Origin of the sequence: Streptomyces sp. NPDC002730 (assembly GCF_042888805.1) — a bacterium.
Taxonomy (GTDB): Bacteria; Actinomycetota; Actinomycetes; order Streptomycetales; family Streptomycetaceae; genus Streptomyces.
Genome location: NZ_JBIAQG010000007.1, coordinates 112,866 through 170,536 on the forward strand (window position 1 = coordinate 112,866; position 57,671 = coordinate 170,536).

The 57,671-nt window shown below is 69.4% G+C and carries 43 protein-coding genes and 1 riboswitch (2 of these 44 cut by a window edge); of the genes, 24 read left to right on the forward strand and 19 right to left on the reverse strand.

The genetic code is table 11. The features are described 5' to 3' along the window. From glgB to ACFYXH_RS19305, 5 genes are all read right to left on the reverse strand, one after another. Positions 1–2,112, reverse strand: partial view of a 1,4-alpha-glucan branching enzyme gene (gene glgB, locus ACFYXH_RS19285; RefSeq protein WP_389564752.1) — the 5' portion only. 75 nt of this gene lie to the left of the window's left edge; the window shows 2,112 of its 2,187 coding nt (coding positions 1–2,112); its start codon is at positions 2,110–2,112; its stop codon lies off the left edge, out of view. A 195-nt stretch (positions 2,113–2,307) separates the two neighbouring features. Then, on the reverse strand, positions 2,308–3,729 hold the full coding sequence (locus ACFYXH_RS19290) for a maltokinase (RefSeq protein WP_389564134.1): 1,422 nt from the start codon (positions 3,727–3,729) through the stop codon (positions 2,308–2,310). 154 nt (positions 3,730–3,883) lie between these two features. Continuing rightward, positions 3,884–5,608: a maltose alpha-D-glucosyltransferase gene (gene treS / locus ACFYXH_RS19295; protein ID WP_389564137.1), complete on the reverse strand. Its 1,725-nt coding sequence runs from the start codon at positions 5,606–5,608 to the stop codon at positions 3,884–3,886. Beyond that, positions 5,605–7,593, reverse strand: a complete 1,989-nt coding sequence (locus ACFYXH_RS19300) for an alpha-1,4-glucan--maltose-1-phosphate maltosyltransferase (protein ID WP_389564140.1) — start codon at positions 7,591–7,593, stop codon at positions 5,605–5,607. The genes treS and ACFYXH_RS19300 overlap by 4 nt, the downstream gene beginning before the upstream one ends. A gap of 426 nt (positions 7,594–8,019) precedes the next feature. Further along, complete coding sequence (locus tag ACFYXH_RS19305; RefSeq protein ID WP_389564143.1) at positions 8,020–8,949, reverse strand: SDR family oxidoreductase; 930 nt, start codon at positions 8,947–8,949, stop codon at positions 8,020–8,022. Between the two features lie 118 nt (positions 8,950–9,067). Here ACFYXH_RS19305 and ACFYXH_RS19310 point away from each other — a divergent pair, with 118 nt between their 5' ends. The 7 genes from ACFYXH_RS19310 to ACFYXH_RS19340 all read left to right on the forward strand — a co-directional run bounded on the left by ACFYXH_RS19310 (position 9,068) and on the right by ACFYXH_RS19340 (position 19,814). Next, entirely contained in the window at positions 9,068–10,036 is a 969-nt protein-coding gene (locus ACFYXH_RS19310) for an AraC family transcriptional regulator (RefSeq protein WP_389564145.1), read from the forward strand. A gap of 86 nt (positions 10,037–10,122) precedes the next feature. Then, a complete protein-coding gene (locus tag ACFYXH_RS19315) occupies positions 10,123–11,553 on the forward strand; it encodes a 4-hydroxyphenylacetate 3-hydroxylase family protein (protein WP_385308712.1) in 1,431 nt (476 codons plus the stop codon). After that, complete coding sequence (locus ACFYXH_RS19320; protein WP_389564147.1) at positions 11,550–12,971, forward strand: MFS transporter; 1,422 nt, start codon at positions 11,550–11,552, stop codon at positions 12,969–12,971. The genes ACFYXH_RS19315 and ACFYXH_RS19320 overlap by 4 nt, the downstream gene beginning before the upstream one ends. A 95-nt stretch (positions 12,972–13,066) precedes the next feature. Further along, positions 13,067–14,212, forward strand: a complete 1,146-nt coding sequence (locus ACFYXH_RS19325) for a monodechloroaminopyrrolnitrin synthase PrnB family protein (protein WP_389564150.1) — start codon at positions 13,067–13,069, stop codon at positions 14,210–14,212. 23 nt (positions 14,213–14,235) lie between these two features. Next, a complete protein-coding gene (locus tag ACFYXH_RS19330) occupies positions 14,236–15,522 on the forward strand; it encodes a flavin-dependent oxidoreductase (RefSeq protein WP_389564153.1) in 1,287 nt (428 codons plus the stop codon). A 139-nt stretch (positions 15,523–15,661) separates the two neighbouring features. Then, positions 15,662–18,319 (forward strand): alpha-glucan family phosphorylase, encoded by a 2,658-nt coding sequence (gene glgP / locus ACFYXH_RS19335; RefSeq protein ID WP_389564156.1) that lies wholly within the window; start codon positions 15,662–15,664, stop codon positions 18,317–18,319. 271 nt (positions 18,320–18,590) lie between these two features. Next, complete coding sequence (locus ACFYXH_RS19340) at positions 18,591–19,814, forward strand: alginate lyase family protein (protein ID WP_389564158.1); 1,224 nt, start codon at positions 18,591–18,593, stop codon at positions 19,812–19,814. Positions 19,815–19,886: 72 nt separating this feature from the next. On the opposite strand, the gene ACFYXH_RS19345 is transcribed toward ACFYXH_RS19340, so the two are convergent. Together ACFYXH_RS19345 and ACFYXH_RS19350 are read right to left on the reverse strand one after the other, a co-directional pair. After that, on the reverse strand, positions 19,887–21,926 hold the full coding sequence (locus ACFYXH_RS19345) for a M4 family metallopeptidase (RefSeq protein ID WP_389564162.1): 2,040 nt from the start codon (positions 21,924–21,926) through the stop codon (positions 19,887–19,889). Between the two features lie 172 nt (positions 21,927–22,098). Beyond that, a complete protein-coding gene (locus ACFYXH_RS19350; RefSeq protein WP_389564165.1) occupies positions 22,099–23,034 on the reverse strand; it encodes a TetR/AcrR family transcriptional regulator C-terminal domain-containing protein in 936 nt (311 codons plus the stop codon). A gap of 138 nt (positions 23,035–23,172) precedes the next feature. Here ACFYXH_RS19350 and ACFYXH_RS19355 point away from each other — a divergent pair, with 138 nt between their 5' ends. Next, positions 23,173–24,696: an MFS transporter gene (locus tag ACFYXH_RS19355; protein WP_389564168.1), complete on the forward strand. Its 1,524-nt coding sequence runs from the start codon at positions 23,173–23,175 to the stop codon at positions 24,694–24,696. 68 nt (positions 24,697–24,764) lie between these two features. Here ACFYXH_RS19355 and ACFYXH_RS19360 read toward each other — a convergent pair whose 3' ends face one another. From ACFYXH_RS19360 to glgX, 4 genes are all read right to left on the reverse strand, one after another. Continuing rightward, the gene (locus ACFYXH_RS19360) at positions 24,765–25,787 is read right to left on the reverse strand and encodes an alcohol dehydrogenase (protein ID WP_389564172.1); all 1,023 of its coding nucleotides are present in this window, start codon (positions 25,785–25,787) and stop codon (positions 24,765–24,767) included. A gap of 148 nt (positions 25,788–25,935) precedes the next feature. After that, positions 25,936–27,828 carry an ABC transporter ATP-binding protein gene (locus ACFYXH_RS19365; RefSeq protein WP_389564175.1) on the reverse strand — a complete coding sequence of 631 codons (1,893 nt, stop codon included), beginning with the start codon at positions 27,826–27,828 and terminating at the stop codon, positions 25,936–25,938. After that, positions 27,825–29,636 carry an ABC transporter ATP-binding protein gene (locus ACFYXH_RS19370; protein WP_389564178.1) on the reverse strand — a complete coding sequence of 604 codons (1,812 nt, stop codon included), beginning with the start codon at positions 29,634–29,636 and terminating at the stop codon, positions 27,825–27,827. Before ACFYXH_RS19370 ends, ACFYXH_RS19365 begins: the two co-directional genes overlap by 4 nt. Before the next feature lie 150 nt (positions 29,637–29,786). Beyond that, positions 29,787–32,063 (reverse strand): glycogen debranching protein GlgX, encoded by a 2,277-nt coding sequence (gene glgX, locus ACFYXH_RS19375; protein WP_389564181.1) that lies wholly within the window; start codon positions 32,061–32,063, stop codon positions 29,787–29,789. A 167-nt stretch (positions 32,064–32,230) separates the two neighbouring features. Between glgX and ACFYXH_RS19380 the strand changes: the two genes are divergently transcribed. From ACFYXH_RS19380 to ACFYXH_RS19405, 6 genes are all read left to right on the forward strand, one after another. Continuing rightward, entirely contained in the window at positions 32,231–33,457 is a 1,227-nt protein-coding gene (locus tag ACFYXH_RS19380) for an Ig-like domain-containing protein (protein WP_389564184.1), read from the forward strand. Between the two features lie 185 nt (positions 33,458–33,642). Further along, on the forward strand, positions 33,643–34,893 hold the full coding sequence (locus ACFYXH_RS19385; RefSeq protein WP_389564187.1) for an Ig-like domain-containing protein: 1,251 nt from the start codon (positions 33,643–33,645) through the stop codon (positions 34,891–34,893). Between the two features lie 86 nt (positions 34,894–34,979). Then, on the forward strand, positions 34,980–35,750 hold the full coding sequence (locus tag ACFYXH_RS19390; RefSeq protein WP_389564190.1) for an enoyl-CoA hydratase/isomerase family protein: 771 nt from the start codon (positions 34,980–34,982) through the stop codon (positions 35,748–35,750). 262 nt (positions 35,751–36,012) lie between these two features. Further along, the gene (locus ACFYXH_RS19395; protein WP_389564192.1) at positions 36,013–36,516 is read left to right on the forward strand and encodes an ATP-binding protein; all 504 of its coding nucleotides are present in this window, start codon (positions 36,013–36,015) and stop codon (positions 36,514–36,516) included. 398 nt (positions 36,517–36,914) lie between these two features. After that, the gene (locus ACFYXH_RS19400; RefSeq protein ID WP_389564194.1) at positions 36,915–37,685 is read left to right on the forward strand and encodes a polysaccharide deacetylase family protein; all 771 of its coding nucleotides are present in this window, start codon (positions 36,915–36,917) and stop codon (positions 37,683–37,685) included. After that, the gene (locus ACFYXH_RS19405; RefSeq protein ID WP_389564197.1) at positions 37,685–38,872 is read left to right on the forward strand and encodes a PQQ-binding-like beta-propeller repeat protein; all 1,188 of its coding nucleotides are present in this window, start codon (positions 37,685–37,687) and stop codon (positions 38,870–38,872) included. Before ACFYXH_RS19400 ends, ACFYXH_RS19405 begins: the two co-directional genes overlap by 1 nt. Positions 38,873–39,032: 160 nt before the next feature. On the opposite strand, the gene ACFYXH_RS19410 is transcribed toward ACFYXH_RS19405, so the two are convergent. The 3 genes from ACFYXH_RS19410 to ACFYXH_RS19420 all read right to left on the reverse strand — a co-directional run bounded on the left by ACFYXH_RS19410 (position 39,033) and on the right by ACFYXH_RS19420 (position 41,778). Next, on the reverse strand, positions 39,033–40,229 hold the full coding sequence (locus ACFYXH_RS19410) for a cytochrome P450 (RefSeq protein WP_389564200.1): 1,197 nt from the start codon (positions 40,227–40,229) through the stop codon (positions 39,033–39,035). Continuing rightward, positions 40,204–40,935: a tRNA-dependent cyclodipeptide synthase gene (locus ACFYXH_RS19415; RefSeq protein WP_389564203.1), complete on the reverse strand. Its 732-nt coding sequence runs from the start codon at positions 40,933–40,935 to the stop codon at positions 40,204–40,206. The genes ACFYXH_RS19410 and ACFYXH_RS19415 overlap by 26 nt, the downstream gene beginning before the upstream one ends. A gap of 204 nt (positions 40,936–41,139) precedes the next feature. Continuing rightward, entirely contained in the window at positions 41,140–41,778 is a 639-nt protein-coding gene (locus tag ACFYXH_RS19420) for a GNAT family N-acetyltransferase (protein WP_389564206.1), read from the reverse strand. A gap of 177 nt (positions 41,779–41,955) precedes the next feature. Between ACFYXH_RS19420 and ACFYXH_RS19425 the strand changes: the two genes are divergently transcribed. Further along, a complete protein-coding gene (locus tag ACFYXH_RS19425; RefSeq protein WP_327326209.1) occupies positions 41,956–42,171 on the forward strand; it encodes an EF-hand domain-containing protein in 216 nt (71 codons plus the stop codon). A gap of 114 nt (positions 42,172–42,285) precedes the next feature. Here the strand turns inward: ACFYXH_RS19425 and ACFYXH_RS19430 are convergent, their stop codons facing one another. The 5 genes from ACFYXH_RS19430 to gcvT all read right to left on the reverse strand — a co-directional run bounded on the left by ACFYXH_RS19430 (position 42,286) and on the right by gcvT (position 47,293). Continuing rightward, the gene (locus ACFYXH_RS19430; protein WP_362680313.1) at positions 42,286–42,678 is read right to left on the reverse strand and encodes an STAS domain-containing protein; all 393 of its coding nucleotides are present in this window, start codon (positions 42,676–42,678) and stop codon (positions 42,286–42,288) included. 245 nt (positions 42,679–42,923) lie between these two features. Beyond that, a complete protein-coding gene (locus tag ACFYXH_RS19435) occupies positions 42,924–44,291 on the reverse strand; it encodes an L-serine ammonia-lyase (protein WP_389564210.1) in 1,368 nt (455 codons plus the stop codon). A 155-nt stretch (positions 44,292–44,446) separates the two neighbouring features. Further along, positions 44,447–45,709 carry a serine hydroxymethyltransferase gene (glyA, locus tag ACFYXH_RS19440; protein ID WP_389564213.1) on the reverse strand — a complete coding sequence of 421 codons (1,263 nt, stop codon included), beginning with the start codon at positions 45,707–45,709 and terminating at the stop codon, positions 44,447–44,449. Between the two features lie 23 nt (positions 45,710–45,732). Next, positions 45,733–46,110, reverse strand: coding sequence for a glycine cleavage system protein GcvH (gene gcvH, locus ACFYXH_RS19445; protein ID WP_326652738.1), 378 nt, complete (start codon positions 46,108–46,110; stop codon positions 45,733–45,735). 58 nt (positions 46,111–46,168) lie between these two features. After that, a complete protein-coding gene (gcvT, locus tag ACFYXH_RS19450) occupies positions 46,169–47,293 on the reverse strand; it encodes a glycine cleavage system aminomethyltransferase GcvT (protein WP_389564217.1) in 1,125 nt (374 codons plus the stop codon). 148 nt (positions 47,294–47,441) lie between these two features. Then, positions 47,442–47,539, reverse strand: a riboswitch (glycine riboswitch). A 181-nt stretch (positions 47,540–47,720) separates the two neighbouring features. On the opposite strand from gcvT, the gene ACFYXH_RS19455 reads away from it, so the two are divergent. The 9 genes from ACFYXH_RS19455 to ACFYXH_RS19495 all read left to right on the forward strand — a co-directional run. After that, entirely contained in the window at positions 47,721–48,389 is a 669-nt protein-coding gene (locus tag ACFYXH_RS19455; RefSeq protein WP_389564220.1) for an AAA family ATPase, read from the forward strand. 136 nt (positions 48,390–48,525) lie between these two features. Next, positions 48,526–49,296 (forward strand): enhanced serine sensitivity protein SseB, encoded by a 771-nt coding sequence (locus tag ACFYXH_RS19460; protein ID WP_389564223.1) that lies wholly within the window; start codon positions 48,526–48,528, stop codon positions 49,294–49,296. A gap of 124 nt (positions 49,297–49,420) precedes the next feature. Next, positions 49,421–50,212 carry an enhanced serine sensitivity protein SseB C-terminal domain-containing protein gene (locus ACFYXH_RS19465; RefSeq protein WP_389564226.1) on the forward strand — a complete coding sequence of 264 codons (792 nt, stop codon included), beginning with the start codon at positions 49,421–49,423 and terminating at the stop codon, positions 50,210–50,212. 444 nt (positions 50,213–50,656) lie between these two features. Next, positions 50,657–51,655 carry an ABC transporter permease gene (locus ACFYXH_RS19470; protein WP_389564229.1) on the forward strand — a complete coding sequence of 333 codons (999 nt, stop codon included), beginning with the start codon at positions 50,657–50,659 and terminating at the stop codon, positions 51,653–51,655. Between the two features lie 107 nt (positions 51,656–51,762). Continuing rightward, positions 51,763–53,535, forward strand: a complete 1,773-nt coding sequence (locus ACFYXH_RS19475) for an ABC transporter substrate-binding protein (protein ID WP_389564231.1) — start codon at positions 51,763–51,765, stop codon at positions 53,533–53,535. Positions 53,536–53,660: 125 nt separating this feature from the next. Beyond that, positions 53,661–54,659 (forward strand): ABC transporter permease, encoded by a 999-nt coding sequence (locus tag ACFYXH_RS19480; protein ID WP_385310158.1) that lies wholly within the window; start codon positions 53,661–53,663, stop codon positions 54,657–54,659. Beyond that, positions 54,656–55,786, forward strand: a complete 1,131-nt coding sequence (locus tag ACFYXH_RS19485) for an ABC transporter ATP-binding protein (RefSeq protein WP_385310160.1) — start codon at positions 54,656–54,658, stop codon at positions 55,784–55,786. The genes ACFYXH_RS19480 and ACFYXH_RS19485 overlap by 4 nt, the downstream gene beginning before the upstream one ends. Positions 55,787–55,851: 65 nt before the next feature. Next, positions 55,852–57,126, forward strand: a complete 1,275-nt coding sequence (locus tag ACFYXH_RS19490; RefSeq protein ID WP_389564236.1) for a dipeptide ABC transporter ATP-binding protein — start codon at positions 55,852–55,854, stop codon at positions 57,124–57,126. 18 nt (positions 57,127–57,144) lie between these two features. Next, on the forward strand, positions 57,145–57,671 hold the 5' portion of the coding sequence (locus tag ACFYXH_RS19495; RefSeq protein WP_389564238.1) for a trimeric intracellular cation channel family protein. 133 nt of this gene lie beyond the right edge of the window; only the first 527 of its 660 coding nucleotides appear in the window; the start codon lies at positions 57,145–57,147; its stop codon lies off the right edge, out of view.

The following is a 57,671-nucleotide window of genomic DNA, read 5'->3' on the forward strand; positions in this document are numbered from 1 at the left end:
CACCGACTCCGGCTTCAGCGGATCCTCGTTGAGCACATTGCCGCCGCCGTAGCGCGCCGCGTCCGTGTTGAGGATCTCCGTCCATGCCTGGCCCGGGTCCGGCACACCGAGGCGGTACTCATGGCGGACCACCGGCGAGAAGTGGCTGACGGCCAGCAGCGGTGCGCCCGAGGCGTCGTAGCGCAGGAAGGCGAAGACATTGTCCTCCGCCGCGTCGCCGTCCACCCAGGCGAAGCCCTCGGGCACGGTGTCGCGCTGCCAGAGCGCGGGAGTCGCGCCGTACACCGCGTTGAGATCGCTGACCAGGTGCCGTACCCCGCGGTGGTCCGCCTCCGCCGCGTACGACGGGTCGAGCAGCCACCAGTCCGGGCCATGGCCCTCCGACCACTCCGCGCCCTGCGCGAACTCCTGTCCCATGAAGAGCAGTTGCTTGCCCGGATGCGCCCACATGAAGCCCAGATAGGCGCGGTGGTTGGCGCGCTGCTGCCACCAGTCGCCGGGCATCTTGCTCACCAGCGACCGTTTGCCGTGCACCACCTCGTCGTGCGAGATCGGCAGGACATAGTTCTCGCTGTACGCGTACACCATCGAGAAGGTCATCTCGTTGTGGTGGAACTTGCGGTGCACCGGTTCGTGCGTGACATAGCCCAGCGAGTCGTGCATCCAGCCCATGTTCCACTTCAGGCCGAAACCGAGGCCGCCGAAGCCGCCGGGGCCCACATGGTGGGTGGCACGGGTGACGCCGTCCCAGGCCGTGGACTCCTCGGCGATGGTGACGACGCCGGGACAGCGCCGGTAGACCGTGGCGTTCATCTCCTGGAGGAAGGCGACCGCGTCCAGGTTCTCCCGGCCGCCGTGGACGTTCGGCGACCATTCGCCCTGCTCGCGGGAGTAGTCGAGGTAGAGCATCGAGGCGACGGCATCCACCCGCAGCCCGTCGATATGGAACTCCTCGCACCAGTACGTCGCGTTGGCGACCAGGAAATTCCGCACCTCCTTGCGGCCGTAGTCGAACTCGAGGGTGCCCCAGTCCGGGTGCGCGGCACGCGCCGGGTCCTCGTGCTCGTACAGCGTGCGGCCGTCGAACGCAGCCAGCGCCCAGTCGTCCTTCGGGAAGTGCGCCGGAACCCAGTCCACCAGCACCCCGATACCCGCCCGGTGCAGGGCGTCGATGAGGAAGCGGAAATCGTCCGGGGTGCCCATCCGGGAGGTCGGTGCGTAGAAACCGGTGACCTGATAACCCCAGGAACCGCCGAAGGGGTGCTCGGCGACCGGCATCAGCTCGACATGAGTGAAACCCAGGTCCTTGACATACGCGGGGAGCTGGAGGGCGAGCTGGCGATAGGTCAGGCCGGGCCGCCAGGACCCCAGATGCACCTCGTAGACGGAGAGGGGCGCCTCGTGCACCGGCCGGTCGCCGCGGTGCGCCATCCACTCCTCGTCCCGCCACACATGATGGGACTCGGTCACGATCGAGGCATTGGCGGGCGGCACCTCGGCGCGCTGCGCCATCGGGTCGGCGCGCAGGGTGTGCGAGCCGTCCGGGCGGGTGATGTCGAACTTGTAGAGCGCGCCCTCGCTCACCCCCGGGACGAACAGCTCCCACACGCCCGTCGAGCCCAATGACCGCATCGGATGGCCGGTGCCGTCCCAGTAGTTGAAGTCGCCGACGACACGCACGCCTTGGGCATTGGGCGCCCAGACGGTGAACCGGGTCCCGGTGACGGCCTGGTGCGTCATCGGATGCGCGCCGAGCGCCTTCCACAGCTCCTCGTGCCGGCCCTCGCCGATCAGATGCAGATCGAGTTCGCCGAGTGAGGGCAGGAAGCGGTACGGGTCCTGCACCTCGATCTCGAGCGTGCCCGGGCTCTCGTCCTCTTCGGTGGCCTCGCCCGCGTCGTACGCGACCAGCAGCTGGTACTCCGGAACCGTACGCAGCGGCAGCACACCGGAGAAGAACCCGTCGCCGTCCTCGTGCAGCTCGGCCCGCAGCCCCTTGGCCAGCACGGTCACCGCCCGCGCGTACGGGCGCAGCGCGCGCAGCTCGACTCCGCCCCGCACCGAGTGCGCGCCGAGCAGCCCGTGCGGATCGTGGTGGGTGCCGGCCAGCAGCCGTTCCCTGTCCCCGGCCGCGAGCGGTCGCGCGGCCCGTACGCCATGACTTCCGCCGGCGCGCGGCCGTGGTGCGGCGGGCTGCTTGCGGCCGGGCCCGGCCGCTGCCGTCGGATTCGGTACATCGGGGTCGGACGAATTTCGGGACGGGGGTCGGGCGGTCACGGGGGTCGGCCTCCTTGGGCTGTGGGGGGATCAGGTGAGGGCGGCCAGGCGGTCGATCGCCGCCATCGGCACCGGCAGCCAGTCGGGGCGGTGCCGGGCCTCGTACACGACCTCGTACACGGCCTTGTCCGTCTCGTACGCGCGCAGCAGTTCGGGCTCGGTGCGCGGATCGGCGCCGGAGATCTCGGCATAGCCCTCGCAGTACGCCGTACGGCAGCGCTCCGCCCAGGCCGGGTTCCACGGGCGGTGCGTACGGGCCGCGTAATCGAACGAGCGGAGCATGCCGGCCACATCGCGTACCGGGGGCTGCGGCCTGCGCCGTTCGCTGAGCGGGCGCGCGGGCTCACCCTCGAAGTCGATGACCGACCAGTGGCCGTCGCCGTCGCCGTCGGAGGAACCGGAGGAACCGGAGACACCGGGGGAACCGGCGCCGAGCAGGGTCTGCCCCAGATGGAGGTCGCCGTGCACGCGCTGGGCCCGCCAGGCGCGGCCGCGCCTGCCCAGCGCGGCGATCGCGTCGAAGGCGGAGCGCAGCCGGGGCGCGTACGGCAGCAGGGCGGGCACCGCCTGCGCGGCCGCGTCCAGCCGCTCCGACATCGCCGCAGCCAGATGCTCGGCCTGCTGTCGGCGCAGCATCACGGTCGGCAGGGCGCCGGCCAGCGCCGAATGGACCTCGGCGGTGACCCGGCCCAGCGCGCAGGCCTCTGCGGTGAAGGAGCGCCCGTCCGCCAGCGACTCCAGCGCGAGCAGCCAGCCGTCCTCGGAGCCGCGCAGGAACGGCTGCAGAACACCGAGGGTGTACGGCTCCGGAGTGGTGGACTCGTACCAGGCGACGGGCGCGGGCACCCGGCCGCACCCGGCGCGGGCGAGCGCGAGCGGCAGCTCGAGATCGGGGTTGGGGCCCGGATGGACCCGGCGGAAGAGCTTGAGGATGTACGCATCGCCGTACACCAGCGAGGAGTTGGACTGCTCGGCGTCCAGCGGCCGTGCGGTGAGCCCGCCGGGAATGGCCGGGCCGCGGTCGAGCCGGTCGAAGCGGAGCGGCCCGAGCACGCCGGGTGTGCGCAGCCGCTCCAGGATCAGCTCGGCGAGACGCGGATCATGCACGCCCTCGTAGACCGTCAGCCCGGCCAGCGGGCCCTCCGCAGGACGGCCGATCAGCGCGGGCGCGAGATAAGGCGGCAGTGTCTGGCGTACGCCGAGCAGGAGTTGGTAGCAGTCGTTCGTGGACGGAGCGGGAGGTCCATGCTGCTGGACGCGCACGAGCAGATGCAGCAGTCCGGCACCTGGGCCGTCCACCGGCAGCAGTTCGGTCGCCGAGACGGGCGAGAACCCGGTGACAGGGCGGCCCTTGCCGGCGAACCAGCGCTGCCGGGGCAGCCATTCGTGCAGGAGTGGGGCGAGTGACGGGAGAAGAGCGACGGGAGTCCGGGTGGATGCAGCCTCCGACATGGCATCGCGTCCTTTCCCCGGGTACACCACGAATGCGCAGAGTGTCCCGGATTACAGCAGTGGCTGTCCGGCGGCGCGCGGGGATGAAGGGGAGAGTGCCCGGTGCGGGGCGGCGGAAACCGCCCCGCGGGACATACCTGTCCCCAGATGTGACTCAGGTCGGAGCCGAATCCTTCCGCAGCCGGAACCAGTAGAAGCCGTGACCGGCGAGAGTCAGCAAGTAGGGCCACTGACCGATGGCCGGGAATCGCACTCCGCCGATGAGCTCCACCGGATGGCGTCCGCTGAACGTCCGCAGATCGAGCTCGGTGGGCTGCGCGAAACGCGAGAAATTGTTCACGCAGAGCACGAGATCGTCCCCATGTCCGTCAACTGACGGGGCCTCGCGCAGGAACGCGAGCACGGCCGGGTTCGACGAGGACAGTTCGGTGTACGAGCCGAGTCCGAAGGCGTGGTTCTGCTTACGGATCTCGATCATCCGCCGGGTCCAGTGCAGCAGCGAGGACGGCGAGGCCATCGCCGCCTCCACATTGGTCACCTGGTAGCCGTAGACCGGATCCATGATTGTCGGGAGGTAGAGCCGGCCCGGGTCGCTGGAGGAGAATCCCGCGTTCCGGTCCGGTGTCCACTGCATCGGGGTGCGTACGGCGTCCCGGTCGCCGAGCCAGATGTTGTCGCCCATCCCGATCTCGTCGCCGTAGTACAGGATCGGCGAGCCCGGCAGCGACAGCAGCAGCGCCGTGAACAGCTCGATCTGATTGCGGTCGTTGTCCAGCAGCGGGGCCAGCCGCCGGCGGATGCCGATATTGGCGCGCATCCGCGGATCCTTGGCGTACTCCGCGTACATGTAGTCGCGCTCTTCGTCCGTGACCATTTCGAGCGTGAGCTCGTCGTGGTTGCGCAGGAAAATGCCCCACTGGCAGTTCTTCGGGATCGCCGGTGTCTTGGAGAGGATTTCGGAGACCGGATAGCGCGATTCGCGCCGTACGGCCATGAAGATCCGCGGCATCACCGGGAAGTGGAACGCCATATGGCACTCGTCGCCGCCGACCGGGAAGTCGCCGAAGTAGTCGACGACGTCCTCCGGCCACTGGTTGGCCTCGGCGAGGAGCACGGTGTCCGGGTAGTGGGCGTCGATCACCTTGCGTACGTGCTTGAGGAAGGTGTGGGTGGCGGGGAGGTTCTCGCAGTTGGTGCCCTCCTCCTGGTACAGGTACGGCACGGCGTCCAGCCGGAAGCCGTCGATGCCCAGGTCCAGCCAGAAGCGCAGGGCCGAAATGATCTCCTCCTGCACCGCCGGGTTCTCATAGTTGAGATCGGGCTGGTGGGAGAAGAAGCGGTGGAAGTAGTACTGCTTGCGCACCGGGTCGAAGGTCCAGTTGGACGTCTCGGTGTCGACGAAGATGATCCGGGCGTCCTGGAACTGCTTGTCGTCGTCGGCCCAGACGTAGTAGTCGCCGTACGGCCCTTCCGGGGCGCTGCGGGACTCCTGGAACCACGGGTGCTGATCGCTGGTGTGGTTCATGACAAAGTCGATGATGACGCGCATGCCCCGCTGATGGGAGGCGTCGACGAACTCCACGAAGTCGGCGAGGTCGCCGAAGTCCGGGAGCACGGCGGTGTAGTCGGAGACGTCGTAACCGCCGTCCCGCAGCGGCGACTTGAAGAACGGCGGCAACCAGAGGCAGTCGACTCCCAGCCACTGCAGATAGTCCAGTTTGGCGGTGATGCCCTTGAGGTCGCCGATGCCGTCGCCGTTGCTGTCCTGGAAGGACCGCACGAGGACTTCGTAGAAAACGGCCCGTTTGAACCAGTCGGGGTCGCGATCCTTGGCGGGTGTGTCCTCGAACGTGTCGTGGACGGGCTCATTGACGATCATGATGTGGGTGACCCTCCGATCGGCGGGGACGGTCGCAGAACGACGATGTGCGCGGGCGTGCTGCCCGGCTCGAGGCGCACATAGTTGGCCCTGCCCCAGTGATAGGTCTCGCCGGTGAGCTCGTCGCGCACCGGTGCGCTCTCGTGCCAGTCGAGGCCGAGATGCGGCATGTCCAACGAGACTGTGGCCTCCTGGGTGTGGTGGGGGTCGAGGTTGGCGACCACGAGGACGGTGTTCGAGCCCGACCGTTTCGAGTACGCGATCACCGCGTCGTTGTCGGTGTGGTGGAAGTGGATGTCACGCAGCTGCTGGAGGGCGGGATGGCGGCGGCGGATCCGGTTGAGGGTGGTGATCAGGGGGGCGATGGTGCGGCCCTCGCGCTCCGCCGACTCCCAGTCCCGCGGCCGCAGTTGGTACTTCTCCGAGTGAAGGTACTCCTCGCTGCCTGCCCGCACCGGGGTGTTCTCGCAGAGCTCGTAGCCGGCGTACACACCCCAGGACGGCGCCATGGTCGCGGCGAGCACCGCGCGTACTTCGAACGCCGGGCGGCCGCCCTGCTGGAGGTAGGCGTGCAGGATGTCGGGCGTGTTCACGAAGAAGTTGGGCCGCATATGGGAAGCGGCATCGCCGGAGAGCTCGGTGAGGTAGTCGGTCAGCTCCTGCTTGGTGTTGCGCCAGGTGAAGTACGTGTACGACTGCTGGAAGCCGATCGCGCCGAGGGTGTGCATCATCGCCGGACGGGTGAACGCCTCGGCCAGGAAGAGCACATCGGGATCGGTGCGGTTGATGTCCGCGATCACCTTCTCCCAGAAGATGACCGGCTTGGTGTGCGGGTTGTCGACGCGGAAGATCCGTACGCCGTGGTCCATCCAGAAGCGCAGCACCCGCAGCGTCTCGCGAACCAGTCCGCGCATGTCCTGGTCGAAGGCGATGGGATAGATGTCCTGGTACTTCTTCGGCGGGTTCTCGGCGTACGCGATCGAGCCGTCGGCGCGGTGGTGGAACCACTCGGGGTGCTCGGTCACCCAGGGATGGTCGGGCGAGCACTGCAGCGCGAAGTCCAGGGCGACCTCCATGCGCAGGGCGGCTGCCGTCTCGACGAAGTGGTCGAAGTCCTCGAGGGTCCCCAGATCGGGGTGGAGCGCGTCATGGCCGCCGTCGGCCGATCCGATGGCCCAGGGCACTCCGACATCGTGGGCGCCGGGGGAGAGGCTGTTGTTGGGACCCTTGCGGAAGGTGGTGCCGATGGGGTGGACGGGCGGCAGATAGACGACGTCGAAGCCCATCGCGGCGACGGCGGGCAGCCGTTCGGCCGCGGTGCGGAAAGTGCCGGAGACGGGCGGCGCGCCCTCCTTGACGACCGCGCCCTCGGAGCGCGGGAAGAGCTCGTACCAGGAGCCGTACAGCGCGCGCTGCCGCTCGACGAGGAGCGGCAACGGGCGTGAGGAGGTGACCAGTTCGCGCAGCGGGTGGCGGGCGAGCGCGGCGGCGGCGTCCGGGGCCAGGGCGGCGGCGAGCCGCGCGGCGGCGGGCCGCGCGGCGTCGCGCAGCGCGTCGACGGCGGCGAGCACGGCCTCGCGCCCGTCGTTCTTGGGCACTCCGGCGGCGGCGCGTTCGTACAGGTCGGCGCCTTCGGCCAGGACGAGGGGGGTGTCGATACCGGCGGGGATCTTGATCTGGGCGTGGTGCCGCCAGGTGGCGACCGGGTCGCTCCAGGCCTCGACGGCATACGTCCAGCGGCCCTCGGCATCCGGGGTGACGTCGGCACCCCAGCGGTCGGCGCCGGGCGCGAGCTCGCGCATGGGGGTCCAGGGTCCGGGGTGACCGCTCGGATCGCGCAGTACGACATTGGCGGCGACCGCGTCATGACCCTCGCGGAAGACGGTGGCGGTGACCTGGAAGGTCTCACCTGCCACCGCTTTCGCTGGCCTCCTTCCACAGTCGACGAGGGGGCGGACGTCCAGGACGGGGATGCGACCGATCATGGGATCACCTGAGGGCTGTGCGGGCAGGGCGGATTGAGCGGGTTGTTTCTTTTTACGAGGTTTGGTTGTTCTTTGTAGCTGCTCAGTCGGCGACTGGCGGGCTGTGGGCATGGCCGCTCCTGTCCGCGTTCACTCGGGTGGGCGGAAAGAATGCTGTGAGAGGTGCGCGATCGCATGCGTACCGGAGGAGCCTTCCCACGCCCTTCGGGTGGGCAATCCGGTGGTTTGTTAACTACTAGGGCGTAGATGACGGCACAAGAACCTCGCGAGCCCAGATCGGGTTTGATGGGGCGTTGGTGACAACACAGGAACCTCGCGGACTCGAACGGGTTTCCGTAGGAAGCAAAGAAACCGGCCCCGTCGAGTGACGGGGCCGGTTTCGGCCGACTGCTTACGCGCCCCAGCTCGGCTCGGGCTTCCTTCCGCTCACGACTCCTCACCCGACCACATCTGCCACGGCTGCCGCGCCACCCAATCGTCCACCGGCGCCGGCTTCACCGAGAGCGCTTCCGCGGTGGCGCCGTCGTCGCCCGCCATCAGACCGGGCTCCGCGCCGCTCGCCACGTAGTGGTAGATCCCCGCCACTCCGGCCGCCGCCTCGCGGCCAAGGATCTGTGCCAGCCCCTGCTCGAAGATGCCCGGCTCCAGCGGCACGTAGCGGACATCGCGCCCGAGCCCCTGCCCGAACGCCGCCGCGAGCTCACTGCCCGTCAGCGTCTGTGCACCGCCGATGTCGAAGGTGCGGCCCGCCACGCCGTCCACCGTGAGCGCCGCGTAGACCGCCTCCGCCAGGTCCCTGTGTGAGATCCACGCGGTCGGCGCGTCGGCCGGCAGCGGATAGGCGAGCACACCCTCGTTCACCAGCGCCGGGCCGTTCCACGGGCTGAAGAGGTTGTCGAGATAGACCGGCGGTCGTACGACCACGACCTCCACGCCGCTCTGGGCGAGGCTCTCCCGGAACACCGTCTCGGCGAGCCGGCGCGTCTCGAAGGCCGCGACATTCGTGGTCCGGTCCGGGATACGGGTGTTGGCGTTGTAGACCAGTCGGCGCAGCCCGGCCTCGCGGGCCGCCTTCGCGATGTGCTGTGCGTATGTCATGACCCGCTCGGCCTGGTACACGAGCGGCAGCACCACCGCGGCGTGTGTGGCCCCTGCGAAGAGCTGGCGTACGTCTTCATAGCGCCCGAGGTCACCGCCGGCGACGGAGATGCCGGGCAGCTCCGGGCGGTCCGCGTCGGACTTGCGGCTCAGTGTGCGGACCCGGTGGTTCCGTTCGGCCAGCAGGCGGGCCGTCGCACCGCCCTGGAAGCCGGTCGCCCCCACAACCGCTACGCGCATCGGATTGTGATCGGACATAAGTCTGATGAGCCCTTCGATAGGGTGTGACTGCTGCCGTGAACGGCTCTTCCAGGCTCGCGGCGGTGGCTTCGGCCGATCAATTAACAAACCGGGGCGGAGGTTGAAGGATCGTCCAATGGAACCCACGGAATGCGAAGGCGACGATCTCCTCAGTGAACTGCTGAAACCCCTCCGTCTCACCGGGGTCTTCGACAGCCGCTGGCATGTCAGCGCACCCTGGGCCATCGAGGGCGACGCGGAACAGAGCTGCGCCGTACTCCACTTCATCACCGAGGGCGGCTGCTGGATCACCGGCGAGGACCAGACCCCGCTCGAACTGCACGAAGGCGACCTCGCCGTGTTCCCCACCGGCACCGCCCACCGGCTCTCCGACCGGCCCGACCGGCGGGGCGTGGCGCTCGCCGCCGTACTGCCCGAGCGCCAGCCCGGCACCTCGGGCGAGATCAGGATCGAGGGCGAAGGCCCCGAGAGCCGCCTCCTCTGCGCCGGACTGCACTACGACGCCAGCGCCGCCACCGGCCTCTACAAGGCGCTGCCCTGGGCGCTGGTGCTCGACGGCTCCCAGGTGGACAAGGAGCCGCTGCTGCGCGACACGCTGCGGCTGCTCGCCGCCACCGACCGGCCCGTGGGTCCCGGCGACCGGCTGATCACGCTGCGCGCCTTCGAGATGGCGCTGGTCCTCGCGCTGCGGCCGCTGCTGCGCGAGCTCGCCGACAACCCCTCCTCGCTGCCCGTGCTGCGCCACCCGGGCATCAGCAAGGCCATGGTGATCATCGCGACCCGGTTCGCGGAGCCCTGGACCATCGAGTCGCTCGCCCGCGAGGTCGGCATGTCCCGTTCCGCCTTCACCGCAGCCTTCCGTGACCTGGTCGGCGAGGCGCCCGCACGGCATCTGACGGGCCGGCGGATGCAGGAGGCGGCCCGGCTGCTCGGCGAGACCTCGCTGCCGCAGTCGGCCGTGCCACAGCGTGTCGGCTACCAGAGCGCCGTCGGCTTCCACCTCGCTTTCCGAAAGTGGTACGGAATGACGCCGGGGGAGTACCGGTCGGGAAGCCCCTCAGCTGCAAGGCTGGCCGGTTATTAAGGACCGCTGGACGGTCGTTCATTGCCCTGCGTCCTTGGCGGGATACAGGCTCGCTGAGTCGAGAGCCATCCGTTTGAGGAGAGACGTTGACCAGGTCCGGCCAGGATTACCTCGAGTCGCTGTGTGACGGGCGCGAGGTGTGGCTCGACGGCGAACGGGTCAAGGACGTCACCCGCCACGCCGGCTTCCGCAACACCGCGGCGTCGATCGCCGGCCTGTACGACCTGGCGCACGACTCCGAGTACAGCGAAGTGCTCACCTCCGGCGGCGTCCACCGGGCCTTCGCCGTACCGCGCTCGTACGAAGACCTGGTCGCGCGGCGCACCGCGTACAAGGTGTGGGCGGAGTCGAGCTTCGGCTTCCTCGGCCGTACGCCGGACTACATGGCGGGCGGTGCCGCCGGCTTCGCCGCCGTGCCGCGGCTGTTCACCACCGATTCCTTCGACGGCGCCGAGAACGCTCTCGCTTTCCACCGCAGGCTCGCCGAGGGCGATCTGTACTCGGCCTTCACCATCACCAACCCGCACTCCGGCAAGGGGGACGACGACCTGGTGGTGCGGGTCGTCGCCGAGAAGGACGGCGGGATCGTGGTGAGCGGCGCGAAGATGATCGGCACCGGCGCGGTCTTCGCCGACGAGGTGATCGTCGGCACGATCGAGCCGCTGGCCCCGGAGGACGTGGAGCACGCGCTGTGCTTCTCCCTACCGGTCGACACGCCGGGCCTGAAGTTCGTCTCGCGTACGTCCTACGAGGCACAGGCCCGGAGCGTCTTCGACAACCCGCTCTCCTCCCGCTTCGACGAGAACGACGCGCTGCTCGTGTGCGAAGAGGTCTTCGTACCGTGGGAGCGGGTGCTGACCTACCGCAATGTCGAGGCGACCGGCGCGATGTGGTGGCAGACCCCTGCCTATCTCAACTTCGGGCACCAGGCGGCCACCCGCTTCTGGACCAAGCTCGAATTCCTCACCGGCCTCGCCATCCTGCTGACCCGCGCCAACAAGACATACCAACTGCCGCCCGTCACCCAGTCGGTCGGCCGGCTGCTCGGCATGGTCGCCCAGGCCAAGGCCTTTGTACTGGCCGCCGAGGCCGACTGCGAACAGGTCGACGGCGGCCGCGGCGGCGTCATGCCCGGCCAGGAGATCTCCTTCGCCCAGCGCATCATGGCCGGCGAGCTCTACCCGCGCGCCGTCCAGGAGATCAAGCTGCTCGCGGGCGGCGGCGTCATCCAGCTGCCCGCGTCCGCCGAGGACCTGCTCCACCCTCAGCTCGGTCCCGTCGTCCAGAAGTACCTGCGCGCGCCCGGCACTGGGGCCGAGGACCGGATCAAGCTGCTCAAGCTGGTCTGGGACGCACTCGGTTCGGAGTTCGCCGGACGCCATGAGCAGTACGAGCGCTTCTACCACGGCGCCCCGCACGTCTATCTGACCATGCAGACGTGGGCGGGCGGCGCCGAGAGCTGCGAGGAGCTGGCCCAGGCCTGCCTCGACGGCTATGGCCTGAGGACCGGCAAGTGACCTCGGCCCGAACGGGCGCCGCGCTCGCGCTGCTCGCCTCCACCCAGCTGCTGCTGATCATGGATACCGCGATCATCAATGTCGCGCTGCCGTCGGTCGGCGACGACCTCGGCTCCGGCTCGGCCGGTCTGTCCTGGGTGGCCAACGCGTATCTGATCACCTTCGGCGGGCTGCTGCTGCTCGGTGGCCGCACCGCCGATCTGCTCGGCCACCGGCGGCTCTACCTCACCGGCCTCGGACTGCTGGCCGCCGCGTCCGCGGCCGGCGGCATCGCCGGGACGCCGGGCGCGCTGATCGCCGCGCGGGCGGTGCAGGGCGTGGGGGCCGCACTCGCCGCCGCCGCGGCGTTCGCGCTGCTGCTCAACCTCTTCCCGGACGGGCCCGGCCGGCACAAGGCGCTCGGCGTGTTCGCCGCGATGGGCGGACTCGGCGGCGTACTGGGCACCGTGCTCGGCGGCGTACTCACCGATCTCCTCGGCTGGCGCTCCACGTTCTGGCTCAATGTGCTCGGCGGTCTGGTGCTCGGGTTACTCGCACTGCGCTTTCTCGACGGGGGGACGCGCAGCGCACAACCCGGCTTCGACGTCGGCGGCGCGCTCACCGCCACCGGCGGCCTCGGCCTGATCGCGTACGCACTCGTCGGCGCGGGCGAGGCGGGCTGGACCTCCCCGCGCACGCTCGTCGCCGGCGGCGCCGGTCTCGCCCTCCTCGCCGCCTTCGCCGTCATCGAGTCGAGGATCGCCCGCCCGCTGGTGCCACCCGCCGTACTGCGCCGGCCCGCGCTGCGCCTCGCCAACCTCCTCAGCGCGCTGGCCCAGATGGCGCTGTTCCCGATGTTCTTCCTGGTCAGCCTCTATCTGCAGAGCGTGCTCGGACAGTCCCCGCTGACCGGCGGCCTCGGACTGCTGCCGCTGTCGCTCGTCGTCGTCGCCGTCGCGCCGCAGACCGGCCGTCTCATCCTCCGTATCGGGCTCGGATCCACCATGACGCTCGGCTTCGCACTGCTCTTCGCCGGCATGGTCTGGCTGGCGCTCGCGCTCGCCGCCGACGGCACTTTCCTCAGCACGGTCCTCGCGCCCAGCCTGGTACTCGGCATCGCCCTGCCGCTGGTCATGGTCACCACCAATGTGGCCGCCACCGCGGACGCCGCGCCCGAGGAGACCGGGCTCGCCTCCGGACTCATCAACACCAGCCAGCAGTTCGGCTCGGTCCTCGGCCTCGCCGTCCTGGTGGCCGTCGCGACCGCCGGCACCGGAGCGGCTGACGGGGCCGGCGCCGAGACCGCCGCCTTCCGGTCCGCGCTGCTGGTCGGTGCCGGCTTCGCGGCCCTGGCTGCTCTGCTCTCCGTACGGCTGCGGCTGCCCGTACCCGCGATGGCGCCGCCACGCCAGGATCGCGTGGGCGGCGCCGTGGAGTGACCGTGTGCGGCGCGAAAGCGTGCGGAGAACGCATGCGGCCAACAGCGTCCGGTGACCGCGTGACGGCAGCCGTTCCGCATCCCACCACTGAATCGATGTTGCCCGAGGGGGGCATTCCGTTGACCCTGTACGACCTTGTCGCGCCCGGTCTCGATCTGCGCGGTGAACCGCGTTACCGGATAGCCGAGATACGCGCGGCCGACCCGCTCGGCGCCGACGCGCTGCTCGCCGCGCTGCCCGCGATGAACGCCGAGGCCGATGTGCCCGCGCTCACCGTCGCCCTGCGCACCCTCGTACCCGACCCCGACCGGGTCGCCGCGCTCGGCGTCACCGACGCGCTCGCCGCCATGCGCGACCTCGGCATCCTCCTGGGCTCCCTCAAACGCCACGGCACCGAACCCGTCGCCGCCGTGCCCGAAGTCCTGCCGGTGCTCGAGGAGCTGGGGCGGCGCACCGACATGGTGCCGCGCGACACGGTGCACCACTACACGACCTGGAACCCGCTCGGACCCCGGCAGCGGATGTACACGGGCGACAAGATGGAGAGCAACCTCCAGGACGCCGTGCGGATGGTCTTCCCGAGCCTCGTTGCCGCGCTCGACACCTGCGCGGAACTGGCCCGCCTGGAACCGTACGAACCCGGCTTCGCCCTCGCGCTCGACCGTATGGCGCAGCATGTGCAGTCCATGGTCGACTCCATCGACTTCACCGTCGCCAATGTCTCACCGGTCTTCTTCGCGCAGGAGATGCGCTCCTACTTCGAGGAGATCGACGTCGCGGGCCACGAATACCTCGGCCCGGCCGCCGCCCAGGTGCCGCTCTGGCTGGTCGATCTGACGCTGTGGCAGTGCGACCGCAGCAACCCCGCATACGACGAGTTCCTCCGCGAATCGGTGCAGTACAGCCTCCCCTCCTGGCGCGACCACTACGCCAGGCACCAGGGCGGCACCTCCACCGTCTCCAAGCTCTCCGCCGCCATCAGCTGGGAGGCGGTCGACCGGCTGCCGCCGCAGCTCGCCGCGTCCGCGGTCTCCCTCACCCGGGTGCTGCGCATCCTCAAGACCTTTCGCGCCCGCCATATGACCGTCGCCCGCAAGGCGTACAGCGACGAGGTGCGGCTGTACGAGATGGGCAGCGGCGGGGCCCCGATCGCACTGCTGCGCTCGGTGCTCGATCTCACCAGGGACAACGAGACCCTCGTACGCCGCTCCGTCGAGCGGCCGCACACCCCCGCTGCCTGACCGTCCCAGGAGGTCCGTCCCCCATGACCCACATAATGATCGCCGGCGGTGGCATCGCCGGCCTCACCGCGGCACTCGCCCTGCACACCGCCGGATTCGAGAGGATCACCGTCGTCGAGACGGCCCGCCGGATCCAGCCGGTCGGCGCCGGGCTGAACCTCATGCCCAACGCGGTACGCGAACTCGACGCGCTCGGGCTGCTCGACCGGCTCGAGGAGCTGGCCGTACGCACCCGTGAGCTGCGCTACTACCACTGCCGCGGCGGACTCGTCTCCCGCGAGCCGCGCGGTCTCGGCGCCGGATACCACTGGCCGCAGCTCTCCATCCAGCGCGGCGACCTCCAGCTGGCCCTCGCCGACGCGGTACGCGAACGGCTCGGCCCCGGCGCGCTCGTGGGCGGCGTCCGGGTCATCGGCGTCGACCCGCTTCCCGACGGCCGGCCCCGCGTCCAGCTGGAGCACCACGACGGCGCACGGCGCGGCAAGGCCTCCCTCGAACCGGATGTCCTCATCGGCGCCGACGGTATCCGCTCGGCCGTGCGGGCCGCGCTCAACCCCGGCGAGGGTGAGCCGCCGTGGAACGGCATGCTCGTCTGGCGCGGTGTCTCCCGCATGCCTGCCCACCAGGCCGGGACGTTCATGTTCATCGCGGGCGACGACCGGCAGAAGGCCGTGGTCTACCCGATGACCGAGCCCGCCGGGGACACCGGCGAGGTGCTCGTCAACTGGGCGCTCGCGATGCCCGCCGACTCCATCGACGACGCTACGCGCGGAGACTGGAACCGGCCGGTGCCGGTCGCCAAATTCCTGCACCACTACGAGGGCTGGGTTTTCGACGGCGTCAGCGTCCCCGAAGTGCTCCGGGCCGCCGACACCGCCTTCGAGTACCCGATGGTGGACCGCGAGCCGCTCGCGCGCTGGTCGTACGGCCGTACGACGCTGATCGGCGATGCCGCCCACGCCATGTACCCGATCGGCTCCAACGGCGCGACCCAGTCCATCGTCGACGGCCGCGCGCTGGGCCACGCCATGGCCCGGTACCCGGATCCGGTGGAGGCGCTGGCCGCTTACGAGGCGGACCGCAGGCCCGCCATGACCGAGCTGCAGCGGGCGAACCGGCAGCTGGGCCCCGAGGTTGTCATCAATATGGCTCATGAGCGTGCGCCGGACGGCTTCACCGACATCCACGAGGTGATACCGGCGCGGGAACTCGCCGAGATCGCCGCCCGGTATGCGGCGACCGGAGCCTTCGACCCGGAGACCGTCAACCAGGGTTCCCCGTACGGCATTTCGGTGCCTTCGCCTCGCTGAGTGCCCCCGCGGGCGCCCGTCGGACGACCGCGCGCCGTGGTTGAGGTGGCTCGGCTACCACTACCGTCTGGGGTGACGGAGAGGCGCACACCGTCGTGCGTCCCCTCGGATGCGTACCTCCCCTGCGAAGGTGGGACCCGTGAAGGCCATTCGTCGATTCACCGTCCGCCCCGTCCTCCCCGAACCGCTCAGCCCGCTCAGCGATCTGGCGCGCAATCTGCGCTGGTCCTGGCACACCGAGACCCGTGATCTCTTCCAGGCCGTCGACCCCGAGGGATGGCAGGCGGCGGGCGGCGACCCCGTGCGGCTGCTCGGGGCCGTGTCCGCCGCCCGACTGGCCGAGCTGGCCGGAGACCGGCGCTTTCTGCGCAGACTGACCGCCGTGGCCGACGACCTGGACGACTATCTGCTCGGGCGCAGGTGGTACCAGGCACACAGCGGCACCTCCGATGTCATCGACCCCGATGCGCCGGAATTCCCGGCCGCGGTCGCCTACTTCTCACCGGAGTTCGGCGTCACCGCCGCGCTCCCGCAGTACTCCGGCGGCCTCGGCATCCTCGCCGGCGACCATCTCAAGGCAGCCAGCGACCTCGGCGTACCCCTCATCGGCGTCGGGCTGCTCTACCGCCACGGCTACTTCCGCCAGTCGTTGTCCCGCGACGGCTGGCAGCAGGAGCACTACCCGCTTCTCGATCCGAACGAGCTCCCGGTGAGCCTGCTGCGGGAGGCCGAGGGGACGCCCGTCCAGGTGTCTCTCGCGCTGCCCGGCGGGCGTTCGCTGCGCGCGCACATCTGGGTCGCCCAGGTCGGCCGCGTACCGCTGCTGATGCTCGACTCCGACGTCGAGGAGAACGGCCCGGGCGAGCGCGATGTCACCGACCGGCTGTACGGCGGCGGCAGCGAGCACCGGCTGCTGCAGGAGATGCTGCTGGGGATCGGGGGAGTACGGGCGGTACGTGCGTACTGCCGGCTGGCCGGCCACCCCGCGCCCGAGGTGTTCCACACCAATGAGGGGCACGCCGGCTTCCTCGGCCTGGAGCGCATCCGCGAACTGGGTGACACGGGCCTCGACTTCGACGCGGCGCTGGAGGCGGTCCGGGCCGGGACCGTGTTCACCACACACACGCCGGTGCCCGCCGGGATCGACCGCTTCGACCGTGAGCTCGTCGCCCGCCACTTCGGCGACCGCGGGGAGCTGGCCGGAGTCCCGGTCGAGAAGGTGCTCCAGCTCGGTATGGAGACCTATCCGGGCGGCGAGCCCAATCTCTTCAACATGGCGGTGATGGGGCTGCGGCTGGCCCAGCGCGCCAACGGCGTTTCCGTCCTGCACGGGGCGGTGAGCCGCGGTATGTTCGCCGGCCTGTGGCCCGGCTTCGACGCCGAGGAGGTGCCGATCACCTCGGTCACCAACGGGGTGCACGCGCCGACCTGGGTGGCTCCCGAGGTGTTCCGGCTCGGTGCGCGCCAGATCGGCCCGGGTCGCACCGAGGACGCCCTGTCCGTGGGCGACTCCGAGCGCTGGGACGCCGTCGCGGACATCGCGGACGCCGACATCTGGGAGCTGCGCCGCGCGCTGCGTGAACAGCTGGTCCTGGAGGTACGGGAGCGGCTGCACGCCTCCTGGCGGCAGCGCGGCGCCGGCGCGGCCGAACTGGGCTGGATCGAGGGGGTGCTCGACCCCGACGTGCTGACCATCGGGTTCGCCCGCCGGGTCCCCTCGTACAAACGGCTCACTCTGATGCTGCGCGACCGCGACCGGCTGATGGAGTTGCTGCTCCACCCCACCAGGCCCATCCAGATCGTCGTCGCCGGCAAGGCGCATCCGGCGGACGACAGCGGTAAGCGGCTGGTGCGGGAGCTGGTGCGGTTCGCCGACGATCCGCGGGTCCGCCATCGCATCGTCTTCCTGCCCGACTACGGCATGGCGATGGCGCAGAAGCTCTACCCGGGCTGCGATGTGTGGCTGAACAATCCGCTGCGGCCGCTGGAGGCCTGCGGGACGAGCGGGATGAAGGCCGCGCTGAACGGCTGCCTCAACCTGTCCGTGCTCGACGGCTGGTGGGACGAGTGGTTCGAGCCGGACTTCGGCTGGGCCATTCCCACCGCGGACGGCTCGGCCACCGACGACGACCGCCGCGACGAGCTGGAGGCGGCCGCGCTGTACGAGCTGATCGAGGAGCGGGTGGCACCTCGCTTCTACGACCGCAACGGCAGCGGACTGCCCGAGCGCTGGATCGAGATGGTCCGCCGGACGCTGACCACGCTCGGTCCCAAGGTGCTCGCCGGCCGCATGGTGCGCGAGTACGTGGAGCGGTTGTACGCCCCGGCCGCCCAGGCCCACCGGTCCCTGAACGCGGACACCGCAAGCGAGTTGGCGGCCTGGAAGTCCCGGGTGCGCAGTGCCTGGCCGCGGGTGGCCGTCGACCATGTGGAGGCCCTCGAACAGGCCGCGCCCGCGGGCACGGCCGAGCTGGGCTCCACCCTCGCGCTCCGCGTACGGGTCGCCCTGGGCGGCCTTCAGCCGGACGATGTGGAGGTGCAGGCGGTGGCGGGCCGGGTCGACTCCGACGACGCGATCGCCGGCGCCCAGACCACCCCGCTGAAGCCGACGAGCGGCCCCGACCTGGATGGCCGCTGGGTGTACGAGGGCCCGCTCGCACTCGACCGTACGGGCCCCTTCGGCTACACGGTGCGGATCCTGCCGGACCACCGACTGCTCGCCGCCAGTGCGGATCTGGGGCTGGTCGCGCTGCCGACGGAGGCCACGGGGGAGGGCGCGGGCGTGCTGATGCGCTGATCAATGGGGTTGGTGCGCTGATTCACGGTGATGTCCGCGCACCGCCGCAGGGCGAACCCGGCCGCATCCGCGGCCGGGTTCGCCCATGTGTACCGCCCGAGCTTTCAGCGACGGGATTGACCCGGCCTTTCTTCACACCTTGAACTCGAAGCCTTGACGTGCTCATGGGATGCCTTTAGTTTCCTCACCCATCATGGCGTTCACTCTCACGCTCAACGTTCATATGAGTGAACCCAGTTGGAGGGAGATCCCCACCGGAAGGCCACCCCCCATGCGTACCGGATCACGCGCTCTGCGCAGACCAAGAGCGCTACTGCTCGCCCTCGCCGCAGTCCTGGCGTCAGCCCTGGCCGCGGTGCTGACAGCCCCGGCATCAGCTGTCAAGGACACCGCTCAACAGGCCGCCGCACCCGCGGCGTTCACCCACCCCGGCGTGCTCGTCAGCCGCCCCCAGCTCGACTTCGTGAAGGCGAAGGTCAAGGCCGGCGCCGAGCCCTGGAAGTCCGCCTACGATCAGCTGCTCAGCAGCAAGTACGCCTCGCTGTCGCGTACCGCCAAGCCTCGCGCGGTCGTCGAGTGCGGCTCGTACTCCAACCCCAACATCGGCTGTACGGACGAGCGCGAGGACGCCATCGCCGCGTACACCCTCTCGCTGGCCTGGTACATCGGCGGGGACAGCCGGTACGCCAGGAGATCGATAGAGATCATGGACGCCTGGTCCGCCGTGATCAAGAACCACACCAACAGCAACGCCCCGCTGCAGACCGGCTGGGCCGGATCCTCCTGGCCCCGGGCCGCCGAGATCGTCAAGTACACCTACAGCTCCTGGCCGAACTCCGGTCGCTTCGGCACCATGCTGCGCACTGTCTACCTCCCCGAGGTCATCAACGGCTCGCACTCCAACGGCAACTGGGAGCTGAGCATGACGGAGGCCGCGATCGGTATCGCCGTCTTCCTGGAGGACCGCGGCGCCTACGACAAGGCCGTCGCCACATTCCGCGGCCGCGTTCCCGCGTACATCTATCTGACCTCGGACGGCTCGCTGCCGAAGACCGCACCCGGCTCCGGTCTCAACACCCGCGACAAGATCATCAAGTACTGGCAGGGCCAGTCGACGTTCATGGATGGTCTCAGCCAGGAGACCTGCCGCGACCTCACCCACACCGGATACGGACTCTCCGCCGTCTCGCACATAGCCGAGACCAGCCGTATCCAGGGCCGGGACCTCTATCCGGAGGTCGCCGACCGGCTCCGGCTCGCGCTCGGGCTGCATGCCAAGTACCAGCTCGGCACGCCCGTGCCCGGCAACCTCTGCAACGGCAGCCTCAAGGACAAGCTCGGCCCCGTCACCGAGGTCGGCTTCAACGCCCTGCACAACCGCATGGGCGTCGACATGAGCAACACCCAGCGCCTCACCGAGCAGCAGCGGCCCGCGGGCTCGAACAACCTGTTCGTGGCGTGGGAGACCCTGACGCACGCCAACAACCCCGCGTAGAACGCGGAAGCTGCCCGGGAGCTCGGCCCCCGGGCAGCTTCTTGCGTCAAGGCTCAGACCGTTCGGTCGGTTTTAGAAGGTGAGCTTGAAGCTGTTGATGTAGCCGGTGTCCCATGCCGCCTTGTCCTGGACCCGCAGCTTCCAGGCGCCGTTGGCGACCTCGGAGGAGGCGTTGACCGTGTACGTCGCCTGGACGTTGTCCGCCGAGTCGGAGGAGCTGAACGGCTTCAGGTTGTACACCGTTCCGTCCGGGGCGACCAGGTCGACGACCAGGTCCCCGCGCCAGGTGTGGACGATGTCCACGCCCACCTTGAGGGTGGCCGGGGCGTTGCCCGTACGGCCCGTGACGTTGACCGTCGAGGTGACAGCCGCGCCGTTGTCCGGGATCGCGACGTCAGCGGTGTTCTCGAAGACCGTGCCGCCGGGGTCCGGGTCGCCGCCGCCGGGGCGGGCGCCGACGTTGATGCCGGCCCACGCGTCGGTCACGGACTTGACCTCGGCGCTGGTGGCTCCGTACAGCTCCGTCGCCACCGCGATGGTGCCGGTGCGCGCCGCCGCGTAGTTGGTCGTGGAGTTGAACTTCGTGGTGAGCGCCTTGAACCAGATGAGCGAGGCCTTGTCGCGGCCGATGCCGGTCACGGGCAGACCGTCGGAGGTCGGCGAGTCGTAGTTGACGCCGTTGATGACCTTGGCGCCGCTGCCCTCGGAGAGCAGGTAGTACCAGTGGTTCGCCGGGCCCGAGGAGTAGTGCACGTCGATGCCGCCGAGACCCGAGTACCAGGCGTCCTTGGACGCGCCGTCCTTGCTCGGCTTGTCCATGTAGCGCAGCGGGGTGCCGTCGCCGTTGATGTCGATCTTCTCGCCGACCAGGTAGTCACCCTTGTCCTGGGCGTTGTTGGCGTAGAACTCGACGGCCGCGGCGAAGATGTCGGACGTCGCCTCGTTGAGACCGCCGGACTCGCCGCTGTAGACGAGCTTCGCGGTGGCGGCGGTGACGCCGTGGGTCATCTCGTGCGCGGCCACGTCGATGGACGTGAGCGGCTTGGCGTTGCCCGAGCCGTCGCCGTACGTCATGCAGAAGCAGCTGTCCTGCCAGAACGCGTTGACGTACGCGTTGCCGTAGTGGACACGGGAGTACGCGCCGACACCGTCACCGCGGATGCCGGAGCGGCCGTGCACGTTCTTGTAGTAGTCCCAGGTGAGTCCGGCGCCGTAGGCGGCGTCCGCGCCGGCGGTCTCCGGGTCGGAGGCCTGGCCGTTGCCCCAGACGTCGTCCGCACCCGAGTACAGGGTGCCGGTTCCGCTGGAGCCGTGGTTCAGGTTGTACGTCTTGTGGTTGCCGCGCCCGGTGTCGGTGAGGTTGTACGTGGAGCCGGACTGCGCGCTGCCGAGCGTCACCGAGCCGCTGTACTGCGTGTTGCCGGTGCCGTTCTCGACGGCCTGCCACTCGAAGAGCTTCTTGCCGGTGGAGGCGTCGGTGACGACGTGCAGCTCGTTCGGGGTGCCGTCGTCCTGGAGGCCGCCGACGACGGTCTCGTATGCGAGAGTCGGCGTGCCCGACGCCAGCCAGACCACCTTGCGCGGTGCGCGGTCGGCCTTGGCCTTCGCCGAGCCCGCCGCCTTGGCCGCGCCCAGCGCCTGCTTCTCGGCGGTGGCGGGAGCGACGTCGGCGCTCGTGTCGATGTTCTTCAGGACCGACCTGGAGGCCTTGCTGACCGACTCGGTGGCGCCCGTCTTGGTCTCGGCGACCACCAGGTCGCCGCCGAGGACCGGGAGTCCGGCGTAGGTGCGCTCGTAGCGGGTGTGCGTGGTGCCGTCACGGTCCTGCGTGACGTCCCGCACGACGAGCTTCTCCTGGGCGCTGAGGCCCAGTTCCTTGGCGGTCGCCGCCGTGGTGGCGCTCGCCTTGCGGATCAGCTCGGCGCGCTGCGCGGGGCTGAGGTTCAGCGGCAGGGCGCCGGGGTCGGCCTTCCCTGCCCTCGCTGCCGCCGAGGCGGCGGTCGCCGCCGGTTCGGCCGATGACGTACCCGTCTGGAATCCGACCGCCAGGAGGGCGGCGGTGGCTATGAGAGCTCCGGTTGCGGTGGTGCGCCGGCGAGGCGTGGGTCTCACGCGAACTCCTTCTGCGAGGGGGGTACCGGTCGGCTGGGTGGGGCCGGCCGGGCAGAGCATGCGGAGCGTGTGGTAATGGGTCGGGGGAAGAGTCCCAGGACTGAACGCCCCCTGTCAGGACCGCGTCAACAAGTTGGCTGGAAATCGTCCGCTGCGTGAATAGTCATGTTCGTTAAGCGGACGTTTCGTTGATCATCACCGCGATGCCGTCGAGCGTTCGGCGCAGCCCGAACTCGAAGAGCGTTTCAAGGTCCAGCTCGAACTCGTCCTGTATGAACAGAGTGTTGAGCAGCGGATAGTTCCCGGTCGCGGCGATCGCTTCGAAGTGTGGCTCGTTCCGTGCCATCCACTCGTCGTCCGACATTCCGGTGTCCTGCTCCGCCTGGGTCTCCAACTCCGCGGCCATGGCCAGCCCTTGGACGTACGCGAAGAGCGCGAGGTGGGTGTGGAACACCTGGAAGGGGGTCAGGCCGGTGCCGAGCAGGGCGCGCAGCACCCACTCGGTGTACTTCATCGCGTTCGGCGAGACGGTCGGCCGGGTGATGGAGGCCATCGCCTGCGCCATCCACGGGTGGCGGGCGTATACGGCGCGGAGCCAGCGAGCGGCGTGCTCGAGCGCCTCGCGCCAGTCGGCCGGAACCGGTCCCATCGGCTTTTCGCCGCAGACCGTGTCCGTCATCAGCCGGATCAGCTCGGCCTTGCCGGGCACATGCCGGTAGAGCGCCATGGTGGAGGTGGAGAGTGAGGTGGCGATCCGCCGCATGGAGAGCGCGGGCAGGCCCTCGGCGTCGGCGAGCGCGATCGCGGTGTGCACGATGCGCGCGCGGGTCAGCCCCGGCTCGACGGGCGCGCCGACCGGGTGGGCCGAGGTGTGCGGCGGGTGCGCGGCGGCGGCCTGGGTGACCACGGTGCCGACGCCCGGCACGGGTCGTACGAGGCCCTCCTGTCGCAGGGCGGCCAGGGCCTTCGTCGCGGTCGCCATCGCCACGCCCCACTCCTGGGTGATCGCGCGGGTGGACGGGACGCGGTCGCCGGGGGAGAGCTCGCCGGAGGCGATACGGCGGCGCAGCTCGGTGGTGATCCTCAGATAGGGCGGTTCGGTCTGCATGGCGGGTGAGTGTACTAGTGCACAGCTGACGCCGTACGCCCCCATGACCTGTGAATTTACTGGGCTGTTGGGTGAAGCGCACTAGGGTGCACCAGGGGGTTGTTTGCGGTGTACGCAGACGGCTGCTTCGCTCCCCGTATGTCACCTGACGCACACACCGCGGGCCCGCGCGCCGGCCGCCGCGAATGGACCGCCCTCGGCGTCCTGATGCTGCCCCTCCTTCTGGTCTCCATGGATGTCTCCATCCTCTACTTCGCCATCCCTGCCATCAGCGAGGATCTGCAGCCCGGCGCCACGCAACAGCTGTGGATACTCGACATGTACAGCTTCGTCCTCGCCGGACTCCTCATCACCATGGGCGCGTTGGGCGACCGCGTCGGCCGGCGCCGGGTGCTCGTCGCGGGCGCGGGACTCTTCGGCGCCGCCTCGGCGGCCGCGGCGTACGCACACAGCCCCGGTGCCCTGATCGGCGCCCGTGCGCTGCTCGGCGTCGGCGGCGCGTGCCTGATGCCGTCCACGCTCGCCCTCATCCGCAACCTCTTCAGGGATGCCAAGCAGCGCTCCACTGCCGTCACCCTGTGGACGATGGTCATGGCCACCGGCATCTCGTTCGGCCCTGTCGTCAGCGGCGCGCTGCTCGAACACTTCTGGTGGGGCTCGGTCTTCCTGATCAACCTGCCCGCGATGGCGCTGCTGCTCGTGCTCGCGCCGCTGCTGCTGCCCGAGTTCAGGACTGAGGCGCGCGGGAAGTTCGACGTACTGAGCGCGTTCCTCTCGCTCGCGGCGCTGCTTCCGGTGATCCATGGCATCAAGGAGCTGGCCAAGCACGGCTACGAGACCCTGCCCGCTCTCGGCATCACGGCCGGCCTCGCGATCGGCGTGCTCTTCGTACGCCGTCAGGGCCGGCTGCCGCATCCGATGGTGGACCTGGCGCTCGTCCGCCGCCCGGCGTACGGGGGTTCGGTGCTGGTGAACCTCCTCGCGATGGCCGCGACCGTCGGCTTCGCGGTCTTCATCACCCAGTACCTCCAGGCGGTGCTGGGCAAGAGCCCCTTCGAGGCGGCACTGTGGAGCCTGGTGCCGGCGATGGGTGTGATGCTCGCGGCGCCGACGGGCGCGGTGCTTGCGCGGCGCGTCGACCGTTCGTATGTGATGGGCGGCGGGTTCCTGGTCTCCGCGGCGGGCTTCGCGTGGCTGACCCAGGTGCGTACGGACTCGGCGCTCGGATGGGTCCTGGTGGCGTGCTCGGTCTATGCGGCGGGGCTGGTCACCGCGATGACACTCGCGAACGAACTGGCCCTGGGCGCGGCCCCGCCCGAGCGCGCGGGTGCGGCGGCGGCGGTCCTGGAATCGGGCCAGGAGCTGGGCGGCGCGCTGGGCATGGCGATCCTGGGCTCGATCGGCGCGGCGGTGTACGGCCACGACATGACGGGTGCGGCGGGCGCGGGGCGGGAGACGCTGGGCGGCGCGACGGCGGTCGCGGGGCACTTGCCGGCGGATGCGGCGGAGAGCCTGCTGGTGGCGGCGCGGGAGGCGTTCACGCACGGGATGGGTTATGCGGCGGCGGGGGCGGGGGCGTTGATGGGGTGCGCGGCGGCAGCGTCGTTCGCGCTGCTGAGGGGCGCGCGGGAGGAATGTGCGGCGGAGGTCCTGGCGGGGTGAGGGGGCGCGTCCCCCTGCCAGGGACGGGGGCGGGGCCTCTCGGGCGCCCGCGGAGGGAGGCGGGTGGGTCAGCGGGTGGTGAGCACCATCCGGAAGCGCGCGGCGCCGGACATCATCCTTTGGTACGCCGCATCGGCCTGGTCCAGCGGCACGATCTCGGTCATCGGGCGGATCCCGTGCAGGGCGCTGAACGCCATGGTGTCCTGCACGTCCTGCGCGGTGCCGGACGGGTGGCCGCGGATGATCTTGCCGCTCATGAGGAGTTGGTTCGGGCTGATTCCCAGCGGCTCGGCATCCGCGCCGATGGTCACCAGCTCGCCGCGGGGGCGGAGCCCTTCCACGGTTGCCGTGATGGCGTCGGAGTTGGCGGCGGTGGCCAGGACCACCTTGGCGCCGCCGAGGGACTGCAGCGCGTCCGCGACGCTGGTGTCCGCCGTGCTGTCGATGTAATGGTGCGCGCCGAGTTGCTTGGCGAAGTCGGCCTTGGCGGCTCCGCGGGCGATGGCCACGGTCTCGAAGCCCATCGCGGCGGCGTACTTCACCCCCAGATGGCCGAGGCCGCCGATGCCGAGTACGGCGACCAGGTCGCCCGGCCGGGCGGAGCTGCGCCGCAGCCCGTTGTACGTGGTCACCCCCGCGCAGGCCAGGGGCGCCGCATCGGTCTCCGCCAGCGCGTCGGGGATCCGGGCCAGGGCGTCCTGCGGTGCGATCACCTTCTCGGCGAAACCTCCGTCGTACGCCCATCCGGGGACCTTCAGGTTCTCGCACACTATGAAGTCGCCCTGTCTGCAGGGGGTGCAGTGGCCGCAGCTGCCGCCGAACCAGCCCACCGCCACCCGGTCGCCCACCTTCCAGCCGCTGTATGTTCCCTCGCCGAGCTCCTCGATGCGCCCGGCGATCTCATGCCCGGCGACCAGCGGAAACCGGACGCCCGGCAGCAGGGCGTTCACGAAAGCGGCGTCGCTGTGGCAGATCCCGCAGGCCTCCACGGCAATCCGTACGTGGCCGGGGCCCGGCTGAGGTACCTCACGCTCGACGATCTCCAACGGACCGCCGACGGCGCCGACCTGCGCGACTCGATACGTGCTCATCTGGATCTCTCCCGGGTACGGGTAGGAAAACCCCCGAACCAGCAGACCAGCTCCGGACCGATCGCGCGCGCCGAATGGAGCGAGCCCCGTCGACATCAGCCGCCGGATACACGCCCGCACGCGCCGGCGCCGACGACGCACCGCAACCTCACCCCACCACGCTGTCCCGCCACGCCCGGTGCAGGCCCGCGAAGCGGCCCTCCCCGGCGATCAGCCGGCCCGGCGCGCCGTCTTCCACGATGCGGCCGTGCTCCATCACGAGCACCCGGTCCGCGATTTCCACCGTCGACAGGCGGTGCGCGATCACGACCGCCGTGCGCCCGTGCAGCACCGTGTCCATCGCGCGCTGCACCGCCCGTTCGCCGGGGATGTCGAGCGAGCTCGTCGCCTCGTCGAGGATCAGCACCGCCGGGTCGGCGAGCAGCGCGCGGGCGAAGGCCACCAGTTGTCGCTGGCCGGCGGAGATCCGGCCGCCCCGTTTGCGTACGTCCGTGTCGTAGCCGTCCGGCAGGCCGCTGATGAAGTCGTGCGCGCCGATCGCCTTCGCCGCCCGCTCGATCTCCTCGCGGGACGCGTCCGGCCGCCCGATCGCGATGTTCTCCGCGACAGTCCCGGAGAACAGGAACGCCTCCTGGGTCACCATCACCACCCCGCGCCGCAGCTCCGGCGTCGCCAGCTCGCGCAGCTCGACGCCGTCGAGGAGGACCCTGCCCTCCGTAGGGTCGTAGAAGCGGGCCAGCAGCTTGGCGAGCGTGGACTTGCCCGCGCCGGTCGAGCCGACGACGGCGACGGTCTGGCCGGCCGGGATCGTCAGATCGAAGCGGGGCAGCACCTCGCCGCCGGTGCGGTAGGCGAAGCGGACGCCGTCGAAGACGACCTCGCGGCCCGGGTGGCCGGAGCGGCGGGCCGGCAGTTCCTTCGGGTCCTGTGCCTCCGGGACGGACGGGGTCTGGGCCAGCAGGCCCGCGATCTTCTCGAGTGAAGCCGCCGCGGACTGGTAGGAGTTGAGGAACATCCCGAGCCGGTCGATCGGGTCGTACAGACGCCGCAGATAGAGGACGGCGGCGGCCAGCACACCGAGCGCCAGCGTGCCGTCCGCGACCCGGTACGCGCCCCACAGCACAATGCCGGCGACAGCGATGTTGGCGACGAGCCGGGAGCCGACGACGTAGCGCGCCATCTCCAGCAGCGCATCGCCGTTGGTGCGCTCATGGCGGTGGTTGAGGGCCTGGAACTCCGCGTCGTTGGCGCGCTCGCGGCGGAAGGCGCGAACCGGCCGGATGCCGTTCATCGTCTCCGCGAACTTGACGATGACGGCGGCGATCGCCGTGGACCGGATGCTGTAGACGGCTTTGGCGCGGTGCTGGTAGAGCCGTACGAGCAGATAGAGCGGGACGAACGAGAGCACCGCGAGCCCGCCGAGTCCGAGGTCCAGCCAGAGCAGCATCGCCGAGATGTAGACGAAGGCGAGGACGACCGTGATCAGTTCCTGGAGGCCTTCGCTGAGCAGCTCCCGCAAGGATTCGACATCGGTGGTCGACCGGGAGATCAGCCGGCCCGAGGTGTACCGCTCGTGGAAGTCGACGCTCAGGGCCTGCGCGTGGCGGAAGATCCGGCCGCGCAGATCGAGGAGGACGTCCTGGTTGACGCGGGCGGCGGCGCGGATGAAGGAGTACTGCAGGACACCGGCGCCGAACGCGCACAGGGCGTACCCGACGGCGACGGCGATCAGCGGCCCGTAGTCGTGCGTGCGGAAGGCCGGTACGCCGCGGTCGATGGCGTACGCGACGAGGAGCGGACCGGCCTGGACGGCGGCCTGCTGGAGCAGCAGGAGCAGCGCGGCGGTGGTGACGAACCGGCGCCGGGGTGCGAGCAGCGACCGCAACAGAGTGCCGGTCGCGCCCTGCGGCGCGGGCAGGGCATCCCGGTCGAACGGGTCGTCCCTGACCGGCGCCGGCTCAGGTACGGGCGGCGTCGCGCCGCCCGTACGGTCGTCCTCGCCGTTGGCGTACGGCTCGGTGGTCGTCGATGACGACGTCATCGGGCACCCTCCTCGGCGTCGGTCTCCTGGGCATCCGCGCCGGACATCAGCCAGGCGTACTCCCCATTCGTACGCAGCAGTTCCTGGTGAGTGCCGACCGCCGCGATCCGCCCGCCCGACAGCAGCGCCACCCGGTCCGCCAGCATCACCGTCGACGGGCGGTGCGCCACCACCAGCGCCGTCGTGTCCTCCAGCACCCTGCGCAGTGCCGCCTCCACCAGCGCCTCCGTATGCACATCCAGCGCCGACAGCGGGTCGTCGAGCACCAGGAAGCGCGGCTGCCCGACGACCGCCCTGGCCAGGGCCAGGCGCTGTCGCTGTCCGCCGGAGAGGCTGAGGCCCTGCTCGCCGACCTGAGTGTCGGCGCCGTGCGGCAGCGACTGCACGAACCCCGCCTGCGCGATGTCCAGGGCCCGGCCCAGTTCCTCGCCGCCCGCGCCCTCCGCGCCCATCAGAACGTTCTCGCCGACGCTCGCCGAGAACAGCGTCGGCTCCTCGAAAGCCACGGACACCAGCTCGCGCAACCGCTCCCGGGGCATGGCCGCGATGTCCTCCCCGTCCAGCGTGATCCGGCCGGCGGTCACCTCGTGCAGTCGCGGTACGAGCGCGGTGAGCGTGGTCTTACCGGAGCCGGTGCCGCCGACCAGGGCCATCGTCTCGCCGGGCCGTACCCGCAGATCGATGCGGGCGAGCACGGGCGCGGCGCCGTCGGACGCGTCCGGGTAGCGGAACTCGACGCCCTCGAACCGGAGCCCGTCGGCGCTGCCGGCACCGGGCTCGTGCGCGGCCCCGGACTCGTGCGACCCCCCGGACGACTCCTCCGCCGCGTCCATCACCTCGAAGTACCGCTCAGTCGCCGTCGCCGCCTCCTGGCTCATCGCCAGCAGAAAGCCGATCGACTCCACCGGCCAGCGCAGCGCCAGCGCCGTCGACAGGAACGCGACCAGCGTGCCCGCCGACAGCGCGCCGTCGGCGACCTGGATCGTGCCCAGCACCAGCGCCGCGCCGATCGTCACCTCCGGGATGGTCGTGATCAGCGCCCAGATCCCGGCCAGCAGCCGCGCCTTGCCCAGCTCCGTACCGCGCAACCGCTCCGAAAGCCCCCGGAAGGCGCGGGCCTGGCTGCGGTGGCGGCCGAAGCCCTTGATGATGCGGATGCCGAGCACGCTCTCCTCGACGACCGTCGTCAGATCGCCGACCTGATCCTGCGCCTGCCGCGCGACGATCGCGTACCGCGACTCGAAGACGGAGCAGAGAATCACCAGCGGCGCGATGGGCGCGAGGAGTACGAGCCCCAGCGTCCACTGCTGGCCCAGCAGAATCACATAGCCGACCAGGATGGTCGTCGCGTTGACCAGCAGGAAGGTCAGCGGAAAGGCCAGGAACATCCGCAGCAGCATCAGATCCGTCGTGCCGCGCGAGAGCAACTGCCCAGACGCCCACCGGTCGTGGAAGGCCACCGGCAGCCGCTGCAGATGCCGGTAGAGATCGGCCCGCATGGCCGCCTCCACGCCGGCCAGCGGCCGGGCCACCAGCCACCGCCGGAAACCGAAGAGCAGCGCCTCGGCGACGCCCAGCAGCAACAGCACCAGCGCACCGAGCCAGACCCCGCCGGGGTCCCGGTCGGCGACCGGGCCGTCCACCATCCACTTCAGGACGAGCGGGATGACCAGGCCGAGACAGGAGGCCACGACGGCTACAAATGCCGCGCCGAAAAGGCGCGTTCGGACGGGGCGTACGTACGGCCACAGCCGCAGCAGCGAACGCACGGCGGACCGGTCCCTGGTGGCTGCATGTTTTTCCGACATCAGCGGCGAGCCTACGGTTCACCACTGACATCGCTCATCCGATTTTGCCGCCACCGGGTCGTATCCCGGCAGCGGCGCAGCCGCTGCTGCCCGCCGGGGCGAGACCGAGGGCCGGCACCGTCGAGGACGACTTCGCCTGCTACGTCTCCGTCACGTCCTGACGCGCAGCAGCAGCACCGACCGCGCCGGCACGGTCACCGTCTCCCCGCCGAGATGCACCGTGGCCGGCGCCGTCTCCTGGTCCTCCCGCGAGGTGTCGACCACCAGCTCGTAAGCCTGCGCCCAGGGCGGGCCCGGCAGGTGGAAGCTCGCCGGGCGGTCCGCCGCGTGCAGCACCGTCAGAAAGCTGTCGTCCGTCACCTCCGCTCCACGCGCGTCACGTCCCGGGATGTCGCGCCCGGAGAGATAGAGCGCCAGCGTCGACGCCGGGGCGTACCAGTCCCGCTCCGTCATCTCCGCGCCGTGCGGCGTGAACCAGGCGAGATCCCGCAGTCCGTCCGCCGTCCGCGCGCGACCCGAGAAGAAGGCGCGGCGGCGCAGCACCGGATGCGCGTGGCGCAGGGCGAGCAGCCGGGTCGTCAGCTCCAGCAGTCCGCGCGGGCCCGGCTGCTCGCGCAGTGACCAGTCCACCCAGCTGACCTCGTTGTCCTGGCAGTACGCGTTGTTGCTGCCGCCCTGCGTACGGCCCATCTCGTCGCCCGCGACCAGCATCGGCACGCCCGTCGACACCAGCAGCGTCGTCAGCAGATTGCGCAGCTGCCGCCGCCGCAGCGCGTTGATCCGCGCATCGTCGGTCTCGCCCTCCGCGCCGCAGTTCCAGGACCGGTTGTCGTTCGTGCCGTCGCGGTTGCCCTCGCCATTGGCCTCGTTGTGCTTCTGCTCGTAACTGACCAGGTCGCGCAGGGTGAACCCGTCGTGCGCGGTGACGAAGTTGATCGAGGCGTACGGCCGCCGGCCGCCCCAGGCGTACAGATCGCTGGAGCCCGAGAGCCGGTATCCGAGGTCCCGTACGTCGGGCAGCGCGCCGCGCCAGAAGTCCCGTACGGCATCGCGGTAGCGGTCGTTCCACTCCGTCCACAGCGGCGGGAACGCCCCCACCTGGTAGCCGCCGTTGCCCACGTCCCACGGCTCGGCGATCAGTTTCACCCGCCGCAGCACCGGATCCTGCGCGATCACCGCGAGGAACGGGGAGAGCATGTCGACATCGTGCATGGAGCGCGCAAGTGCCGCCGCCAGGTCGAAGCGGAAGCCGTCGACCCCCATTTCCGTCACCCAGTAGCGCAGCGAATCGGTGATCAGCCGCAGCACATGCGGCTGCACCACATGCAGCGTGTTGCCGCATCCGGTGTAGTCCGCGTAGGTCCGGGCGTCCGACTGCAGCCGGTAGTAGCCGCGGTTGTCGATCCCGCGCAGCGACAGCGTCGGACCCAGCTCACCCGCCTCTGCCGTGTGGTTGTAGACCACATCGAGGATGACCTCGATCCCGGCGTCGTGCAGCGCCCGCACCATCCGCTTGAACTCGCCGACCTGCTGACCGGTCGTCCCGCTCGCCGAGTACGCGGCGTGCGGCGCGAAGTAGCCGATGGAGTTGTAGCCCCAGTAGTTGCGCAGCCCGCGCCGCAGCAGATGGTCCTCGTGCGCGTACTGGTGCACCGGCAGCAGCTCGACCGCCGTCACCCCGAGCCGCAGCAGATGCTCGATCGCCGCCGGATGCGCGAGACCCGCGTATGTGCCCCGCAGTTCCTCGGGAATTCCCGGATGCAGCTTGGTGAACCCGCGCACATGCAGCTCGTAGATGACCGAGTCCGCCCACGGCGTCTTGGGCCTGCGGTCGTCCATCCACTCGTCGTCGGGGGCGTCATCGTGGACGACGACACCCTTGGGCACGTACGGCGCAGAGTCCCGGTCGTCCCGCACCGTGTCCGCGACATGCTGCTGAGGCCAGTCGCGCACATGCCCGTACACCTCGGCGGGCAGTTCGAACTCGCCGTCCACCGCGCGTGCGTACGGATCGAGCAGCAGCTTCGCCGGATTCCAGCGCGCTCCCGTCCACGGGTCCCAGCGGCCGTGCACCCGGAATCCGTACCGTTGCCCCGGCCGGACCTCGGGCACGAAGCCGTGCCAGATCTCATGGGTCAGTTCGGTCAGCGGCAGCCGTGTCTCGGTGAACGAACCGCCCTCGTCGCCGAACAGGCACAGCTCCACCGACTCCGCCCCGCCCGCCCAGAGTGCGAAGTTCGTACCCGCGACCCCGTCGGGTCCGACCCGGAAACGCGCCCCGAGCGGCGTCGGCGCCCCCGGCCACACGGCCGGCCTGCGGGCGCCCGTTTCTCTGTGGCGGCCGTTGACACCGACCGCCGGGAGTGGGCCGGGAGATTCGCCCCGCACCCCCTCCTGCACTGTCTCCTGCTCGGCTGCGCTCGACACCTGTCGGCCTCCCGCGGCTCGTCGGGCCCCGCGCACGTACTGCTCACGGCGTCCCGGCCGCGGCACCCCACGCGTGGTCCTCCCACCTGTTCTGCCCGCACTGCTCTCATACCAACATGGCCCCGCGCTCACGTTTCCCCTGGAGGGGGGCGGTCGTTGGTCGGTACGTGAGACATGTACTGAAGCGGGCAGGACGGGGCGCGGCCGTCGTCCTGACATGGGCAGGACTGATGGCCGGGCTGGCCGGATGCACCGGCGGGGCGCTCGAGGTCGGCAACAAGCCTCAGTCGCCCGAGGACGCGATCCAGGTCATCCCCGAGGACGGCGCGAAGGGGGTCGGCCGTGAGGGCCCGCTCATGGTGAAGCTGCCCAGCGGGCGGCTCGAGCGGGTCAAGGTGATGCAGGTGGAGGACGGCCGGCCGTCCGAAGTCCCCGGCGCGGTCTCCGAGGACGGGTTGCGCTGGATGCCGGCCGAGGGCACGCACCTCGATCTGGCCGCCAAGTACAGCGTCGACGTGGTGGCGCTGGACGGACACGGCCACCGTCAGGCCCGCCACACCACCTTCACCACACAGATTCCCGAGCGCCGTTTCATCGGTTACTTCAAACCGGAGAACCGCTCGACCGTCGGCACCGGCATGATCGTCTCCTTCGACTTCAACCGGGAGATCGAGGACCGGGCAGCCGTCGAGCGTGCCATCCGCGTCACCTCCGATCCGCCCGTCGAGGTGGTGGGCCACTGGTTCGGCAAGGAGCGACTCGACTTCCGTCCGAGCGCGTACTGGCAGCCGGGCACCAAGGTCAGGGTCGATGTGCGACTGCGCGATGTCCAGGCGGCGCCGGGGGTGTACGGCATCCAGCAGAAGACCGTCGCCTTCACCGTCGGCCGCTCACAGGTCTCCCTGGTCGACGCGGCGGCGCACACCATGGAGGTACGGCGTGACGGCGGGATCCTGGCGAAGCTGCCGATCACGGCGGGGGCGCCCAAGGCGACCACGTACAACGGAAAGATGGTGGTCGCGGAGATGTACGACGTGACCAGGATGAACGGTGCGACGGTCGGGTTCAAGAAGAAGGACGGCAAGAGCGAGTACGACATCAAGGATGTGCCGCACGCGATGCGGCTGACCGACTCGGGCACCTTCATCCACGGCAATTACTGGGCCGCGCCGGAGACCTTCGGTGCGGCGAACGTCTCCCACGGCTGCGTCGGGCTGCGCGACGAGAAGGGCGGCAGCTCGGACGCACCGGCGGGCTGGTTCTTCGACCGGACACTCATCGGCGATGTGGTCGAGGTCGTCAACTCACGTGACAAGCGGGTCGACCCCGCCAACGGTCTCAGCGGCTGGAACATGGACTGGAAGGCATGGCAGGAGGGTTCCGCGCTGCGCTGACCCTCGCTGACCTGCAAGGCCCGCACCGTCTCAGGTGAGCCCGGCGGACAAGTTGGGACTGAACGGTGACATTCGTGGGGAGATTCAACTACCCACGGTGTGATTATCTATCGCCGTGCGTGCGTGAGGCGCGCGGGGGTGCGGGCCGTGGCTGCGACCAGGCCGTGCGAGGGGAGAAGACCATTTTGAACGGGCAGCCGATATCGGGGGCATCGGCCGGGGCGGTAGGCGGAAGCAGGCGCGGGGGCGCCGTTCTGCCGGCTCTGGTGCTGGGGGCGTTGCTGGTGCTGGTCACGGCCTGCGGCGGCGGGGGCTCCGACAAGGGCAGTGACGACAAGGACAAGAAGGACGGCGGGAAGGTCGGGAACGCGGCCTCCCAGGCGGTGGTGACCATCGCGCCCAAGGACGGCGCCCGGTCGGTCGCCACCAGCGGCGCACTCAAGGTCACCGCGGACAAGGGCAAGCTGACCACGGTCACGGTCCAGGACGACAAGGGCTCCGCGGTCGAGGGCAAGCTCGCCGCGGACGGCGCCAGTTGGCAGCCGCTGCAGCATCTGGCGGGCTCCACCAAGTACAAGGTGCACGCCGTCGCCAAGGACACGGACGGCCGTGAGTCGGCGAAGGACACCACCTTCACCACGCTCGTCCCGAAGAACACCTTCCTCGGGCAGTACACGCCGGAGGACGGTACGACGGTCGGCGTCGGCATGCCGGTCTCGATCAATTTCACCCGGGGCATCACCAATCCGGAGTCCGTCGAGAAGGCCATCAAGGTGACCGCGGAGCCGGCCGTGCCGGTCGAGGGCCACTGGTTCGGCAACGACCGCCTCGACTTCCGCCCGGAGAAGTACTGGGCCGCCGGCACCAAGGTGACGGTGAAGCTCAACCTGGACGGCGTCGAGGGCCGCCCCGGCGTGTACGGCAAGCAGTCCAAGACGGTGAAGTTCACCGTCGGCCGCAGCCAGATCTCCACCGTGGACGCCAGTGAGCACACCATGAAGGTCGTACGGGACGGCAAGCAGATCAAGTCCATCCCGATCACCGCCGGCGCGCCGTCGACCACGACGTACAACGGCCAGATGGTCATCAGCGAGAAGTACAAGGTGACCCGGATGAACGGCGCCACCGTGGGCTTCGGTGGCGAGTACGACATCAAGGACGTGCCGCACGCGATGCGCCTGTCCAACTCGGGCACCTTCATCCACGGCAACTACTGGGCCTCGTCCGGGACGTTCGGCTCGTCGAACGTCAGCCACGGCTGTGTGGGGCTGCGCGACGTCCGCGGGGCGTACGACGAGGGCACCCCGGCGGCCTGGCTCTACGACCAGTCGATCATCGGCGACGTGGTGATCGTGAAGAACTCCAAGGACCGCCAGATCGCTCCGGAGAACGGTCTGAACGGCTGGAACATGTCCTGGGCGGAGTGGACCAAGTAGTACGTCCCCCTTCCGGAAACGCCGGACCCGGTGCTGTGAGCAACAGCACCGGGTCCGTTGTCGTTAGCGCCGGTTAACCTGCCTCCATGACGACTGTTGCACTCGAGGTCTCCGAAGGCGTCGGCACCATCCGACTGGACCGCCCGCCGATGAACGCCCTGGACATCGCCATCCAGGACCGGCTGCGCGAGCTCGCCGAGGAGGCGGCCCGCCGTGACGACGTACGGGCCGTGATCCTGTACGGCGGCGAGAAGGTGTTCGCGGCCGGCGCGGACATCAAGGAGATGCAGGCGATGGACCACGCGGCGATGGTCGTACGGTCCCGGGCCCTGCAGGACTCCTTCACCGCCGTCGCCCGTATCCCCAAGCCCGTGGTCGCCGCCGTCACCGGCTACGCGCTCGGCGGCGGCTGCGAGCTGGCCCTCTGCGCCGACTTCCGGATCGCCGCCGACAACGCCAAGCTCGGCCAGCCCGAGATCCTGCTCGGCCTGATCCCGGGCGCCGGCGGCACCCAGCGGCTCTCGCGGCTGATCGGATCGTCCAAGGCCAAGGACCTGATCTTCACCGGCCGTATGGTCAAGGCCGACGAGGCACTCGCGCTCGGTCTCGTCGACCGCGTCGTCCCCGCAGCCGAGGTGTACGAGCAGGCCCGCGCCTGGGCCGCGCAGCTCGCGAAAGGACCGGCTCTGGCGCTGCGTGCCGCCAAGGAGTCCATCGACGCGGGCCTGGAGACGGACATCGAGACGGGCCTCGCCATTGAACGCAACTGGTTCGCGGGCCTGTTCGCGACGGAGGACCGCGAGCGCGGAATGCGCAGCTTCGTGGAGGAGGGCCCGGGCAAGGCCAAGTTCCTCTGAATACGGGTAAGTTGGACACATCGGCGCTGGGCGTCAACCCTGTGGCCGGCTTAGCCGAGTCTTAAAGGAGCCTTAAGGCCGAGCGGTCCGCTGCGCTGGGCGATCATCCGTAAGCAAGGCGTCAGGGCAGCTCAGTGCGTGCATGAGTGCCCGAATGGGGCCAGCGTCATATGCCGTTGGACCCCCCGAGGAGGGTTCTCTCGGGGGGTCCTATTCCCCCGGAACGCCCCCGGAAGCCGCTCATTGCGGCCATGATGGGGGCATGGCGGGCCTGGAGGGTGTGGAGCAACCGCGGCAGCGCGGCAGCGCTACCGTCGGGCGATGGGTGCCGGCCGTCGAGGATGAACAGGCGCTCAAGGCGCTGGAGTTGTTCGGCAACCCGACGGACGAGGAAGTCCGACTGCCCTCCCGCCCCGAATCCGCCGCCACCGCACGCCGGTTGACCCAGTGTGTGGTGCTGCGTCAGTGGGCGCTCTCCGCGCAGACCGCCGAGCATGCGGTGTTACTCGTCTCGGAACTCGTCGGCAATGCCGTACGCCATACCGGCGCGCGCGTCTTCGGGCTGCGGATGCTGCGCCGCCGCGGCTGGATCAGGATCGAGGTCCATGATCCCTCCCGCGGGCTGCCGTGTCTGATGCCGGTCCAGGAGATGGACACCAGCGGCCGCGGCCTCTTTCTCGTGGACAAGCTCGCCGACCGGTGGGGCGTGGATCTGCTGCCCCGCGGCAAGACCACCTGGTTCGAGATGCGGGTCTCCGACCGCTGAGCAGCCTGAGAACAAGGGGTTGGGAACAACGGACCGGGAAACACGGAAGCCCCCTGAGCGGGGGCTTCCGTGGAGCGCCGTGGATTGGGGGGGTGTATCCACGGTCGCTTTCGACGACCTGGCCCGGGTCAATGGGGGTCGTGCCATCGACTATGGCAGACGGGGGCCGTGCCGCCAAAAGTCCTTACTCGGATGCAAGCCTGCAAATCATGACATATTGGAATGGAATCGCAGGTGAGGTAAGCTACCCGCCTGGCAATCACTGAATAGATATCGCTCTCGGCGAGTGTTTCATTGATCCACTCGCCTTGGAGTGGGCCTCTGCGGTCGCGACCCGCAAACGTTCTGAATTTGGACAATCGTTATCTTCCGGGCGGTCCGCGCCTACTGTGCTTCCCGTGACCTCGATCGACCGCCGCAGGGCACTGCGCGCAGGAGTGGGTGCGGCCGTCGCGGGTGCCCTCGCCACGAGCTGCACCGACGACAGTCCCGCTCCGCCGCCGCCCGCCGCCCCCACCCCACCGTCCCGGGGTTCCCGTCCCGCCCCCGCTCCCCGCCGCTTCCCCGGACAGCCCGCCCGGATCGCGCACGGCCCCCGCGACCGGGACCGGGTGGCCCTCACCTTCCACGGCCAGGGGGATCCGGCCGTCGCCAAGGCCCTACTCGCCGAGGCCGAACGGGCCGGCACCCGAATCACCGTCCTGGCCGTCGGCAGCTGGCTCGACGAGTATCCGGACCTCGCCCGCCGGATTCTCGACGGCGGCCACGACCTCGGCAATCACACCCAGCGCCATCTGGGCATCTCGGAGATGTCCGAGATGCAGGCGTACGCCGAGATCACCGGCTGTGCCGAACGGCTGCGCCGGCTCACCGGCTCCATCGGCACCTGGTTCCGCCCCTCCCGCACGCGGGACGCGACCCCCCTTGTCGCCACACTCGCCCACCGGGCCGGCTACCCGCACGTCCTCTCGTACGACGTCGACTCCCTCGACTACACCAAGCCCGGTGCCACAGCCGTCACCCGCAATGTCACGGGGCAGATCCAGCGCGGATCGGTGGTGAGCCTGCACTTCGGCGTTCCGGACACGGTGGCCGCACTGCCCGCCCTCCTCGACGACCTCAACCGCCGCGGCCTGCGCGCGGTGACCACCACGGAGCTGCTGATCTGATGCACCCGATGACTCCCCTCGCCAAGCGGACCGCCGCGCTGCTCGCGGGCGCCCTGCTCGCCCTCCTCGCGGGCTGCAGCTCACCCGCCGACCGGACGGAGGCGCTCGCCACCAAGGCCGCCGCGCCGCCCGACAAGCGCGGGCATGTCACTCCGGCCTGGCTGCGCGGCATGCCGCCCGTGCTGGACCCGCACGACATCTACTCGGCGGACCGCCCGGGCCGGCTCTCGCCGGCGGTCAAGGGCTTCCCGTCCCGGGTGTACGTCCCCAACACCAACTCCAACACCGTCTCGGTCATCGACCCCACGACGTACAAGGTCATCGAGACGATCCCGGTCGGCGTCCAGCCGCAGCACGTCGTCCCCTCCTGGGACCTGAAGACGCTCTGGGTCAACAACAACCGCGGCCATACGCTCACCCCGATCAACCCGGTCACCGGCGCCGCGGGCAAGCCGGTCGAGGTGCACGACCCGTACAACCTCTACTTCACGCCCAACGGCAAGTACGCGATCGTCATGGCCTCGATGGACCGCGAGCTCGTCTTCCGCGACGCGCACACCATGAACCGGATCAAGGCCACCCCGGTCGCCTGCTACGGCGTCAACCACGCGGACTTCTCCGCCGACGGCCGGTACTTCATCGTCTCCTGCGAGTTCTCCGGGGAGCTGCTGAAGGTCGACACGGAGAAGATGAAGGTCGTCGGCCGGCAGAAGCTGCCCTTCAACGGTGCGATGCCGCAGGACGTGAAGCTCTCGCCGGACGGCAAGACTTTCTATGTCGCCGACATGATGGCGCACGGCGTGTGGGTGCTCGACGGCGAGAATTTCACCACGCCCGCACTGCTGCCCACCGGCAAGGGCTGCCACGGCCTCTACGTCAGCCGTGACTCCAAGGAGATGTACATCTCCAACCGCGGCGAGGGCTCCATCTCCGTCTTCGACTTCGCGCAGAACAGACTGACCAAGAAGTGGAGGCTGCCGGACGGCGGCAGCCCCGACATGGGCGGTGTCTCGGCGGACGGCAAGGTGCTGTGGCTGTCCGGGCGTTACGACTCCGAGGTGTACGCCATCGACACCAGGACCGGTAAGCAGCTGGCCCGGATCCCGGTGGGCAGCGGTCCGCACGGGCTGGCGGTCTATCCGCAGCCCGGCCGCTACTCGCTGGGCCACACGGGCGTCTTCCGCTAGGCAGTGTGCCGGGGCTCCGCCCCGGACCCCGCGCCTCAATCGCCGGCGGGGCCGAAACTCGGCCCGTCCGGCGATTGAGGACACTCTGAGGGAACCCCGGAAGGGCGTACGGGGGTCCGGGGCGCAGCCCCCCGTTACAGCAACCAGGCAGGCCCCTGGCTCACCACAGCACCGGCAGCCTCTCCGGCAGCCGTTTGATGAAGCCCGTACGCCACACCAGTTGCTCCTCGGGCACGGCGAGCCGCAGCCGCGGCACCCGGTCCACGAGCGCGGCCAGCGCGGTCTCGGCGTGCAGCCGGCCCAGAGCCGAGGCGGGGCAGAAGTGTCGGCCGCCGCCGAAGGAGAGATGCGGATTGTGCGCACGCTCCAGGTCGAGACGCCCGGGGTTCTCGAAGACCTCGGGATCGAAGTTCGCGCCCTCGACCAGGACCAGCACCAACTCGCCCTTGCGGACCAGGACATCACCGAGCTGTACATCGTCGAGAGCGAGGCGCGGCAGTCCGTCGCCGATCGACAGGTTCCAGCGCAGCAGCTCGTCGACGGCGCCGCCCATCCGCTCCGGGTGCTCCCGCAGATACCCGATCAGCTCCGGGCGCTGGAGCAGCGCCAGTACGGCCAGGACCAGGAAGGCGGAGGTGGAGACCGCGCCCGCGCCGAACAGCGACACGGCGACGGTGGCGAGCATCTCGTCCGTCAGATGCGCCGACTCCTCGTCCTCGCGCAGCGCCGCCAGCCGGCCCAGCAGTCCAGTGCGTTCGGACTCGGGGACGTTCAGCCGCTCGACCATGTAGTCGAGGTCCTTGTACCAGTTGAGCTGCGAGCCCTCGAAGGTGTGCGAACTGGTCATGAAGGCGATGTCCAGGCCGGACATCAGCCGTCGCCAGTCGCTGAACGGCACCCCGATCACCCTGCAGTGCAGGGCGGCCGAGAAGGGGTCGGCGAAGCCGGTCCGCAGATCGACCGGCGGACCCTCGGCGAGCAGCCTGTCGATCAGCTCGTCGGCCGTGGCACGCAGCCAGCCGTGCAGCCCTTCGTCCGCACGTGGGTTGAGCGCCTTCATCACCGCGCCGCGCAGCCCCGCACTGCTGATGTTCCCCATGTTGTTGACGACCTCGGGCGGGATCGTCAGCGCGTACTGGCGCGGCACTCCGGGAGCGGCCGTCTCCTTGAGACTGAACCGCTTGTCCTCCAGAACCTGGCCGGCCAGCCGGTGGCTGCTCACCAGCCAGGCGCTGTCGCCGGTGAGCGTACGCACCCGGGCCACCGGCTGCTGCTCGCGCAGCCGGGTGCACTCCACGGGGAGCGCATCGCCCCGCCGGGAGAGCGGGAAATCAAGCTGCTCGGGCTCGGTGGTCATCGTCCACGCTCCTTTCGGGGGCTTCGGGCCGTACGACGGCATAGCCCTGATTGCGGGCGGCTCGCAGCCCGCCGCCCTTTCCGTAGAGAAGTTCCGTCAACGGCATCAGCGCGTGATAGCAGGAGACGGAGGAGGGGACGCCGAGAATCCCCGGGGTGTCGAGGAAGAAGGGAAGTTCCGCGGCGATGTAGTCGAGACACGCCGATCTCTGCTCGGAGGTGATGGAAACACCGGCGGACAGTTTGGGCGCCAGGAACTGCTGGACCATCCGGTCACAGCTCTTCCGGAATTCCTCGTCCGTGACGAGGAAGTGCTGTACGCGCCGGTTCAGCAGCGCGTACACCGGATCGCCGGAGAATTCCGACAGCGCCCGCACCCCGATCCGCCGGCCCGGCGGCCCGGCGGCCTCCACGCCGCCCAGAATCCGCCTGCGTACGGCCTTGAGCTCCTTGGTCGCACGCCGGGCGGCCTGCTCCGGGGCGTGGCCCAGCGCCGCGAAGACGGCTGACACATGCAGATCGGCATAGACGAAATCAACCGCGGTGAAGCGCGGCGCCGCCCAGCGGGCGAGTTCCGTGATACGTGCGGCGGAGAAATAGCTGTTCCCCGGGGAAACCCCGATCAGGACATGGTCGGCCTCGTCCCAAATGATGTGGCAGTTACGGGTGAAGGGCCGGACCGTGAATGAGTCGGTTGTGATCGTCACTGTTGACATCACCCTTGCGCCGCTTGTCCCTGGGAGCCCTGCGCTCCTGGTGTGGCGGCGACGCCATGAAGTTATCCGGCCGCGGCGAAGAGTGACGAAGCTCCCCCGGGGATTTGGCGAGAACTGATTCCAGCGGGGCGGAAAATCAACTTCCGTGCTACGGAAAGGTAATTGAAGCCTTTTCTGTCGCCCGGCTCATCCGGCTCATCCGGCCTCGAACAGAGCTTCGGAGCCCACCGGCCGGAAGCCCGCCGCCTGGAACGTCCGCACGCTGCGGGCGTTCCCCGGCGACTGCTGGGCCCACACCACCGAGTCCGGCACCAAGTGGCGGGCCGCCACAGCGAGTTCCACGCCGAGGCCCCGGCCGCGCGCCTGCTCGTCCACCTCGATCGCGGCCTCCCAGCGGCCCGCGAGGCCCCGGCCGAGGACCAGCACCCCGCCGTCCGCGGCCCAGACCCGCACCCCGTCGCGGAACTTCAGGGCGCGTGCCACCCGCGGGTGCTCCGGGTCCTCGATCTCGCGCAGCTCAAGCCCAGGTCTGCCCGGCAGCGTGTCGGCGACCGTCACCAGATCGATGGTGTGCATCGAGCGGCCGGTACGGGCCAGCACGGCGGCCAGGAACACCGGGTTCATCGCGGCGGCCAGCCGGTCGGAGGCGGTGGCGGCGAGCTCGGCCCGTACCCACTCCGGATCCTCGTCGGTGAAGACCACGGAGTGCGCGGTGAACGCCACCACACCGGCGTCGCGGACGCTTGGCTGCCCGATCACGGTGATGGATCCGTCCGGCGGCGGGAACTCCCCGCGTGCCGCCGCGGCCAGGATCTCCGCCAGTGCCCTGCTCATCTCGTGTCCCTCTCCTCTGCTTCAGTCTCCACCTGCTCTTCCTGGAGGACGTACGCAGGGTGCTCGAGGGTGAGAGGAGAGCCACGGTCGCCTTCGAACGGCTGGCCGCTGCCCGGAGGGCTCAATCGGGCGGCTAATCTGACCCCGTCAGTAATGCACCAAGGAGGGGCGGAAGCAGTGGCGGACATCGAAGAGGCGCGCAGGGCGTTCGAGCGCTACGACCTGGACGGCGACGGCCTGATCACGGCGAGCGAGTACAAGAGCGTGATGGCTCAGCTGGGCGACTTCCATGTCACCGAGACGGTCGCCGAGGCAGTGATCAAGACGAAGGACGCCAACGGCGACGGTCAGCTGACCTTCGACGAATTCTGGGCCTCGCTCAACAAGGCCTAGAACTGAGCAGGGCCTGAACAGAGCTGCTCAGGGCCTGAACAGGGCCTCGTCAGGCCTGCGCAAGGTCTGACGCACCGGAGCGGCTCCCCGGCCCGGCCGGGGACCGCCCGGATTTCATCCGTCCTGCGCCGCCAGAGCCTCGTCCAGCGTCGGCAGCGTACGGAACACGTCCAGCACGCCGCCCGCCCTGAAGACGCGCAGAGTCGCGGGCCGGGAGCAGACCACCCACAGCCGGCCGCCGAACTCCGTGGTGCGCCGTCGGGCCCGGCAGAGCAGCGCCAGCCCGGAGCAGTCGAAGAACTCGACATGCGTCAGATCGACGATCACCTCGTGGGCGCGCACCGCGGTGACCACATCGAGATAGGCGCCGATCAGCGTGACTGCGGCGATATCGATCTCGCCATGGAGCTCGACGACGGTACGTTCCTGGCGCCGGTACACCCGCCCGTACGGTCCCGGTAGCGGGACGAGTAACTCGTACGGCGTGGACGTCAGCCCCTCGGACATTACGGTGTCTCCTTGCTGCGTCGAGCCCGATCTGGTCACCGGGGGCTTAGGTGAACAGGCTGTGAGATTAATGCGGACATTGGGGCCCGCGGAGGAGAAGAAACGTTCGGAGCTCGGAAAGCTCACACTTGCGGGTGAATCTGTGTGAACTGCCTTGACGTGCGGCGTCCTTGGTCCGCGGAGACGACCAAGAACCGATGAGGCTCAGCTCTCGACGGCCGGTTCAGCCCTCGACGGCCCGCGGCTCAGCATTCGATGATGTTCACCGCGAGGCCGCCGCGCGCGGTCTCCTTGTACTTCACCGACATGTCCGCACCGGTTTCCTTCATGGTCTTGATGACCTTGTCGAGCGAGACCTTGTGGCTGCCGTCGCCGCGCATCGCCATCTTCGCCGCCGTCACGGCCTTGACCGCCGCCATGCCATTGCGCTCGATGCACGGGATCTGCACCAGGCCGCCGACCGGGTCGCAGGTCAGGCCGAGGTTGTGCTCCATACCGATCTCGGCGGCGTTCTCGACCTGCTCCGGGGTGCCGCCGAGCACCTCGGCCAGCGCGCCCGCTGCCATCGAGCAGGCGGAGCCGACCTCGCCCTGGCAGCCGACCTCGGCGCCGGAAATCGAGGCGTTCTCCTTGAAGAGCATGCCGATCGCGCCGGCGGCGAGCAGGAAGCGGACCACGCCGTCCTCGTCGGCGCCGGGCACGAAGTTCATGTAGTAGTGCAGCACGGCCGGGATGATGCCCGCGGCGCCGTTGGTGGGTGCGGTGACAACGCGGCCGCCCGCGGCGTTCTCCTCGTTCACGGCCATCGCGTACAGCGTGATCCACTCCATGGAGCGGGCCAGCGCATCGCCCTCGGCGCGGAGCTGACGGGCCGAGTTGGCCGCGCGGCGGCGGACCTTGAGGCCGCCGGGCAGGATGCCCTCGCGGGACATACCCCGCGAGACGCAGGCCTGCATGACCCGCCAGATCTCCAGCAGACCCTCGCGGATCTCGTCCTCGGTGCGCCAGGCCTTCTCGTTCTCCAGCATCAGCGCGGAGATCGAAAGACCGGTCTCCTGAGCCAGCCGAAGCAGCTCGTCGCCGGTGCGGAACGGGTACTTCAGCACGGTGTCGTCGAGCTTGATCCGGTCCTCGCCGACGGCGTCCTCGTCGACCACGAAGCCGCCGCCCACCGAGTAGTACGTCTTCTCCAGGACGAGTGCGCCCTGGGCGTCGTACGCGAAGATCGTCATCCCGTTGGCGTGGTACGGCAGCGCCTTGCGGCGGTGCAGGATCAGATCCTTGTCGAAGTCGAAGTCGATCTCGTGCATACCGAGCAGATTGATCCGGCGGCCGGTGCGGATGCGCTCGACCTGGGCGTCCGCGGTCTCGACGTCGACGGTACGGGGAGAGTTGCCCTCAAGACCGAGCAGGACGGCCTTCGGGGTGCCGTGGCCGTGGCCGGTCGCGCCCAGCGAACCGAAGAGCTCGGCGCGTACGGCGGCGGTGTGGGCCATCAGGCCCTCGTTCTTGAGCCGCCGCGCGAACAGGGCGGCCGCGCGCATCGGGCCGACCGTATGGGAGCTGGACGGGCCTATGCCGATCGAGAACAGGTCGAAGACCGAGATGGCCACGGAAGACTCCTAGAGGGGTTGGTAGACGCCGTTGTCTGCCGAGGTGGTGCAGAGGGCGGTGCGAGGGCGGTACCAACGCGGTACCTGGTGCGGGGCACCGCACGCACTGTCCAGTGTGCGCGGTGCCCCGTCGGTTCGTACAAAAGGGTACGTAATTACTTCAGGCCAGGGTAAAGCGGGTGCTTCGCGGCCAGGGCCGAGACCCGGGCGCTCAGCGACTCCGTGTCGTACGACGGCTTCAGCGCCTCGGCGATGATGTCGGCGACCTCACGGAAGTCCTCGTCCTGGAAACCGCGGGTGGCCAGCGCCGGGGTGCCGATCCGCAGACCCGAGGTGACCATCGGCGGCCGCGGGTCGTTCGGGATCGCGTTGCGGTTGACCGTGATGCCCACCTCGTGGAGGCGGTCCTCGGCCTGCTGGCCGTCCAGCTCGGAGTTGCGCAGGTCGACCAGGACCAGGTGCACATCCGTACCGCCGGACAGGACGGAGACGCCGTGCTCGGTCACATCGGCCTGGACGAGACGCTCGGCGAGGATACGGGCGCCGTTCAGGGTGCGCTGCTGGCGCTCCTTGAACTCCTCGGTCGCCGCGACCTTGAAGGAGACCGCCTTCGCCGCGATGACGTGCTCCAGCGGACCGCCCTGCTGACCGGGGAAGACCGCGGAGTTGATCTTCTTGGCGAGCTCCTGCGTCGACAGGATCACACCGCCGCGCGGACCGCCGAGGGTCTTGTGCGTGGTGGTGGTGACGACATGGGCGTGCGGCACCGGGTTCGGGTGCAGACCGGCGGCGACGAGGCCCGCGAAGTGGGCCATGTCGACCATCAGGTACGCGCCGACCTCGTCCGCGATCCGGCGGAAGGCCGCGAAGTCCAGCTGGCGCGGGTACGCGGACCAGCCGGCGATGATCAGCTTCGGACGGGACTCCTTGGCGAGGCGCTCGACCTCGGCCATGTCGACCTGGCCGGTCTCGCTGTCCACGTGGTACGCGACCACGTTGTACAGCTTGCCGGAGAAGTTGATCTTCATGCCGTGGGTGAGGTGCCCGCCGTGGGCGAGGTTCAGACCCATGATCGTGTCGCCCGGCTTCAGCAGCGCGAACATCGCGGCCGCGTTCGCCTGGGCGCCCGAGTGCGGCTGGACGTTGGCGTGCTCGGCGCCGAAGAGCGCCTTGATGCGGTCGATCGCGATCTGCTCGACGACATCGACGTGCTCGCAGCCGCCGTAGTAGCGGCGGCCCGGGTAGCCCTCGGCGTACTTGTTGGTGAGGACGGAGCCCTGCGCCTCCATGACCGCGACCGGAGCGAAGTTCTCCGAGGCGATCATCTCGAGGGTGGACTGCTGGCGGTGGAGCTCGGCGTCGACAGCGGCGGCGACGTCCGGGTCCAGCTCATGGAGAGGGGCGTTGAGAAGCGACATCTCGATCCCTGTCGTGGTCGTGGTCAGTTGCCGGAGAACTCGGTGTACTCGTCGGCGGAGAGCAGGTCCTTCGGCTCCTCGCTGACGCGCACCTTGAAGAGCCAGCCGCCCTCGAAGGGGGCGGAGTTCACCAGTGACGGGTCATTGACGACGTCCTCGTTGGCCTCGGTGACCTCACCGCTGACCGGGGAGTACAGGTCGCTGACGGACTTGGTCGACTCCAGCTCACCGCAGGTCTCGCCCGCGGTCACCGTGTCACCGACCTCGGGGAGCTGGACGTACACCACATCGCCGAGCGCGTTCGCCGCGTGCTCCGTGATGCCGACCGTCGACACGCCGTCCTCGGCGGCCGACAGCCACTCGTGCTCCTTGCTGAAGCGCAGCTGCTGGGGGTTGCTCATGGCCTGAATTCTCCTGTACGCGGGGGAGTGCTGGTGAACGGAGTGAAGGTGCGGACGATCACTTCTGGCGCTTGTAGAACGGCAGCGCGACGACCTCGTACGGCTCGTGGGTGCCGCGGATGTCGACGCCGACACCCTCGCGGCCCGGCGCGGCGTGCGCCGCGTCCACGTACGCGATGGCGATCGGCTTGCCCAGGGTCGGGGAGGGCGCACCGGAGGTGACCTCGCCGATGACCTGGCCGCCTGCGACCACGGAGAAGCCGGCGCGCGGGACCCGGCGGCCCTCGGCGATCAGGCCGACGAGCTTGCGCGGCGGGTTGGCCTCGGCGCGCGCGGCGGCGGCCTCGAGTGCCTCGCGGCCGACGAAACGCCCGTCGTTCGTGGTCTTCTCGAACTTCACGACCCGGCCGAGGCCCGCGTCGAACGGGGTCAGCGCGGTGGTCAGCTCATGCCCGTACAGCGGCATGCCCGCCTCCAGGCGGAGCGTGTCGCGGCAGGACAGACCGGCCGGGACGAGACCGACGGGCGCGCCCGCCTCGGTCAGCGACTGCCAGAGCTTCTCGGCGTACTGCGGCTCGACGAAGAGCTCGAAGCCGTCCTCGCCGGTGTAGCCGGTACGGGCGATCAGCGCCGGGACGCCGGCCACCGTGCCGGGCAGGCCCGCGTAGTACTTCAGCCCGTCCAGGTCGGCGTCGGTCAGCGACTTGAGGATGCCGGGGGACTCCGGGCCCTGGACGGCGATGAGCGCGTACGCGTCGCGGTCGTCCCGCACCTCGGCGTCGTAGCCCTCGGCGCGTGCGGTCAGCGCGTCCAGCACCACCTGGGCGTTGCCCGCGTTGGCGACGACCATGTACTCCGTCTCGCCGAGGCGGTAGACGATCAGGTCGTCGAGGATCCCGCCGTCCTCCTGGCAGATCATGGTGTAGCGGGCGCGGCCGACGGCCACCCCGCCGATGTTGCCGACCAGCGCGAAGTCGAGGAGATCGGCGGCGCGCGGTCCGGTGACGGTGATCTCGCCCATGTGCGAGAGGTCGAAGAGACCGGCCTTGGTGCGTACGGCGTTGTGCTCGTCGCGCTCACTGCCGTACCGCAGCGGCATGTCCCAGCCCGCGAAGTCGGTCATGGTCGCGCCCAGCGAGCGGTGCAGGGCGTCGAGGGCGGTCAGACGGGGGACGTTGCTCATAGATGTGGCTCCCAGGGCAGGCCGGCGAGGACAATCCTCCCCATCTGTCATCGGAACCTGAGAGGTTCGTCGCGACCACGCGTATTGGTGGTCGTGACTTGCACCTTGGGTGGAGCCACTCGACAGCGGCTCGCTTTTCAGATCTGCCTCATCACACGCGGTACGGGGCCTGAGAGATTCAAGGGAGGGACTTGCTCCTTCGGCGCCCGGCGCACACAGTGGCCAGGACTCTCCCGCGTGGATTCAAGCGGCCGGTATGCAGTTGGCGGGCACATCATTGCACGCATCGCGGCAGAGTGGTGCGTACGGTCCGGAACGCGGCCGCGCCTGCCCGCAGTGGCCCGTAGCTGCAAATAGGTTGTGTCGCATTACCAACTCTTTACACTTCATGGGCAAGGGTGAGGGTGACCCGACATGGGGGAGGGTGATGACGTTGCAGCAGCCCGGTGTCTTTGCGACGACCACGGGGGTGCCCGCCCGGCCGGAGAGCTCCGCCCGGGAACTGCGCGGGGCTCCCACAGCCATACTGCGCGACCTGAGAGACCGCTCGGGGCGCAGTCCGCGCAGTCTGGTCTTCGCCGCCGGTGATGTGGTGGTCGTCTCCGGCCTGCCCGGCAGCGGAAAGTCCACGTTGATCCGGCGCGCGGCGCGCGGTCGTGGCATCGACTCGCAGGACACCCGGGACCGGTGGGACGCCCGGATGCCGCGGCTGCTGCCGTACGCCGTGTACCGCCCGCTCGTGCGGATCGCCCACTACGCCGGGCTGCGGCGGGCGCTCCGCTCCGGCGAGAGTGTCGTCGTCCACGACTGCGGTACGCAGGCCTGGGTGCGGCGCTGGCTGGCCCGCGAGGCGCGCCGCCGCGGGAGCGGTCTCCATCTGGTCCTGCTCGACGTCACGCCCGAGGTCGCCAGACAGGGCCAGCGCGAGCGGGGCCGCGGTGTGTCCGGGTACGCCTTCGCCCGGCACCGGCGCGCGGTCGGGCATCTGATCGGCGACGCGGAGGCGGGCCGACTGCCGGCGGGCTGCGCCTCGGCCGTGCTGCTGGACCGGGACGCGGCGGGGGTGCTGGGGCGGGTCGGCTTCGAGAAGTCATAGGGCGGCGCGCGCTGAAGTTCAGCCCCTCCGGCGATTGAGGAGCGGGGTCCGGGGCGGAGCCCCGGTTCATGTCCGTCGGTCCGCGGCGTTAGGGTCGTGGCGCGCAGCCGTGGAAGCCGGGGGAGAAGGACCGCACATGGAGACACCGGAGCAGGCCCATCCGCATACAGCTTTCGGCTGGCCGGGCAACGAGCTGGAAGAGGTGCTCGCCGCCTCGCTCGGCAACCCCTCCGCCGGGGGCCGTCTCGTCGAGGTGCTCGGACGCAGCCATATATGGGTGCCGCTGCCCAACGGCGGCGGAGCCGACAGCCCCGATCTCGATCTGCCCACGATGGAGATCGACGGCGCTCCCTATGTCCCGGTCTTCAGCTCCGAGCAGCAGTACCTGCAGTGCGTCGGCAGCCATATCTCGTTCACCGTTGCGCCCGCCCGCGAATTCGCCCGCGGGCTGCCTCCGCAGCTCGGTATCGCCGTGAACCCCGGTGGTGCGGTCGGCGCCCCGCTGCCGCCGCCCGCGGTCGCCGAACTGTGCCGGGTGGGACGTACACCGCTGGACGGTCCCGCGAGCGGCGGCCGGGTGCGGCTCTTCGAGCCCGACTGGCAGGAGGAGCCGGTCGACTTCCTCGCCGCCGCGGCCGGGGAGTTCGAGGCCTCCGGTGTCGTCCTCACTGCCCGCCGTGCGCTCGCCTCCGTCGAGGGCGACCCGCCGACCCTCTTCATCGGTGTCCAGCTCTCCTCCTGGGAGGCCGCCGAGCGCAATGCCCCGATGGACGCGCTCGGCCGGGCACTCGGCCGGGTCCAGGTGGGCTGGCCGGTCAATCTCGTACTGCTGGATGTTGCCCAGGATCCTGTCGGCGCATGGATGCTGGAGCGGGTGCGGCCCTTCTACGAACGGCAGCACGTGTAGTCGTCAAGTCGGTGTCAGGACTGCCGATTAAGCTGGTTTGATGGCCTTACCGCAGCACTTGTGTGCCCGGGGCGGCTGTGCTGTTGCTGCATCGAAGAGGCATCGAAGAGGGGCGGAACCCAGGGTGAGTGCGTCAGGCACCGCGGCGGCCGGGCAGGTCGAGCACATGCTGCGCCAGGTGACCCCCGGACGCTACGACGCGTACGAGGCGCTGCTGCACGCCATCGCCGACCCGTCGAACGGCCAGATCTGGATGCTGCTCTGGCACGGCCAGGCCGGATCGCCCGATGCCCAGTACGGGAACATGGAGGTCGACGGCGTCGGCTACGCGCCGTGCGTCACCTCCGCCCAGGAGCTCTCCGTCTCCGGCTGGAACCGCGCCCACGAGGTGGTCACCGGCCGTGACATCGCCCGCGCGCTGTACCCGGACCGCTGGGGCATCTGGCTCAACCCGCACGCGCCGGGCGGCGGCGTCGGCATCCCCTGGCTCGATCTCCGCCGGATCGCCACCGGCCTCGACCGGATGCCCGCAGGACCGCTGCGACTGTCCGAACCGGCCATCGAGCTCCCGCATTTCTACGGCCTGCTCGCTCAGAACGCCCACCGCACGCCCGCGATCCGCTCGCTGCGCCGCGCCTGGGTGCAGCCCGCGCTCGGCGCTCCGTATCTCGCCATCGGTCTCGATCTGTACGACACGAGCAGGCAGTCCGTGGACACGGTGCGCGCGATGATGCAGCAGTCGATCGCCGCGGTCCCGGACGGGCTGCCGGTCTCCACCGTCGCGATGTCCGACGAGTACGACCCGGTCACGATGTGGCTGCGGGCCAACGCCCGCCCGTTCTACGACCGCGATGCCCATGTCGGCGGCGCACCGGCCGGCGGGGGCTACGGCTATCCGCCGCCGGTCGGCCACTGAGTCGGCCACTGAGCCGGCCGCAACACCACAACTGACGGTCTGACCCGTCTATTTCCATGCCCCACGCCGATGTTCGGGGTGGGATTATGCGCTCTCGAGGCTTCGAATGCCTTGCAATCGAAGAGCGGCTAACGTCCGCATGGCGGCACATCGGTCAACTTTCGCCCCATATGGGGTATTTGGCGTTCCGCTCAGTCGGTGGCTCCGTCCGTATAACGGAAACCCCCTCGCCGCATCACGTTTGAGCAACCATTCCCCGAGGGGGCTGGCGGGTGATCGCGGCAGCGTTGAAGACTCCCCGCATCAAGGACCCTTCGGTCCTGTGTACGACCTGCTTCTTCAAGCATTCTTCGCAATACACACAACTGCACCACTGAGTGAACGAAGCCGCTACAGCGGCGGGCATGGGTCGGTCACCACCGGCCGAGAGGGGTCCCCACCACGATGACGGCACCACTGCACGACACGAGCGCGGCCGAAACCGCTGCCGTCGATGTCGCCGCCGATGTCCCGCAGAAGGCCATCGAGGGGCGTTCGCCCTGGAAGATCGCCTGGATCCGGTTGAAGCGTGACAAGGTCGCACTTGTCGGCGGTTTCGTGGTGCTCCTCCTGATCGTGGTCGCGATATTCGCTCCACTGATCGTGAGCCTGCTCGGCCACCCGCCGGAGGAGCTCCACGAGGATGCGATCGACCCGCTGCTGGGCACCCCGATCGGTGACTGGGGCGGCATCAATTCCGACTTCCTTTTCGGAGTTGAGCCGGTCAACGGCAGGGACGTTTTCAGCCGAGTCGTCTACGGCGCCCGCATCTCGCTTCTCGTCGCCTTCCTCTCCGCCTTCGTCGCGGTCAGCCTGGGCACCGTCTTCGGCGTCGTCGCCGGCTACTTCGGGGGCTGGATCGACGCGGCGATCAGCCGGGTGATGGACCTGCTGCTGGCCTTTCCGCAGCTGCTCTTCATCATTGCCCTGATCTCTGTCGTCCCGAACGAACTCTGGGGCTTCTCCGGTTCGGGTCTGCGGATCGCGGTCCTCGTCCTGGTGATCGGCTTCTTCGGCTGGCCGTACATCGGCCGGATCGTGCGCGGCCAGACGCTTTCGCTGCGTGAGCGGGAGTACGTCGAAGCGGCTCGCAGCCTCGGTGCGGGACGTGCGTACATCCTCTTCCGGGAGCTGCTGCCCAACCTGGTGGCCCCGATCACCGTCTACACGACGCTGATGATCCCCACCAACGTCCTGACGGAAGCCGCCCTGAGCTTCCTCGGCGTTGGCGTCAAGCCGCCCACCCCGTCGTGGGGCGAGATGCTCTCGACGGCGGTGCGCACCTACGAGGACGATCCGCTGTTCATGATCATCCCGGGCCTGGCGATCTTCGTCACCGTGTTGGCCTTCAATCTCTTCGGCGACGGCGTACGAGATGCGCTGGACCCGAAGGGGTCCCGCTGACCCCCACACGTCCCTGCGGACACACCGCCCCTGCCGAAGCCGTCAGGGGCAATAGCCCAGAACCACGACCCTCGAGGGCCGTGACTACTACGGAGGTTGCGAGCATCGTGACAACCAATCGCACGTCGAACCGCAGGCTTGCCGCAGGCACGGCTGTCGTGCTCGCGGCCCTGCTGACCACCACGGCCTGTGGCGGCAAGGACGACAAGAAGGACGGGGCCGGTGCGCCCGGCTTCAACGCCGGCATCGGCAAGGTGGCCAACGCGTCCGACACCAAGGGCGGCACGCTTAAATTTGTCGGCACGCAGGACGCCGATTCGTGGGACCCGCAGCGCGGTTACTACGGCTTCATGTGGGACTTCGCCCGCTACTACACCCGCCAGCTCGTCAGCTTCAAGGCGGCGCCGGGCCAGGCCAGCACCGAGCTCGTCCCGGACCTCGCGACCGCGAAGGCCGAGATCTCGGACGGCGGCAAGACCTACAAGTACACCCTGAAGGATGGCGTGACCTGGGAGGACGGCACGCCCATCACTTCGCAGGACATCAAGTACGGCATCGAGCGCACCTGGGCCCAGGACGTCATCTCCGGCGGCCCGGTCTACCTGATGCAGGTGCTCGACCCGAAGACCGAGTACAAGGGTCCGTACAAGGACAAGTCCGCGGACAAGCTCGGCCTGAAGGCGATCGAGACGCCGGACGCGAAGACCATCGTCTTCAAGCTGCCGAAGCCGAACGGTGACTTCGAGCAGATGCTCGCCATGCCGGCTGCCTCTCCGGTGAAGAAGGAGAAGGACACCGCCGCCAAGTACGGCCTGAAGCCCTTCTCCAGCGGCCCGTACAAGATCGACTCGTACGCGCCGAACAAGTCGATGTCGCTCTCCCGCAACACCAACTGGAAGCCCGCCTCGGACACCATCCGCAAGGCGCTTCCGGACAAGGTGACGGTCACCTTCATGACCAACGCGGACGACATGGACAAGCGCCTGCTCAAGGGTGACTTCGACGTCGACATCAACGCGACCGGCATCGGCCAGGCGGCTCGCACCACGGCTCTGCGCAAGCACAAGGACAACCTCGACAACGGCCAGACCGGCTTCATCCGCTACGCGGTCTTCCCGACGACGGTCAAGCCGTTCGACAACGTCGAGTGCCGCAAGGCAGTCATCTACGCCGCCGACAAGAAGTCGCTGCAGACCGCCCGTGGCGGCCCGCAGGCCGGTGGCGACATCGCCCCGAACATGCTCCCCGCGGGCATCAAGGGCTCGGACCCCACGTACGACCCGTACGAGGTCCTCAAGAACGACAGCAAGCCGAACGTCGAGAAGGCCAAGGCGGCGCTGAAGGCCTGTGGCCAGCCGAACGGCTTCAAGACCACCATCGCGGTGCGTAACAACAAGCCGGTCGAGGTCGCCACGGCCGTCTCGCTGCAGAACGCGCTGAAGCAGGTCGGCATCGACGCCCAGGTCGACCAGTTCGACGGCGCCCAGACGTCCGGCATCATCGGTTCGCCGAAGGTCGTGAAGGACAAGGGCTACGGCATCATCATCATGGGCTGGGGCGCGGACTTCCCGACCGGCCAGGGCTTCTCGCAGCCGCTGGTCGACGGCCGGTTCATCCTGCAGAGCGGTAACAACAACTTCTCCGAGCTGAACGACCCCGCGGTCAACAAGCTCTTCGACCAGGCCATCGCCGAGACCGACCCGGCCAAGGCCGGCGAGATCTACAAGCAGATGAACCAGAAGGTCTCCGAGGCCGCTGTCTACCTGCCCTTCGTCTACGACAAGACGATCACCTGGCGCAGCACTCGTCTGACCAACGCCTACACGGCCGACGCCTACAACGGCCGCTACGACTACGCCTCGCTCGGCGTCGTCAAGTAAATCCCAGTCAGTTCACGTTCCAGTGCCACACCCGCTAGGCACGAAGGGCAGGTGATGGCCGCGAGCGGTGGCCCGGAGCTCTCTCCATAAGAGAGGGCTCCCGGGCCACCGTCGGGCCGAGCGCAGTGCTTGCATATCTCATCAGGCGATTCTTCGCCGTCATCGTCATGCTGATGGTCATCACGCTGGTGACCTTCGGAATCTTCTTCCTCTTCCCCAAGATGATCGGGACGGACCCGGCGCTGTACTTCGTCGGCAAGCAGTCCGACCCCGCCTCCATCGAGGGCATCCGGCAGAAGATGGGCCTGGACGACCCGATCCTGGTCCAGTTCGGCAAGTTCGTGGTCGGACTGGTGGCGGGTCGTACGTACGCCAACGGCTCCGACGTGACGCAGTGCGCCGCGCCCTGCTTCGGGTACTCGTTCAAGACCGAGCAGGAGGTCTGGCCGCTGCTGCTCGAGTGGCTGCCGGTCACCCTCTCGCTCGCCGCGGGCGCCGTCGTGCTCTGGGTGATCGGTGGTGTCTCCACCGGCATCATCTCCGCCCTCAAGCGCGGTACGCCCCTGGACCGTTCGGCGATGGGCATCGCCCTCGGCGGTGTCTCGCTGCCCATCTACTTCACCGGCATGCTGTCCCTGGCGCTCTTCTCCGACCAGCTGGGGTGGTTCGACCGGCCGGACGCGGCGTTCAGTGAGGATCCGGCGGCCTGGTTCAACGGCATGGTTCTGCCGTGGGTCACCCTGGCCTTCCTGTATGCCGCGATGTACGCCCGGCTCACCCGCGCCACGATGCTGGAGGTCCTCAACGAGGACTACATCCGAACCGCCAGAGCCAAGGGCCTCACGGAGCCCGTGGTCATCGGCAAGCACGCAATGCGCTCGACCATGACCCCGATCCTGACCGTCCTCGGCCTGGACCTCGGAGCCCTGGTGGGCGGCGCGGTCCTGACCGAGAGCACCTTCTCCCTGCACGGCCTCGGCTACAACGCGGTGAAGGCAATCAGCGACCACGATCTGCCCGTGATCCTCGGAGTCACGCTCATCGCGGCCTTCTTCGTCGTCCTCGCCAACCTCGTCGTGGACCTCATGTACGCAGTGATCGACCCCCGAGTGAGGCTCTCATGACCACGGTGCCAGTCCCGGGAGAGACCCCCGGATCCCCCCTGACGAAGACCGGCGCCGTCGGCGAGCCCGTCTCCGCGGGCTCGGCCCCCTCCACCGCTTTCCTCGAAGTACGCGACCTCCAGGTGCACTTCCCGACCGACGACGGTCTCGTGAAGTCGGTCGACGGACTCTCCTTCACGCTGGAGAAGGGCAAGACCCTCGGCATCGTGGGCGAGTCGGGCTCCGGCAAGTCGGTGACCTCGCTCGGCATCATGGGCCTGCACCGCGTCGGCCAGTACGGCCGGCAGAAGGCGCACCTGTCCGGTGAGATCTGGCTGAACGGCAAGGAACTGCTGACCGCCGACCCGGACGAGGTGCGCCGGCTGCGGGGTCGCGACATGGCGATGATCTTCCAGGATCCGCTGTCCGCGATGCACCCGTACTACACCATCGGCAAGCAGATCAGCGAGGCGTACCAGGTCCACAACAAGGTGGACAAGAAGACCGCCCGCAAGCGGGCCGTCGAGCTGCTGGACCGGGTGGGCATCCCGGAGCCCCACAAGCGGGTGGACAGCTACCCGCACGAGTTCTCCGGCGGTATGCGCCAGCGCGCGATGATCGCGATGGCGCTGGTCAACAACCCCGAGCTGCTCATCGCGGACGAGCCGACCACCGCGCTGGACGTCACCGTCCAGGCGCAGATCCTCGACCTGATCCGGGATCTGCAGAAGGAGTTCGGCTCCGCGGTCATCATCATCACCCACGACCTGGGCGTCGTCGCCGAGCTGGCCGACGACATCCTGGTGATGTACGGCGGCCGCTGCGTCGAGCGCGGTCCGGCCGAGAAGGTCTTCTACGAGCCGCAGCACCCCTACACCTGGGGCCTGCTGGGCTCGATGCCGCGCATCGACCGTGACCAGACCGAGCGCCTCATCCCGGTCAAGGGCTCCCCGCCCAGCCTGATCAACATCCCCAGTGGCTGTGCCTTCCACCCGCGTTGCCCGTACGCCGATGTGCCCAAGGGCGGGATCACCCGCACCGAGCGGCCCGAGCTGCGGGAGGTCGGCAGCCGGCACCACTCGGCCTGCCACATGTCGCAGGAGGACCGCACGCGGATCTGGACCGAAGAGATTGCGCCGAAGCTGTGAGTACTGCATCTTCCCCGGGGACAACCCCCGGACCCCCGGCCGGAAAAGATCGTAAGGATTCCGAGATGGCGATCCCGGAGCAGGCCACCTCCTCGCCCGAGCCACTGCTCAAGGTCACCGGACTGGTCAAGCACTTCCCGATCACGAAGGGGCTGCTGCGTCGGCAGGCCGGTGCCGTCCAGGCGGTCGACGGCATCAGCTTCGACGTACTTCCCGGCGAGACGCTCGGCGTCGTGGGTGAGTCCGGCTGCGGCAAGTCGACGATGGGCCGGCTCATCACCCGGCTGCTCGAACCGACCGGCGGCAAGATCGAGTTCGAGGGCAAGGACATCACGCACCTCGGTGTTTCGGGCATGCGCCCGATGCGCCGGGACGTCCAGATGATCTTCCAGGACCCCTATGGCTCGCTCAACCCGCGCCACACGGTCGGTTCGATCGTCAGCGCGCCGTTCAAGCTGCAGGGCGTCACGCCCGAGGGCGGGATCAAGAAGGAGGTCCAGCGGCTGCTGGGCCTGGTCGGTCTCAACCCCGAGCACTACAACCGCTACCCGCACGAGTTCTCCGGCGGCCAGCGCCAGCGCATCGGTATCGCGCGGGCCCTCGCCCTGAAGCCGAAGCTGGTCGTGGCGGACGAGCCGGTCTCGGCGCTGGACGTGTCGATCCAGGCGCAGGTGGTGAACCTGCTGGACGATCTCCAGGACGAGCTGGGCCTCACGTATGTGATCATCGCGCATGACCTGTCGGTCATCCGCCATGTCTCGGACCGCATCGCGGTGATGTACCTGGGCAAGATCGTCGAGCTGACGGACCGCAAGTCGCTGTACGAGGCGCCGATGCACCCGTACACGAAGGCCCTGCTCTCCGCGGTGCCGGTGCCGGACCCGAAGCGGCGCGGCGCCAAGAGCGACCGCATCCTGCTCAAGGGCGACGTCCCGTCACCGATCTCCCCGCCGACCGGCTGCCGGTTCCACACCCGGTGCTGGAAGGCGACGGATATCTGCAAGACGCAGGAACCGCCGCTGCTGGCGCTGAAGACGGGCCACCAGGTGGCCTGCCACCACCCGGAGAACGCACCGGACCTGGCCCCGGGCGACAAGGCCCTGGAGTCGGCGCGCGAGGCGATCGAGATCGTCGACGTGTCGAAGAAGCCGGAGTCGGCGGAGCCCGCTGCGGTTGCGGCGATCACGGTCGCGAAGACCGGCGGCGAGGCTGCGGACGAGACCTCTGCCGAGGCCGACTCGGACGAGGCCGTTCCGTCGGAGGGCGAATCCGCGGACGCGGCCGCCGGGGAGACCTCCACGGAGGCCCCGGCCGAGGCTGAGGAGAGTGCCAAGGAGTAGAACCGGCACAATTGCCGGGTGCTCCATGAACTGTTCACGCCCTCCGTCCAGCATTCGCTCGACCTCGTCGGGATCTTCGTCTTCGCGATCTCCGGCGCACTGCTCGCCGTACGCAAGAATTTCGACGTCTTCGGCATAGCGGTGCTCGCAGAGGTAACCGCGCTGGGCGGAGGGATGTTGCGGGACCTGATCATCGGGGCCGTCCCGCCCGCGGCCTTCAGTGATCTCGGGTACTTCCTCACGCCGCTCGTGGCGACCGCCCTGGTTTTCTTCTTGCATCCGCACGTCGAGCGCATCCAGGTCGGGGTCAATGTCTTCGACGCCGCGGGCCTCGGGCTGTTCTGCGTCACCGGCACCACCAAGGCGTACGAGTACGGGCTCGGCCTCACCGCCTCCGCGGCGCTCGGACTTGCCACCGCCGTCGGTGGCGGTGTGCTGCGTGACGTACTCGCCAATGAGGTGCCATCGCTGCTGCGCTGGGACCGCGATCTGTATGCCGTCCCCGCCATCGTCGGCGCGACCATGGTGGTGGTCTCCATCCAGTT

Excerpts from the sequence above, each read along its gene's own strand:
- ACFYXH_RS19290 (WP_389564134.1), bottom strand. The coding sequence starts at position 3,729 with ATGTCGGAGGCTGCATCCACCCGGACTCCCGTCGCTCTTCTCCCGTCA.
- treS (WP_389564137.1), bottom strand. The coding sequence starts at position 5,608 with ATGATCGTCAATGAGCCCGTCCACGACACGTTCGAGGACACACCCGCC.
- ACFYXH_RS19300 (WP_389564140.1), bottom strand. The coding sequence starts at position 7,593 with ATGATCGGTCGCATCCCCGTCCTGGACGTCCGCCCCCTCGTCGACTGT.
- ACFYXH_RS19305 (WP_389564143.1), bottom strand. The coding sequence starts at position 8,949 with ATGTCCGATCACAATCCGATGCGCGTAGCGGTTGTGGGGGCGACCGGC.
- ACFYXH_RS19310 (WP_389564145.1), top strand. The coding sequence starts at position 9,068 with ATGGAACCCACGGAATGCGAAGGCGACGATCTCCTCAGTGAACTGCTG.
- ACFYXH_RS19325 (WP_389564150.1), top strand. The coding sequence starts at position 13,067 with ATGTTGCCCGAGGGGGGCATTCCGTTGACCCTGTACGACCTTGTCGCG.
- ACFYXH_RS19330 (WP_389564153.1), top strand. The coding sequence starts at position 14,236 with ATGACCCACATAATGATCGCCGGCGGTGGCATCGCCGGCCTCACCGCG.
- ACFYXH_RS19340 (WP_389564158.1), top strand. The coding sequence starts at position 18,591 with ATGCGTACCGGATCACGCGCTCTGCGCAGACCAAGAGCGCTACTGCTC.
- ACFYXH_RS19350 (WP_389564165.1), bottom strand. The coding sequence starts at position 23,034 with ATGCAGACCGAACCGCCCTATCTGAGGATCACCACCGAGCTGCGCCGC.
- ACFYXH_RS19355 (WP_389564168.1), top strand. The coding sequence starts at position 23,173 with ATGTCACCTGACGCACACACCGCGGGCCCGCGCGCCGGCCGCCGCGAA.
- ACFYXH_RS19360 (WP_389564172.1), bottom strand. The coding sequence starts at position 25,787 with ATGAGCACGTATCGAGTCGCGCAGGTCGGCGCCGTCGGCGGTCCGTTG.
- ACFYXH_RS19365 (WP_389564175.1), bottom strand. The coding sequence starts at position 27,828 with ATGACGTCGTCATCGACGACCACCGAGCCGTACGCCAACGGCGAGGAC.
- ACFYXH_RS19370 (WP_389564178.1), bottom strand. The coding sequence starts at position 29,636 with ATGTCGGAAAAACATGCAGCCACCAGGGACCGGTCCGCCGTGCGTTCG.
- ACFYXH_RS19390 (WP_389564190.1), top strand. The coding sequence starts at position 34,980 with ATGACGACTGTTGCACTCGAGGTCTCCGAAGGCGTCGGCACCATCCGA.
- ACFYXH_RS19395 (WP_389564192.1), top strand. The coding sequence starts at position 36,013 with ATGGCGGGCCTGGAGGGTGTGGAGCAACCGCGGCAGCGCGGCAGCGCT.
- ACFYXH_RS19405 (WP_389564197.1), top strand. The coding sequence starts at position 37,685 with ATGCACCCGATGACTCCCCTCGCCAAGCGGACCGCCGCGCTGCTCGCG.
- ACFYXH_RS19410 (WP_389564200.1), bottom strand. The coding sequence starts at position 40,229 with ATGACCACCGAGCCCGAGCAGCTTGATTTCCCGCTCTCCCGGCGGGGC.
- ACFYXH_RS19420 (WP_389564206.1), bottom strand. The coding sequence starts at position 41,778 with ATGAGCAGGGCACTGGCGGAGATCCTGGCCGCGGCGGCACGCGGGGAG.
- ACFYXH_RS19430 (WP_362680313.1), bottom strand. The coding sequence starts at position 42,678 with ATGTCCGAGGGGCTGACGTCCACGCCGTACGAGTTACTCGTCCCGCTA.
- glyA (WP_389564213.1), bottom strand. The coding sequence starts at position 45,709 with ATGTCGCTTCTCAACGCCCCTCTCCATGAGCTGGACCCGGACGTCGCC.
- gcvH (WP_326652738.1), bottom strand. The coding sequence starts at position 46,110 with ATGAGCAACCCCCAGCAGCTGCGCTTCAGCAAGGAGCACGAGTGGCTG.
- gcvT (WP_389564217.1), bottom strand. The coding sequence starts at position 47,293 with ATGAGCAACGTCCCCCGTCTGACCGCCCTCGACGCCCTGCACCGCTCG.
- ACFYXH_RS19455 (WP_389564220.1), top strand. The coding sequence starts at position 47,721 with ATGACGTTGCAGCAGCCCGGTGTCTTTGCGACGACCACGGGGGTGCCC.
- ACFYXH_RS19460 (WP_389564223.1), top strand. The coding sequence starts at position 48,526 with ATGGAGACACCGGAGCAGGCCCATCCGCATACAGCTTTCGGCTGGCCG.
- ACFYXH_RS19470 (WP_389564229.1), top strand. The coding sequence starts at position 50,657 with ATGACGGCACCACTGCACGACACGAGCGCGGCCGAAACCGCTGCCGTC.
- ACFYXH_RS19485 (WP_385310160.1), top strand. The coding sequence starts at position 54,656 with ATGACCACGGTGCCAGTCCCGGGAGAGACCCCCGGATCCCCCCTGACG.
- ACFYXH_RS19490 (WP_389564236.1), top strand. The coding sequence starts at position 55,852 with ATGGCGATCCCGGAGCAGGCCACCTCCTCGCCCGAGCCACTGCTCAAG.